This is a genomic window from Nostoc sp. (assembly GCF_036917975.1).
GTDB lineage: Bacteria > Cyanobacteriota > Cyanobacteriia > Cyanobacteriales > Nostocaceae > Nostoc.
On record NZ_JBALEJ010000080.1, the window covers coordinates 1 to 57671 of the forward strand.

Sequence of the window (57671 nt, forward strand, 5' to 3'; positions counted from 1 at the left end):
AACCTTGGTTTTGTTCAAAGATGATTTTCATTACTTGAGATAAGAGGGTTGTTTTTCCCACACCTGTAGGACCAAACAAGAAAATTAATGATACATGGCTAGCGGTATATATTTCCTTTGCTTCCATATCTTGCATTCGTTGTAGTAAAATTAATTCTTGCTGTTCGGACTTATCTAAAAATTCAGCTAAACTTGACGCTGTAACTAAAAATTGCTTAGTCGTAGAACTTTTTAGCTGACGTAATTCAATAGAAGCTATCATAATTTCTCTTTCCGAATGCCCTGCGAAACTGCTATAGTGCTGAGATATACAAGTTATCCACTGGTTTTTCACATAAGCATAAGCAACTCCCATATTATATGGGTCATATCTTACAGATACTTGCGTTTTCTCGACTTCTGGATTTCGGAAACACAGTTACTAGAACAACAGTTGAAGTCAGGAATTATCGTTGCTGGACAATATCGTAACTTTGGCAAAGGAGTATTACAAGGTGGGGGACTTTCTGGTGCTTTAGCAAATTTATACCTGACTAATTCTGATAGAAAATGTCTCAGTCAAGGTATTAATTTGGTGCGGTACGGGGATGATTTTGTCATCGCCTGTAAGAGTTGGCAAGAAGCAAACCGTATCCTTGACAAAATTACTGCTTGGTTAGGAGAAGTTTATTTAACTCTACAACCAGAGAAGACACAGATTTTTACTCCCAAGGATGAGTTTACTTTTTTAGGTTATCGCTTTGCTGGCGGTGAAGTTTATGCACCACCGCCACCCAAACCTGTACGTAAGGGCACAGCATTGCTCATTAGTGTCAACTTAACGTGAAACCGCTTGTCCGCCGGGAATTGAAATTCCCGTCTCATAGCGAAAGTCATCTGAAGATGTCACAGAATACAGATCGTTAACCTGATACGGTTCAGTTAGAGCCAAAAACGAACCGTATTGAGGTTGTATGAAAAATTCAAAACCTCTCTCTTGTTAACAAGAGAAAGGTTTTCCACTTGAACAGCTAAAGAAAATTAGCGATCGCGTTTAGCAGAACGGCGCGATGTAGATGAACGAGCGCTAGGTTTATCGCCATTGATAGCAGGCGGTGCGGCTTTACGTTTAGCTGATGTCGGTGGCGACAGTTTAGCAGTACGAGCCGGACGCTTGTCATTTCCTGGCTTTGGTCTGTGTTGCCGTCCATTGGGGATTGCTTCTGGCTCAATGTCGAGGTTGGGGCCAAAGCCAGCGACTACTTCCCTGGGCAAGCGCTGCTCGATCAGTTTTTCGATATCTTTCAATAGAGGGTATTCATCGACGCAAACTAATGATACGGCTTCACCTGATGCGCCAGCGCGACCGGTGCGGCCAATGCGATGTACATAATCTTCGGGTACATTGGGTAGATCGAAGTTAACTACATGGGGCAGTTCGCTGATGTCAAGACCTCTAGCAGCAATGTCCGTTGCTACCAATACTTGCAAGCTGCCATTTTTGAACTTCGCCAAAGCGTTGGTACGCACAGGCTGGCTTTTATTGCCGTGGATTGCTAATGCTTGAATGCGGTCTTCGCCCAACTGCTTCACCAAACGGTCAGCGCCATATTTAGTGCGAGTGAAGACTAAAACTTGATACCAATTATCTCGCCGAATTAGATGAGCAAGTAATTGACGTTTCTTGTCACGGTCTACCTGATAAATCTTCTGGGCGATCGTTTCGGCGGTAACGTTGCGACGTGCTACCTCAATCATTTTTGGGTTATTGAGCAGTCCGGCGGCCAGTGCCTTAATTTTGTCTGAGAAAGTAGCGAAGAATAGCAAATTTTGTCGCTGTTTAGGCAGGAGTGAGAGGATGCGGCGGATATCATTAATAAAACCCATGTCCAGCATCCGATCGGCTTCATCCAGCACCAAAACCTCAATCTGCGATAGGTTCAGCGTACCCTGCTGTACGTGGTCTAGCAGTCGCCCTGGAGTAGCGACCAAAATATCCACTCGACCCCTCAAACGCTGTTTTTGCAGATTAATACTAACTCCGCCAAACATCACCATTGAGTTGAAATTTAAGTACTTGCCGTACTCGCGCACGCTTTCTTCCACTTGTGCCGCGAGTTCACGAGTCGGGGTGAGAATCAAGGCTCGGATTGGTGGGTATCCATTAGGCGTACCTTTGCTTTTGTTAGAAGACAACCGATGCAAGAGCGGCAGGGTAAAACTAGCGGTCTTGCCAGTGCCAGTTTGTGCCCCAGCTAACAAATCGCTACCCGACAATACAGCAGGAATCGCCTGCATCTGGATTGGGGTGGGTTCCGTGTACCCTCGTTCGGTAACGGCACGGATAATTTCATTGGACAAGCCGAGATCAGAAAAAGACATAAGACTCCAAAAATAACATCGGCCTGTCGCCAATGATGGCGTCAGTCTTAGGCGGACGGATAAAAATTATTGAAAAGCTGGATGGGCAGTAGCGCAAAGACTGAGAGCGAGTGCCGCAGTATTTCATTTTAACAGATTGCCGTCCATTGTGTTGTTAAAGTTGCTCTGATTCAGTGTTGTGTTAAATTGGCATTACCTGCTTATAAAGCAAAGTATTGAACAAATAGGAGAAATTCATTATCGCAATCCAAAAGCAACTGATTAATTCACAAATCAAGTCACCTAGCGTCTTCTTGATTGATCATGAAAATAACAATCGTGGTCTGATCGATACCAATGAGGCACTACAGCTAGCCGAAAGCTTAGAGCTTGACCTAGTTGTAGTTTCCCAAGGCAAAGATGCTCCGATCGCGAAGATTCTCAACTATGGGAAGCTTCAGTATCAAAAGAAAAAACGTCAGAGCCAGAGTGCTAGACCCACCGTCAAAGAAGTTCGGTTCGGGCTAAACGTGGGTATAGCTGATTACAATTTACGCATTCAGAAAGCAGTTGAGTGGTTGAGTAAAGGCGATTCTGTGAAATTTGCCATCCGTTTACGAGGTCGAGAACACCAATATCGCGATCAAGCGGGAGAACTGCTAGACCGAATTGCAAACGATCTCAGTCAAGTAGGTAAAATCCAGTCGTTGGATAAACGCGCACTAATTGTTCAAGTTATTCCTGCCTAGTTAGTCTGGCGATCGCTGGAAGATGTATTGTGGCAGCTTGTAAGGAACGAAAAAAGCCGGAGACAATATTGTTGTTACTCAAGGTAAATTTAACTTTCCGACCAAACAAGCGCCACGCGCCGGGATATAACCAATCAATCGGTGCATTTAGTGATTAGGTGTGTCAAGGCATCAATCAAGCGATCGCTTTCCATTGGTATAATATCTCTCCCATGCATGACATCTTGAGTCACATGATAATTAACTAATGTACCTAAAAAAATCCTCGCTGTTGCCTCTGGGTCAGTAATATTCAGTTCTGGGTGAACAACCAAATATTGAGCGATGGTTTCCAGCATTGGTTTAATCATCGCCCTTACGCAAATCTGAGTTAATTCCGGAAAACGACCCGATTCTCCAATTAACACTCGCATAAATGCACAGTGTTCGTGGTCGTGATTCATCTGTTCTAATAATTTGCTTCCTAATTGGCGCAGGACGATTTTTGGTTCTCCCTCCATCGGTTCCGTGTCAAAGAGAGAGTTAAACTTCTGATGTGCTAAGGACTCTATCAGTACTTTAAAAAGTCCTTCTTTATCTTGAAAGTGGCTGTAGACTGTCGCTTTAGAAACACCCGCAGCTACCGCTACCCGATCCATGCTTGTACCAGCATAGCCATTTTGCAGGAACTCCTGCATTGCTCCTTGCAAAATTTGCTCTACTTTATCAACGGAATTATCTCGAGCAACTTCGTCAGCTTTAACGCGTACCATTTATTAATTATCCTCTCTTATAAAGAATTTTAATAAGTTAATCGGCATTTACAGTATTTTTTAGCCACAACTTAGACGGAGAGTAGAGAGTAGGGGGGCAGAACCAATCCCCAGTCTTCCTCTTGACTAAACTACTCCGTTTAGTTTAGCATTAATTGAACTGAACAGTTTAGTGCAAGTTACTAATGGGGAAAGGTGAACACGATGGTGCAGAACTGGAAATTAGAGGATTTAAAGTCTCCCCAAAATCTTTTGCGATCGCCCACCACACTAGCAATAATTGCATCACTAGCAATAGGTGGAGCTAGTGTTTACACGGTGCTAAAGTTTCAGGCGACCGCTAATGAAAAGCCAGCCACGCCAATAGCTGTTCAGCCAGTGGTAAAAACAGTTACAGCATTGGGACGCTTGGAACCGAATGGAGAGGTTATAAAACTGTCTGCAACTTCTTCTACTGAGGGAAGTTTGCTTCAGAAGCTATTGGTAAAAGAAGGCGATCGCGTCAAGGTTGGGCAGGTAATTGCAGTTATGGACAGTCGCGATCGCTTGCAAGCAAGTTTGGTTGAAGCCCAAAAACAAGTTCAAGTTGCACAATCCAACCTTAACAAAGTAAAAGCGGGAGCGAAACAGGGAGAAATTGGAGCCAAAGAAGCTGCTGTCAGCCGTCTGCAAATTGAATTAGAAGGAAATATCAAAACTCAGCAAGCCACAATCGATCGCCTAGAAGCCGATTTGCAAGGACAACGGCAGAGTTTACAAGCAACAGTGGATCGCGTCGCCGCCGAAAAGCGGAACGCTCAAGTAGAAGTGCAACGCTACGAAGCTTTATATAAAGAAGGGGCAATTTCTAGTCAGCAAGCCGATCAAAAACGCTTGAGTGCAGAAACTTCTACTCAGCAGGTAATTGAAAACCAAGCTAACAAGACAAGAACTGTCGCGACTTTAGAACAGCAGATTAAAGAAGCCAAAGCGAACCGCAACCAAACCCTCGCTAGCTTGCAACAGCAGATTAACGAAGCTAAAGCCACCCTGAACCAAACGGCTGAAGTGCGTCCAACAGATATTGCCAACGCCCAAGCAGAGGTAGACAGCGCTCAAGCGACTGTGGCAAAAATTAGAGCGCAACTCGATCAGGCTTATGTCCGCGCCCCCGAAGCGGGACAAATTCTGAAGATTAATACACGAGCTGGAGAAACCGTTTCTAATGACGGGATTGTAGAATTAGGTCGAACCGATCAGATGTATGCAGTCGCAGAAGTTTACCAAAGTGATGTTAACAAAGTGCGATCGGGGCAACGGGTTAAGCTAATCAGCGATTCTCTTCCTGGAGAATTACAGGGAACTGTCGATTGGATGGGGATGCAGGTACAGCGACAAAATCTCGTCAACAGCGATCCTTCTAGCAATATTGACGGCAGAGTAGTAGAAGTTCATGTGCGACTAGATGAAACATCTAGCGCCAAAGCTGCCAAGTTTACCAATCTGCAAGTAAAGGCAGTGATTGAACTGTCAGAAACCCCACGCATAAATGCGGGGGCTTGAAAAAGCCCACATCTGACCAGTCTAAGTCTTAACTGACTACGTTTAAGGCAAGCGTTAAAGAACCTACCGGGGGATGCGTAGCTAGTCCCTCGCTCTAGAACCGAACTGTTAAACATCTGTACAAGGGTTAAGGAAGTGCAGTTTGGAAAGTACAGACCTTAAACATTGACGAAGCTAACATCACCCGCAAGGAGGGACTTATGTCCAAAGTTTTAGTAATTGACACCAACAAAAGACAGTTAGACCCAATCCATTCTGCACAAGCTAGACAGCTACTAAGGAATCAAAAAGCTGCTGTTTATAGACAATTCCCGTTCACTATTATTCTCAAGGATTCAAAGTCTGATTTAGTAGTTCAACCACTACGCTTAAAAATTGACCCTGGTGCAAAAGTTACAGGTTTTTCAATAGTTAACGATTCTTCGAGAGAGATTGTGTTTGCAGCCGAATTACAGCATCGAGGTTTTGCAATTCGAGACTCTCTAACATCTAGGAGACAACTAAGACGGGGGAGACGAGCAAGAAAAACTCGCTACAGAGCGCCACGCTTTTTAAATAGAACTCGCCCCCAAGGTTGGCTAGCTCCTAGCTTACAAAGCCGAGTTGAGAACATCAAAACTTGGGTTGAGAAATTTCAGAAACTCTCGCCAATTGGTGCTATCAGCCAAGAGTTAGTTCGCTTTGATATGCAGCTAATGTCCAATCCTGAAATTTCCGGCAAAGAGTATCAGCAGGGTACTTTACAAGGCTACGAAACGCGGGAATATCTACTTGAAAAATGGTGTAGGCAATGTGCTTACTGCGGAATCAAAGATGTCCCTTTTCAGGTTGAACACATCCACCCAAGAGCAAACGGTGGAAGTAATTCAGTCACAAATCTTTCCTTAAGTTGTGAAAAATGTAACACCAAAAAAGGAACTAAGGATATAAAAGAGTTCCTCAAAAAAGATCCAGCAAGATTGGAAAGAATTTTGAAACAAGCTAAAAGACCGTTAGCCGATGCAGCCGCTGTAAATACAACCCGTTGGGCATTGTTCAGAGTACTGAAGGAAACAGGACTCCCCATAGAAACTGGTTCAGGCGGTCTAACTAAGTTTAATCGCTCTGAGCAGAAGTTAGAAAAAACCCACTGGTTAGATGCTGCTTGTGTTGGTAAATCAACCCCCATCCTCAAAATTAAAGGTATTAAACCCTTGTTAATTAAAGCAACGGGGCACGGTTCTAGACAATCTTGCCGGACAGACAAATTTGGTTTTCCTAGCAGATATGTCCCCAAGTTCAAATTTGTAAAAGGTTTTCAGACTGGAGATATTGTCAAAGCGATTGTTGTCACGGGTAAAAAAGTAGGTGAACACGTTGGAAGGGTTGCGGTTAGAACTTCTGGAAGTTTTAACATTTCGACCAAGGATGGTTTAGTTCAAGGAATCAGTCACAAATATTGTTTTGCAATTCACAAAAAGGATGGTTATAGTTATGCATTTTGAAACAATTTTGACTGCGATTAAAATCGCCTGCCCCTTACCCCCATATCTGTTCGCGCAGCGTCCCGTAGGGAAGAAAGGGGTTTCCACGGGGCGAGGTGTTTGATGAAGGGCATTGGGCATGGGGCATTGCTTATTTCTCCCTCATCTTCCTCATCTTCCTCATCTCCCTCATCTCCCTCATCTCCCTCATCTCCGCACTCCCCACATCCTATGTATGATGAAATTAATCGAACCATTGCGGCAGCGAACCCCTTTAGGATGGCTGCAACTGAGTCACGAAAAAAGCCGTCTGTTGGTGGCATTGGGAGGTATTGCTTTCGCTGATGTTCTCATGTTCATGCAGCTAGGGTTTCAGACCGCCTTATTTGAAAGTAATACTAAGCTGCACAAAAGTATACAGGCTGATATTATTCTAGTTAGCCCTCAAGGCCGTAACGTGTTAAATGCGTCCACCTTTACACGGCGGCGGCTGTATCAGGCAATGGATGTACAAGGGGTGAAGTCAGCAGAACCAATGTATATCAGCATTGTTGATTGGAAGAATCCGAAAACACGCCAAAAGACATCTGTGCTAGTTATCGGGATCAATCCTGAAAAGCCAGCCTTTGACTTACCGGATGTGAACAGCCAGATAGATCAGGTGAAGCTACCAGATACTCTGCTGTTCGATCGCGCCTCTAGAGGAGATTATCAAGAAGCGATCGCTCAAGTTGCACAAGGCAAACCTGTTAACACTGAAATTGACCGCCGGACGATTACCATTAGCGGCTTATTTTCCATCGGCGCTTCCTTTGCGGCTGATGGCAACCTGATAACCAGCGACCAGAATTTCTTGCGGCTATTTCCGAAGCGAGAAGCAAGCAGTGTCAGTTTAGGGTTGGTTCAACTAGAACCAGGCTATGACGCAAAACAGATAAAAGCAGCTTTAGAATCCCATTTAGATAATGATGTTAAAGTTTTTACCAAAGCAGAATTTATCGAATTTGAAACAGATTATTGGAAAAAAAATACAGCCATCGGGTTTATCTTCAGCCTGGGTGTAGGAATGGGATTTATGGTGGGCGTGATTATCGTCTATCAAGTTCTTTCTACAGATGTAAATTCCCATATCAAAGAATACGCCACTTTCAAGGCAATGGGATATAACAATCTTTATTTATTAGGTGTGGTGTTTGAAGAGGCGATTATTTTGGCAATTTTGGGCTTTATCCCAGGAGCGATCGCACCTTTAGGACTTTATGCTTTAACTCGCAATGCCACCAATTTACCACTTTACATGACCGTAGCACGCGCCTTGACGGTATTAACGCTGACTATGATTATGTGCATAATTTCTGGTGCGATCGCTACTCGGAAATTACAATCTGCTGACCCCGCAGATATGTTTTAACAAATGGGGACTGGGGACTGGGTATTGGGTACTGGGTACTGGGCACTGGGTGTTGAATATTAACTTTTAATTCCTAGTCCCTAGTCCCTAGTACAAAACGGCGTAAATAAACCAGCCATTCAAAATCAATGAAACGCTTACGCTGTATTAATTTTGAATTTTGAATTTTGAATTTTGAATTCCGCCTTGCGGTACTAGTCCCCAGTCCCTAATTACCAATCCAAAATCTAAAATCTAAAATCTAAAATTTAGTATGTTTCCCGTCATCTCTGTTAAAAATCTTGACCACTATTTTGGTCATGGTCAACTTCGTAAGCAAGTTCTCTTTGATATCAATCTGGATATTAATGCTGGCGAAATTATTATTATGACTGGGCCTTCTGGTTCTGGTAAAACTACACTTCTCACCTTATCAGGCGGCTTGCGTTCTGCCCAATCCGGTAGTTTGCAGATATTGGGACAAGAACTTTGTGGTGCTAGTACAGCACAACTTACCCAAGTGCGACGCAATAATGGTTATATTTTCCAAGCGCACAACTTGCACGGTAGCTTGACAGTACTCCAGAACGTCAGAATGGGACTGGAAGTGCATAATAATATTTCGCCGGCAGAAATGAAAACCCGGTCAGCCCAAATGTTAGAGGAGGTAGGATTAGGGCATCGCCTGAATTACTATCCTGATGATTTATCTGGGGGACAAAAACAAAGAGTTGCGATCGCACGTGCTTTAGTTGGTCGTCCTAAAATTGTTTTAGCGGATGAACCTACCGCCGCCCTTGACAGTAAATCGGGACGAGATGTGGTCAACCTTATGCAAAAATTAGCTAAGGAGCAAGACTGTACCATTCTTTTGGTTACTCATGACAACCGCATTCTAGATATTGCCGATCGTATCGTCTACATGGAAGATGGCAAGCTAGTAAATGACCGTGCTGTTATTGCAGCATCTTAACTGGTCGCGGCGTTCGTCCCCCACCATAATTTTAAGGGTTTGACACTCAATCCCCAGTCCCCAGTCCCATTTACAACCCCTTCGGGGCGGGAGTAGGGAGTAGGGGAAGAAATTAGGCGTCGATTTAGGTTTAAAGCCGTACTTCGTCCCGCTACGCGCTAACGCCTGCAAGTGGCGCGAACGCGAACAGCGTCTCGTCAGAGAAAAAATCCTTGTATCGCATATTGCTTGAAACCCCGCTTTTCGGAAAAGCTTTCTTAGTTTCCCTACTCCCCACTCCCTACTCCCCACTCCCATTTACTGTAACTAACTGTTATTGTTAATGTGTTAAGAGAAACACAAGGAAGAATCATAAAATGCAAGTTAGCGCTCGCAATGCTCTCAAAGGTACAGTTAAAAGCATCCTAGTAGGATCTGTAAATACAGAAGTGACATTAGAAATTGCACCTGGAGTAGAAGTAACTTCAATTATTACCAAATCATCAGCAGAAAGTCTGAAACTCGCTGAAGGTAAAGAAGTATATGCCATAGTCAAATCATCAGACGTAATAATTGCCGTAGACTAAAGTAATTGTTGGGATTCTATTAAGAGGGGCAATTTGATTGCCCCTTGTAGAGCGATCGCTCATAGAGAATGTTTGAAAAGTTTTCGGCGAATATAATTCGCTACTACACAAATGAAGTCCACCTCCGTGGACTAATCAAAATCAAGGGTTTTTATTTAACCTGCGGAGGCAGGTAAAGTCTCGTGTAGCCGCGACTTATAGTCGCTAGGGCTAGTAACAAATTAGAATTTTCAAACAACCTCATAGAATTGCGATCGCTATATTTATACATAGCTCCCTTAATATTGGCTAGAAAAAATACCAACTTTACAAGTAATAAATCACAAAAATACTTTATAGAAATTACCAAAATAGTTAGATAAGTAGATAAACAAAATTAATTACACAATATCATTGCGAATGCAGCGAAGCGAAGCAATCGCAAGGGCTGGGATTGCTTCGCTTCGCTCGCAATGACTGTAATTAATTTTGCGTGGTTACTTAAATTGTGGCGATCGCTTTAATAAGCGGATGGCCACAACTTATCTACTCACTTTGAGCTATTCTGTAGCAAACTCTCCGTTATAGGCCAATACGGTTCAGTTAAGGATAATCGTAGGTTGGGTGGAACGAAGTGAAACCCAACAAACCCGCGAAAATGTTGGGTTTCGTTCCTCCACCCAACCTACGCATCTGAGGGGTTTTTGGCGCTAACTGAACTGTATTGCGTTATGGGCATCTTGAATCAGACGAGTTTTCAGAAATATTTTGGTTTTAAAGGAGAAGCAGGAGCAGATAATATGACGATATTTCTCACATTACTAATGTAACGACCTCCAGCCTTGTCACCTGGAACTACTAAACGAGCAAATCCTTCATCTATTAAAGGCACAACTCTACCATCACTACCTTTTTTTTCAAATGCAACTAGCACTGTTTTCCCTTCAAAGTTAGGTTGAATTTCACCAATAGCTACGACTGCACCATAACAATCTGTGGCTTCAACTAGAACATATTGCCTCAGAAAAGAGTTTTTAGGATTCACCCCAGAATTCCCAGGTTTTAGACCACCTCCAGCTTTTGAATTATTAATCAATTCCCATAGGGGGATTCCATAGTATGTTTCTGTTTGTGGCCCCGCTCCGGTTTGAAAGCTCACAGTAATTTCAGTAACTAATGCTGGATTTTGGTTTTTTAACAAATTTCGCAAATTTCTCAGGTTTTGCAAGTTATAGGTGGCTGGATTATTGAGTTCTCCACCCAAGTGAAAACTTGGCGAATAACCTCCAAGACACTTATTTTTATTCCAGACAGAAGGTGTTTTCTCTCCTTGATCCCAGCGAAGATCGCTGCTTGATTCAGCTAAAGTAGGCTGCCATAAAACCAGCATCGATAATATTAAAGATGCAATGGGTATCTTGCCGTTAAAACGCATAAAATATTTCTCCGTTTACGATTGAATATTGAAAAAATTAGATAATAGAATAACTGTGGATACCTGCTTAACGGCAAGCCTTAACACAGGTGTCTGGGTGAAATTGAAATACTGTGCAATAGTGATTGGGTTTCGTCTATATAATCTATTTAAAAATACTATATTTTTAAAACTACTTTTCGCTTATACAATAGTAAAGTTATACCACCTGTGACTAACATGGCAGATATTAAATCTGATTCAGGAATTGGTGTAATTTGACCCGAACCACTTATTGTGTTGCTAAACCCACCAAAATCATTCACTCGACGACCAGTAGTAACTAAAAAGTATTTCTGCCCTGTAAGGAGTTCTTGGTTGAAAGTAACAGCACTACCATTAGTAGTAGTATTTGCGATAAGAACATTGCTTAATTGTTCAGTCGGATTAAAACTTTCCTGATATAAAGCTAAGAAAATATCCCATTTTCTATTTTCAGGTGGCGTAGGTTCAGGTTCACCACTTATAGCATATAAACCTGATTGATCTACCGTAAAATCGAATACAGTGTAAGGTACACTCATTCCCAAATTCCCATCTTTTTCACCACTGATCAAAGTGGGAGGATTCCCTGGTGCTACACGCCGCCAAATCGGTTCATTTGTTGTATCTCCCTGATAAGTAAAGATAGCAGCTTTGGAGGGTTGAGCGGTAGAAACAGTAGTTAATGCTAATCCCAGAATAACCATTAATGGTTTTTGAAAAAACTTTGTTTCTAGTAACATAAAACATTATTCATGGCGTATTTTTTATACAAGTTTGTATTTTTGATTGAAGCTATCATACCAACTTGGTTGGAAAAAATCAATTCAACTACGTAATTAAACGCTGACTTTATCAAAACTTTAAGTAAAAAGTTTTTTGTTTTGATGAGATTACGCATATCACAAAACTTCATGAGTAACTACGGCTGTGGTGCTTTTGCGATACTAAGGTGAGTGTATCCCTGCGAGGAAGCTATGCGGAGCGTCTTGTAAAGCCTGGGGCATAGCTATGCTTAGTACAGCTTTGCATAAGTTCGTAACTTTTTTAAACGCAGAGGTAAACGCATAGGCGCAACTCTTGGAGACGCTACGCGTAGCTTGCTTCCCCGTAGGGGTACGCCTTCCCGCAGGGTAGGTACGCAGAGTTTTGCCAAAGTTAATTCGCTATGAATTAATGAAATGTTGTACTTAGGGCGCAGCCTCTCGTAGAGACAAGAAACGATCGCAGTAATTTTTCAAGCTAGCGCTCAAAAAGTATTGCTGTCACTTTGGCTGAAAGCTAGATAACATTGATTCGGGCGTGTTTACTGTTCGGGAGTGCCAAAATGTCTAAAAAGCTGGGTCAAAAAATCGCACCCACACCTATATCGAATGATATCAATGTGGTGGATTTGATCGATCAATACTTCACCGCTTACAACTCAGCGCGGTTGCGGGAAATCTGCCAGCTACTGAGTCGCGATGTGCTAACGGAAGGTGTTACGGTAGGAGTTAGCCTTTCCGGTGCGATGACGCCAGCAGGATTTGGGGTTTCAGCACTTGCACCCTTAATTCGCAACGGCTTTATTGACTGGATGATTAGTACTGGTGCAAATCTTTACCACGATATGCACTACGGATTAGGTTTTGAACTTTTTGCTGGTAATCCGTTTTTGGATGATGTGAAATTGCGCCAAGAAGGCACTATTCGCATTTACGACATTATCTTTGGTTACGATGTGCTGCTAGAAACTGATGCGTTTATCCGCAAAATTCTCCAAGGCGAAGCGTTTCAAAAGCGGATGGGAACGGCTGAGTTTCACCATTTATTAGGTAAATATGTTCGGGAAGTAGAAAAGCAATTGGGTGTGCAGCATTCCTGTTTGTTAGCTACAGCTTATGAATATGGCGTACCGATTTATACGTCTTCTCCAGGAGATAGCTCAATTGGGATGAACGTAGCAGCTTTAGCATTGGAAGGTTCGCAGTTGGTGATAGATCCATCAATTGACGTGAATGAGACAGCAGCGATCGCATATAATGCCCGTGAATCAGGGGGTAAAAGTGCAGCTGTAATTCTCGGTGGCGGTAGTCCTAAGAATTTTTTACTACAAACACAACCACAACTTCACGAGGTCTTAGGACTAGAAGAACGAGGACACGATTACTTTGTGCAGTTTACCGATGCGCGTCCAGATACAGGCGGTTTATCTGGGGCAACCCCATCGGAAGCTGTCAGTTGGGGTAAGATTGACCCAGATGAGTTACCTAACACAATCGTTTGTTATACCGATAGCACGATCGCTTTACCACTGGTGACAGCGTATGTGTTGAACAAATGCCAGCCTCGTCCCCTGAAGCGTATTTACGACAGGCGAGAAGCTATTTTAGATAAACTGCAAAAAGACTATCTAGCAGCCAAAACCCAACCATCAGATCGGATTCCCACAGCCGTTGCTGAAAATGCCTCACAGCAAACAGCGACTTATCCTTGTGGTCGATTGATTCCGAATAGTCATTAGGGAAGAGGCAGGGGGCAGGGGGAAAATAACCAATGCCCAATGCCCTTTATCCCTTCCGTCCAATCAATAAATAAGTTGTCATCTTCCCTTTGCCTTTAAGTTCGATTTCGCCCCGCTTTTCAAATAAAAATTCATTACACAAGCACTTATAAATATCTTCTGTAACCTGGATTTTACCAGCAATACCTTGGGATTCCATACAGCTAGCGATGTTTACTGTGTCTCTCCAGAGATCGCAAGTAAACTTGTTTAGATCGATTTCTTCTGCCACTATGGAACCGCTATGGATGCCGATACGGATGCTGAAATTTTGGTTATTCTCAGTATTGAAGAGAGCGATCGCAGTTTGCATATCCAGTGCCATAATAGCGATCGCTTTAGCACAATCTTGGCGGTGTGTGTGCAAGCCGCCAACTATCATATAAGCATCGTTAATAGTCTTGATTCTCTCTAAACCATGTTTTTCGGTGAGGCGATCGAAAGCTGAGAAAATTGGGTTGAGTAAGTTCACTAGTTGAATTGCACTCATAGAAGCAGCAATTTCGCTAAAGCCGATGATATCTGCAAATAAAACTGTGACATCAATAAAGTCTTCAGCAATACTGGCTGCTTCTTCTTGAATTTCTTTAGAAATTGCTGCTGGCAAAAGATTCAACAATAAACGTTCAGTTTCTTCTTGCTGTTGGCGCAGCGCTGCTTCTGCTGCTAGTCGCTGGGTGACATTACGAAAAATGCCGCGAATCGCAACCGGATGACCTTCGATAAATTTACAGTTAATGTTACCTTCTAGAAAAATTGTTTGACCATTTTTAGTAACGAATGTAGCTGTTACTTGCCCAAGCTTTTCTCCCGATAGCACACGATAAAATCTTTGCAAACAGTGTTGTTTAAACTCTGGATGTATAATATCAAAAATATTCATGTTCGCAATTTCGGCTTCGCTGTATCCCAAAGTTTCTCGCCAAGCACGATTAACATACAAAAAACGCCCATAAGCATTGACAGCTTGAATCAAGTCATTAGCATTTTCAAATAAATCTCGATATCGTTCTTCACTTTCTCTAAGAGCATTTTCTACTTGTTTGCGTTTGATAAACTGGGCGATTTGGCTACCAATAGAACCCATCATTTGCAAGAGGTCTTTATCTTTTGGTTGTACCTCCTGACTGAAGAAAACCATCACTCCTAAGATTTGACTATCATCTAAGATCGGGAAGCCAAAAGCTGCGTGTAATCCGGCCTCAGTCGCAGCTTGCGATCGCCTTTTATCTCCATCTTCTGTGATATCTTTAATCCATAAAGGCAAACGTCTAATCCAAATTCGACCAGGTAAGCCAGCGCCAGGCGTATAGGTAGTTTGCCACGTGATTGCTTTAAATTCTCGGACAGAAATCAATCGACTTGACCAAATTTCCACACACCTTAGTACTGCATTAAGACTATCTCCTGGTACTGAAGTGCCAATATATTGACTTGGTGTCCAAAGCTCGGCTAAATCCCACCCTAAGTTTTGACAAATCGACTGCAAAATTTGCGGAATTACCTGCTTGATACTTTGAGATTCTGATAATATCCGAGTGATAGCATATTGGGCACTTGTACGCTGTTCTCGGTGCTGCCAAGCAGTAATATCTCGACCAATGTAGACAATATCTTCTAGTTCTTCTGTTTGTTTCGCAATCACTGAACAAGAAAAAGCAATCAACAGCTTTTCTCTAGTTTTTGTTCGACAAACTACCTCTAGATTCTGTAAATTTCGCTTTAAATAAGAATGCTGATAAATAGCTTTTAGTAATATCTGATTATTGTCAATAATCAGTGATATTGGTTGATTAATTAATTCTTCTTCACTAAAACCAAATAGTTTTTGGGCAGCATGATTAATTCTTTTTATTTTTCCTGTGTTACTGGTTACTAACAAAGCATCTGCCATTGAAGTGATTACTTGCTCCATGTAGTTCTCACATGAGATTAAAGCACTTGATAGCAGATTCGTTTCATTAGCTTGCTGTGCTAGCTTTTGCTTTAAAACAAGCCTGTCGGTAACATCTTCAATCAGGATAATTAATTTATTTTCTTGCTGTTCGCCGATAATATATATATCTATATATACATAAAGATGATGCTCTGAATATCGTTCAATTGCTGGTAGTTCAAACAGTTCTTTCTCCCCTTGTAGAAGAGATTTCAGGATATTTTCAAGTCCTCTCAACTCAGGAAAACTTAGCCGGATATCTTTTCCCCGAATCACGTCCTCAGGATGTTCTGCAAACCGTTGCACTTGCTCGGATGTATCGATGATGCAGAAATTCTCATCCAGTTCCAAGCGTTCAAATTTAAGGGGAAAAGAAGGTTTGTTAAAAATCCGGTCTAATACTTGGTCTTTCATTATGGTATGGAAACAGACTTTAGACTTATCTTTAAAAGAAAGATTTAGAAGAAAGAGGAGATTTTAAGAAATAGGAAGTGAGGTACACCCGCAGGGTATTGCCCCTACACCTTGCTTAAGTAAGTGGGCATAAATAAGCTCGCGTAATATTTTGAATGTATTTCTTTTGGATGATTGACAATTGAATAGAATAATGAATTTTTGAAGGCTTGCACTCAATAGTGGTCCTCATCTTTAACTTTAACAAAATAGAAGTTGCTAGAATTCAGAATTGAATTCTAGCGACTATCTAGCGACTATACAGATAGTGCTTTCCCAGTCCCTAATCCCCAGTCCCCAATACCTTTTTCAATTCCATCCATAAGATTTATCGTAAATTAAAGGGTTTAAGAACCTGCAATCTACATGTAGCAACCATTTCAGTCGGGGTTTAAATCTTCCGAAGTTGCCACAACGCGGGGAACCCGCGCAAGGCACTTCTCTTCTCTACGAGACGCTACGCGAACGTCTGAAATGTTTTGAATTTTGAATTTTGAATTGTTAAGATTGTGCGCTGGCTGCGAGTTGATTCCAGGCTTTAACTACTGTCTGTAAATTCTTGGGTAGGTTATTTTGAGAAATATCGTTGTACTGAACCGTACCCTCTTGGCTGGTCAGAGTATAGGTGATATAATCAGCAGCACCGCTAGGGGCTGGGTAACTCAAATTCTTAAATTTACTAAACTTAGAACGTTCTAGCGATCGCACAAATTGTTGTACCTGTTGCACAGAAACGCGGCTAACACTACGTTCCGAATCATTGGCATCACCAATCCGCACGCGAATCAATCGCCCATCTTTGAGTAAAACAGTCTCATAGGTTCTGCCAGCAAAACCACCACTGGAGATTTGCCGAAATACTATATCTCGATCTAAGGGTGGTGGTAACTCGCTAACTGGAATTTGCACAGGGGTCAGTGTACTTTCGTTACCCTTTTGATTGAGCCTGAGTGCGGAACCTGTTTGATTGGTATGATAAACCAAGGTTTGTCCAACTCCGCCGACAACCACAACCACCCGCCAGCCTGATACCAAAGCTTGGGAACAGAATTCATCAGCATTAGCTAATTCTAAGCAGCTATCTCTCCAAGTTTGCTGTTGAGCCTCAATAATGGTTAACTGATAAATTGGCTGTTGCAAACGTGTGGATGCAGCTTGCAAAACAGCATTTTTTACAGATGTGGGTAGTTGATCTGGCAGATTTTCTGAGGGAGTGTTTGCCAAAGCTAAACGTAGCGATCGCCCATTGTTATTGGTATGATAAATCCAGTTTTGTTTGCCATTAGATACCACAATTCGCCAACCCGGAATTAATGCTTGGGTACAGAGTTCATCCGGTTGAGGAAGTTCTAAGCAACCATTTCGCCAAGTCTGTTGATTATAGTCAATAATTTGCAGTTCTCTGGTTGAAATTCCCTGTCTACTGGCTAAATCTCGCAGTACTGCATTAGCTACTAGACGTGGCAAGCGGTTTAGTTTAATATTGTCTTTGAGGACTTCATTGCTTGTTTCTAGAGAAAAGTTCACAGAAGCTCCCACAGCATCTTTGACAAGTGTAAAACCGCTAGAAACAGATAAAATTCCAGTCAGAATTAAAGCCGTGAAAACCCGTCCTGGATTGGTGCTAAAGTAGTTTTTCAACATGAATTTCATATTAAAATAGAACAAAAAAATAGTATCCAGCTACTAATGGATAATAAAGCATATAATTCCAAAACTTAATAATTCGGAATTAATTTAATATTTGTCTTTTGAAACAGATGTAAAGACAGACGCGGATGTATTGATTGTTTGTTCCTTAGGGAACTCCAAGAAATAAATTATCCAATATTGTGGGGTGGGCATCTTGCCCGCCCAGTCTATATGGCAGGCGAGACGCCCACCCCACAAGAGTTAATTGAATATTTTTTATTTGGAAGTTCCTTAATAATTTAGGGAACCGAAATATTAAACCCTTCCTAGCAATTATGGAAAGTTATGCTTGTAGATTTGCGCTACCCTAAGTCAGGAAGCCAAGGATAAATCATAATGAAAAAATGGATTTGGCTGATACTGTTAACGCTGATGGCAGTTGTGGTGGTGGGTAGTAGAGGTAGCACGTTTTTTGAACAGCCTCCCTCACCGACGATTGTTGAGCGGATTCCAGTAGAAACACCCCAACCACAGCCAGAATCGAAGGAAGTTGATAATATCCTACAAGTGTCTACTGACAAGCTGTTAACCCATATCCAAAAGTTAAATTTTCAGCGCTACACAACAACAGAGCGATCGCTTACTCGCACTTATATCACAACTGAACTAAAAAAATTAGGCTGGAAGCCTAAATTAGAAAAGTTCTCCGATGGTGTGAATATTTTTGCCGAACGTCCAGGAACTAACAAAGCCGCAAAAGCAATTCTGGTAGCAGCGCATTACGACACTGTTGCCTCATCCCCCGGTGCTGATGATAACGCCAGTGGTGTAGCCGTAGTGCTGGAAATCGCCCGGTTACTCGGTTCCTACCCCACACCACGAACATTACAGCTAGCTTTTTTTGACCAAGAAGAAGCAGGACTTTTAGGTAGTCAGGCTTTCGTTAGCAAGAAAGCACGCTTACAAAACTTAGGCGGAGCGATCGTTATGGATATGGTAGGTTATGCGTGTTACACTGCTGGATGTCAGAAATACCCTGCTGGATTGCCTGTGAAGCCACCTAGCGACAAAGGCGATTTTTTAGCAGTAATCGGTGATACAGAACATTTATCTTTACTGAGTGCTTTTCAAAACTCACAGAATATCCCCTCAACCGCCCTGAATAAACAGGAATTAAATCTGCCAGCAGTGCTAACATTGCCGATTCCTTTTAAAGGTTTACTGACACCCGATACCCTACGCAGCGACCATGCACCATTTTGGTATCAGGGCGTGGGTGCTGTGCTAGTGACAGATACCGCAAATTTACGTACTCCGCACTATCATAAACCTAGCGATGTTCCTGCGACTATCGAGCGCTCGTTCTTCACAGGAGCAGCACAGATTGTAGTCAATGCTACGACTACCTTGTTAGAGAAGACCGACTTTGGAAGGAGGCAGGAGGCAGGGGGCAGGGGGCAAAACAGTTCCGTTAGCGGTAACTGGGCGTTGAGCTAGTTCCCAGTCCTGAGTAAAGAAGCGAGATTCCCCACTCATTACTCATTACTCATTACTCAGCACTCAGCACTACTGAATAGTCTTTGCTTCAGGGAAAGTCAATGTCCAGTTCTGTTTATCATTGAGTTGAAAGTACAAACCTTGGAGAATTAGCCGCAGAGCTATTCGAGTTCTAATAAACTTTCTGACCAGATAAGTTCCTGGTTCAGCAAAGATATCATCAAAGTTTTTTTGATAACCAGATTGTTTGGAACAATAACTACCAGCACCTTGAACTGTAACCACAAAAAATGGAGCTTGTTTGTATTCATCAGGAATCATAAATATTCCATATACATGGTGACGACCACGCCACGGCTGAATACTAACTTTAGTAGCATGTACTTGGAATTTCGTAGTTTTTGATGCTAGAAAAGGCTCGAAATTGCAATCAGAATCATTCACAGTCCACCACAATGTAATAATACTCAGGGAGAGCAGAAAAAGTAAAATATAGCGGAGTCTGCGACGCATAAAACCAAGAGAAATTGTTGATGCGGCTGGTAGAATTTGATGAGTAATGATAATGCAGCTACAGCACTAAGACTATCTACCTGCAACATTCTCTAAAGGTCAAAGACAAAACATTAATTTGCCTTTAAGTTTTCGTGTTATCAAAACTTATACTAAATTTTGGATTTTGGATTAATCCCATACATAAATTGCTCTGGATAAATAATTTTTAATTGTCGCTGTTACAGTATTAAAGCTAGCGGAGAAACAATTAGGCTTTTGTGGCTATTAACACTGATTTACTCTCAATTTTTTAGCTGTGATGAATTCTACAATTTGTTGCTTTTGCTCGGCTTTTTTCCCATCAGCAGATACTTTGAGGATATCTGGGCGTAGGCGTAGCCCATCGTAGACATCGCCATCCACTTCAGGAAAAAATTTACTTTTATTTCTCAGCCATTAATAGGGTAGTCAAATACACAAATATCCGTTATATTCCCGTAAGTAACACTTGGTATAAATATTTATGGCAAGAAATTGGGGAAGTCTTAAGACAGTTGCGGGTTTCTTAGGTGCGATTGTACTTACACAATTCGGGGGAAATGCTTCGGTCATTGCGGCTGACACAGTGATCGTGCGTTTGGGCTTATTTACAGAGTCCATCTCTCTTACTGAGTTGCAAAAGGCTGCAAAAACTGGGGAATTGCCTGAGAGTTTGCAGCCTTACACTAAAGAATTATCTGAACAACAACGCCGCTTCTTCCTGGGGGCGTTGGGTATGAATATACCAATGAATATTGTCACTGTTGATAAGTTAGTTAATAGTCGGATTGGTACAACTATTCTCAATGACTTCGCTACGGCCTTAGCCAGAAGGGATAAAGCTGGGGTACAAGCACTCAGATCAGGATTGGTATTAGGTTCTACTGCACCGCAGGGTCTTTCTATACTAAGTTTTATTGCCGCTTATCCCAGTAAACGCCTAGAAATTGATTTGCCACAGGCTTTTTTAATTGCAGGGAGTTTGAACACAGCTTTTTGGCGTACTCAACAATTTATGCTAGCGATCGCTCCCCAACTCAACCCTAAAACACCACAGATTTCTTTTCCTTTTGATCCCAGCCAACCAGGAAACGCTCAAGTAAAAATACTCAACTTAAGCCTGAATGACCAAAAGCGCGATCGCCAAATTCCAGTTGATATTTATTGGTCAACTGCTGCAACTCCCGACAAACCCGTAATTGTCCTTTCTCATGGCTTCGCGTCAGTTCGCACAGACTTACGTTACCTAGCAGAACATTTAGCATCTCACGGTTATGTAGTCGCAGCTTTAGAACATCCCGGTAGTAATCAGGCAAATACTGATTTAGCATTCCAAGGCAAAACCAGAGTTATGAAGCCTCAGGAGTTTTTGGATCGCCCTCAAGATATTAGTTTTGTTCTCGACGAATTAGAAAAGCTCAACCAAACAGCTAATCATCCCCTGCAAGGGAAACTTGCAACCAATAAAGCGATGATTATTGGCTATTCTTTTGGCGGTGGTACAGCTTTAGCACTCGCTGGAGCCGAGTTACAACTAGAACATCTTAAACAACGCTGTCAAAAGAACTTGACTATCTTGAGTCTGGGAGAAGATATGCAGTGCATCGCTCAAGAACTACCAGAAAATAGTTATCAACTACGAGATGCCAGAATAAAACAGGCGATCGCTTTCAATCCTACAACTTCTCTGATTTTTGGCGAAACTGGGTTAACTAAGATACAAGTTCCTACCCTAGTGTTAACAGGTTCCGCCGATAAAACCACCCCAGCTTTAACTGAACAGATTGTAGGATTTAACAAAATCCCATCCCCCAAATGGCTAGTTGGTATAGTTGGAGGCACTCATTTGAGCGTCAAAGACCCCAGCACCACTTTAGATCAGATAGGACAACCCAATACACCGATTAGTGGCGGTGAAGTTGTGGGTGAACAAGCAGCAGATGTTCGCAAGTACGTTAAAGCTATAACTTTAGCCTTTGCTGCACAGATGACTCCAGAAGCTAAAAACTACGCTGTCTTTTTGACATCAGATTATGCTCAGTTTGCTTCAACTGCTGCATTTCCATTTCGCCTCATTACGGAGATTCCTCCTGATGCTATGGCAATAGTAAAAGAATTTGTTGACAAATAAGCTTTAAAGGACTTCCAAATAAAAAAATATCCAATATACATCTCCGAAAAAGAATGTAGAGACGTAGCAGTGCTACGTCTCTACAAGGGTTCTGGGTAACGCATATTTAATTTGTGGAGATGTCTAATACAAAGACGCGATAAATCGCCCTCTAGACGAAAGATTGATTATTGTAAAGACGGCGATTCATCACGTCTCTTGTCTTAACCGAAAAGTATTACCTCTCATCCTGTCTTCCCTACGATTAATAGATACAGCAGTTTTCTCTTACATTGAAGTATAAAATTACAGATTTTGAGGCAGGGGGCAGGGGGATAATTCATAACTCCTAACTCTTCAATCTTCACTCCTAACTCTTCAATCTTCACTCCTCATACCATTTCACTTTAATAATGATACAAATACGCTGGTAAGGGCATGGCAATGCCATGACCCTACGATAAATGTATATGTATCAGGATTTTCGTGAAATGGTATCACTCCTCACTCCTAACTCCTAACTCTCCACTCAGCACTCAGCACTTTCAAGGGAGGAGGTAGAAACTCTTTATATCTGATGTGTGAGGCTTGCATTTTGTATTCACTTACGTGCAAACTGTTGTAAGTCAGTTGGCACAATAAAATTCGGCTTAATTTTTGATGATTTTACTTAGAAAAAAGTATACCAGCCTGCTAATAAACTTATAGTTGCTATTAAAGCAATACTAAACTTTCATAGTAAAAATAACTATTTAGATATAAACTTCATAATATTTTCATTAAAAATAATAGAAGCTTGAGAGTGTAAAAATGAGGAGCATCTGCTTGATAATACATCTGTATTCCAGCTAAAATGCTAAAAATAAATGAACACAAGTTGCTTAGTACAAAATATGTTTATGTATTTTGTAGTGTAAAATTATTCAATGCATCGACTAAAAGCTACAGATGAATACAACATAAAAACCTCAATTCTTATTTTCATTTACTCAGACAACAAATAATTTTAGGCATCTGATATAGCAAAACTAATTTCGGATTCAGAATTAAACAATTACTCAATTTCAGTCAAGCCTATGCAACTCTATACAACTCGTGAAATCGAACAACTTCAACAGCACGAAGACCTTTATTCCTTAATTAAAATTATGGAGTGGGTGAAAAATTTTTTAGGAAGACCTCATCCTAACTTAGGCAGACCCGGCGTAGTTTGCCCTTTTGTTCCTTACTCTCTCAAGTCAAATAGTATTCGTTTAGCAGTTATTCACACAGAAAATTTGTATCCAGAACAATTAGAAGAGGTTGTTGGACGCTACCGAGATATATTTCTAGAAATAGATAATAATGAGCAGGAATTAGCAATTAATAAAGCTTTTTTACTGATCTTGCCTGACATCCATATAGATGATGCTTCTAAAGTAGTAGATAGTATCCAACAAAAACTCAAACCTTTATTTGTTGAGTCAGGACTGATGATAGGGGAATTTCATAAACGTAATGAAAGTCCTGGTCTGCACAATCCAAACTTTCGTCCACTTCGTAGCCCTATACCTTTATTAGCTATCCGGTTTATGGTTGAAGCTGACCTCCCTTTTCTTGTGAGTCCAGCCGATCCACGCTTACGTATTCGGTATCTGGAAGCTTACTTACAGCGTTTTGGTCATAATTTTACAGATGCAACTAAGTTTAAAAATGCTCAACAAGCATTGGCTTTAGCGAAAGAACAGCTTAAAAAAGAAAATTTAGTGAGTTCCTGCATATAATCAGTAATGATAGCTGCAAGAATTGATCGCTCAAAGCCCAAATATGCATGAGATGAGGAAAGCGTTGGTAGTAAAGCTGGTTTATCAAGACTACCTATTATGAGAAGATCCAGACAATTATGAGGCTGATTTGCAATCTTGGTGAGAAGGGCAAATAAATTAAACGACCTTTTGCTGCTTTTGAGTTAGATGCATTGCAATTCCTTTCTCGTAATAAGCTGCTTCATTAATAAAAATAGGATAAACAGTAGACGTTCCCTCATAGAAAATATCTTTGCCCTCAAAAGTCAGAAACATTGGATCGCCTGGATTCAAAGGTTCATAATCCCTAAACTGAAGCTGGGGGTGAATCATCGCTTGAATCTCCCCGCGTAGGTGCAACCCGCCGTAGGCATCGCTTCTAGGATAATCCACAGTTCTAATATATTTATAAAGTGTAAGCTGGTTGCTTGTCTGCGGAATATTCCCTTGGTTGCACCTTTCAAAATAGTCTAAAACCGCATAAATAAGCTGTTCTGTTTGCTGAAATAATTCGGCGTTTAAAATATTCTGAGCCACAGCACCAACTTCTATAACAAAACCCAATTCGCACAGAGAACGGAGAAACCCATTTTCTTTAGATTGCTGATTAATACAAACTTTCACCAAAGGATTGATAGAACTTAAATAAGCACCTAACCGAAGTAATAAAGGATGCATATCGCAAAAAATCAGACTTAACCCCATGTTGGCAGTTGTGCTGTGCAAATCAACAATGACATCTACAAATGGCTGATTTTGCGGTTGCAATATCTGTTGAATTGCTTTTGCCCGCGTATCTTCATAACTTGAGAGTTGGGGATTTTGTAAGCCTTGATTAGTGAAACAACGATTTAAATCTTTTTCAATGTATCGTTTGCCTTCTTCAATAGCTTTAAGATTGCCAAGTAATGCCAGAGTTTCAAAACTTGATCTATTGATTAAATTAGGATACTGCTGAAACTTTTTGACTAAATGTACTCCTGTTAACTCATTACCGTGGTTTCCTCCAACGATCGCAACTCGTTCAATCTGACTCATAACCACCTCTGTCTAAAAAACTACCCTACGATTATTGAAAATGCTGCAAGATCCAAGATAGAAGTGTAACTGCTGCTAACTAAATCTTGTAAAAGACTGACGCGAACGCTCCATGTTCAAGCCAAAATATGATAACTGTTAAGCTGTTGGTTTTGGTATAAAAGGGGAGTAATTTTATGGAGAAGGACTTTCAAGCGATGCCTCCGGCGGGCTACGCCTACGCTGAACTTTACAAAAACGCCCTCCTCAACGACATACTTCCCTTTTGGGAAAAATATTCTCTCGATTGGCAGCAAGGCGGCTATTTCACCTGCCTCGATCGCGAAGGCAAAATTTATGATACAGACAAATTCATCTGGCTGCAAAACCGCCAGGTGTGGACTTTTTCGATGCTTTACAACCAGCTAGAAAAGCGCGAAAATTGGCTAAAAATTGCCAGCAACGGCGCTAATTTTCTCGCCCAACATGGTAGAGATAGCGATGGTAACTGGTACTTTGCCCTCACCCGTGAAGGAAAACCACTGGTTCACCCTTACAACATCTTTTCTGATTGCTTTGCGGCGATGGCATTTAGTCAATATGCACTCGCTGGCGGCGAAGAATGGGCAAAGGATGTGGCAATGCAGGCTTATAACAACGTATTACGCCGCAAAGACAACCCCAAGGGCAAATACAATAAAACCTATCCCGATACACGCCCGATGAAATCATTGGCTGTACCGATGATTTTAGCCAACCTGACTCTAGAAATGGAATGGTTGCTGCCAAAAGAAACCTTAGAAAATGTCCTAGCTGATACTGTCCGCGAAGTGATGACCGATTTTCTCGACCCAGAACGGGGGCTAATGTACGAAAATGTTGCTCCTGACGGTTCCCACATCGATTGTTTTGAGGGACGGCTGATTAATCCAGGTCACGGTATCGAAGCGATGTGGTTTATCATGGACATTGCGCGTCGTCAAAACGACACCAAAACTATTAACCAAGCCGTTGATGTGGTGCTAAATATCCTGAATTTTGCTTGGGATAACGAGTACGGCGGATTGTATTACTTTATGGATGCAGCCTGTCATCCCCCACAACAATTGGAATGGGATCAAAAACTGTGGTGGGTTCACCTAGAATCATTGGTTGCATTAGCGATGGGCTATCGCCTGACAGGGCGTGAGGTGTGTTGGGAATGGTATCAAAAGATGCACGATTACGCCTGGTCACACTTTGCTGATTCAGAATACGGTGAATGGTTTGGCTACCTGAATCGGCGTGGAGAAGTATTGTTGAATCTCAAAGGCGGCAAATGGAAAGGATGTTTTCACGTACCGCGTGCATTGTACCTTTGTTGGCAGCAATTTGAGTCATTGCAACGCCTGCGGCAGTAAAAAGATAATCCCCATAAATAAATTTAGAGGATGTTTGAAAAGTCTAATTTCTTACTTGCCTCGGCGATTGGAAATCGCGGCTACACAAACGAAGTCCGCCTACGCGGACTCTCTGAAACCCGCGCAGGCGGGTTTAGTTTGTATAGCCCCAGACTTCTAGTCTGAGGGCGATCCGCCAAAAGTGGATGCTCCCAAAAAAAGTAAGTATAAAAGATTGATTCAGTTTAAGATATAAAATATTGAGTTAATGATAATAGTTAATTAAATTCATGGTTAAGCATCTCGCTCCAGCTTTCTTAAGCGATTATTGGCAAAATTCATTTAACTTAAAACAGCATCTACAGGAATTTTTGCATTTAGATTCAGAAACACTAGAAAAAAAGTTAGCGACAGGACAAGAAGAAATGGCAGAGTTAGGCCATAAAGATTTTGATTGGGAAAAAGCAACAGACTTTTATCGCGAACAAGTGGGAGAGGTTTATTTATTTGAGTTAGGAGCTTGGCATCTAGAACAAAGTCAAAATATTGAAAACACGTTACATTTGATTGTAGATCATGCTCAAGGTCGGGTGTTAGATTTTGGCGGCGGGATTGGCACTCATGCACTTAATGCTGCCCTTTGTCCACAGGTTGAGCAAGTAATCTATTGCGATCTTAATCCTATTCATTATGATTTTGTGCGTTATCGAGCTGAACAGATGGGTTTGAGCCACAAAATGAGTTTTTACTTAGAAATGCCTGAAAAAGAGACTTTTGATACTATCATTTCTTTTGATGTTTTAGAACATTTGTCAGACCCCACCCAACAGTTACTAAAGTTTCATCAAGCGCTGACACCTACTGGTAAAACAATCTTGAATTGGTATTTCTTTAAAGGCTTTAATCAAGATTATCCTTTTCACATTGATGATCCTCAAGTAGTAGAGACTTTCTACAGGACCATTCAGAGCAAGTTCTTAGAAGTTTTTCACCCTTATTACTGTACCGCTCGTTGCTACCGAAAATGGGATTGAGTTAAACTCAAGCCCCACAGTAGTTTTTAGGTGTCAGGATAAAATAATGTGTTCATAAACTAACATGAGTATCATACCAAGGTTCCTGGATTTTAAGCTTGTCTAGGAACATTTTCCCTATGGGGAACCGGTAAATAATCCCATTCACTCCGATTATTTTATAAGTCCAAAAAATGCCTTTGTAGACTTTGATTACTTCACTCTCAGAAAGCCAAGTACCTGGGGTTTCTTCACCAAAAAGTCCGCTAGCGCCATATTCAAACTGATGTGGGATATATTGACCTTCTCGTGCTGGTGAAGGGCAAATTTGTTTAGGTACGTGCCCTTGACTGATGGCTTTGAATTTGTGATAACCAAGTTCTTTTAACAGCGCAAATTCTTCCAGCAGTTCTTTCCAAGAAGTCTTGGTTGATTCTATAGATAGGAACTGTGGTTTAGTATTAAACTGCCGTAATGCCTGTATGCATAATAAATCAGCACCTTCAATATCTACTTTGAGATAGTAGGGAATGCCAAATTCCTCCAAAATTCTTTCAAATCTGCGCCCTTCTATAGTTATCTCAATAGAAGGCGCATCAAAAGAGCTTTTGTTCCGAATAGCCCAATCTGGTGAAGTTGTGCCCCAAAAGCTTCTCTCCAAGTTGGCGTAAAACGTGACTGGCTCATCTTTCGGTGATATAGCAATATTTAGGAGGGTAAGTTGACCCTTTTCTATATATAAATTCAGTCGCTTTTTTGTAGCTTCGTAAAGCTTAGGATGAGCCTCAATACCAACAACCCGAAAGCCTTTTTTTAAGTAAAATTCTGTATCTTCACCTGTGTGAACGCCGACATCAATTATTAAGTTTTTATCCATCAATCACGTTTTCCTTGAATAATCATACAAGCGTTCAAACATGTAATACTTTACACTATCTATAGTTTTTATATAGAAATGCTACCAAAAGAAACTTTTGATATAGTCCTTTTTTTTAATTCAGCGGATCTGATTTTAACTTAATGTGGATGCGCGATCGCTAATATTCCCGCATCCCCATCTAAAGTTACCTCTACACCCACCGGTAAGGCTGCATTGGGACTATCATGGCCAAAAGGTAAATCGGAGACAACAGGAATCCCCAAATCACCTAAGCGATCGCGCAATACTTCTTCTACACTAAAACTAGATATAGTTGGTGGCGCTTCACAGCGAGTAAAACCACCCAAAGCAATACCGCAGACTTGAGATAAAGCACCACTCAAACGCCACTGTGTCAGCATCCTATCGATGCGATAAGGTGCTTCTGTAACATCTTCCAACGCCAAAATTACACCATCTAGATTTGGCAGGATTGGTGTACCCAAAAGGTGGGTAGCCACCGTGAGATTACCTGGTAATAAAGTGCCAGTAACTACGCCACCACCCCAGCCGCAACCTTTGAGAGGGGTGAAAGAACTACTTTCTAACCAATCAAATAATCGCTCAATTGACCAATCTGACTCATCTACCAAAGTCGTCATTACCGGGCCGTGAACGCCGGAAATACCTGCTGTATAAAGGCTCCATAATAAAGCGGTGATATCAGAAAAGCCTATGAGCCATTTGGGAAGCCCTGAGTTTGACCAATTCCAATTTTCTAAGATGCGGGTGCTGCCAAAACCGCCTCTGGCACAAAGGATACCACGACAATCAGGATCTTGCCATGCTGCTGCTAGTTGGTGACGACGGATTTCATCTGTACCTGCCAAATAACCCCATTTGTCATCTATCTGAGGACTGATTTTTAATTGATAACCGCGCGATCGCCAAATTTCTAGACTCCGTTCAAATGCCTCAAATTCTCGCAAAGCACCACTAGGGGCAATTACTCGTAGTAAATCTCCAGGTTTCAAGGGCGGTGGTAAAATTTTGGCTGGCATGAAAAAATTTAAGAGTGAAAAGTATCATATTAACAATGATGCAATTGCGTTAACAACACAACAACTTCATCAATTGCCTGGCGTATAACTGTTGCAGACTGATCCGACTGATTGACGATAATACTAAAAACCAGCGGCTCATACTTTGGTGCATTTATATATCCAGATAGAGAAACGACACCATTTAACGTACCTGTTTTTGCTTGCACAATTCCCTCAGCAGCTGTATCTTGAAAGCGGCCTTTGAGAGTTCCACTTTTACCCGCTAAGGGTAAAGATGCGCGATAGATATATGCGGTTGGTGTTTTTGCGATCGCCCGCAAAATTTGTACAAAAGCTTCTGGTGTCACTAAGTTGCGACGTGATAAACCCGAACCGTCCACTAAAATGTAATTTGCTGGATCAACTCCCAATTTAGTTAAACTGGCTTTGACAACCTCCAAACCCACATCAGCACTAGTCTGATTTTTCAGTCTGGATTTTTTCACAGCTAACGCTCTCAGGAGTGCTTCAGCATAAAGATTATTACTATTCTGAAGAGTTTCCATTAATAATTCAGATAAAGGTGGCGACTCGACAAAGGCTATTTCCTCTTGATGAACACCACCACTTACTACTAATGTTTGTCCCAAAGTAATTTTTTCTGTTGCCAAAGCACTACGGAAGCGTCGTAAGAAGTAATAATTAGGATCAACTACAGGCAAATCTATTAAAGATGGTTCAGAATTCGTTGTCAGTTGTCCTTGAATTCGTAATGTTGTTCCTGATAATTCGCGGGTAACATTGACATAGGTTGGTTGATTTTGGGCAGTGGTTACTGACTGATTAATTATCCGCCATTGTTTCGCTTCGCCAGAATCAATCCACACGACTTGCAAAGGTTTACCTACAGCCTGCGGTACAAGTTTTAAACTAAAAATATTTTGATTGAGAATAAAGCTGCTGACTGGTGTGCCATAGTCTGACTGCACATCTTCCCATTGCCAGGTGGGGTTAACAATATCCCCTTGAATATAACTATCATCAGCGATCAATCGCTGAATTTGGGTAATACCTTTCTGTTTTAGCTGCTGTGCTAATGCTTGTAGTTGAGTATCACTTAAGCTAGGATCTCCCCTACCGACAACACTTAAAACACCATTACCATTCTGATAAATAGAGGTACGAATCCGAAAATTAGCACCCAATTCCTGCAATGCTGCTGCTGTTGTCAGCAATTTGAGATTAGACGCGGGAGTAAAATATTTCTCGGCATCTCGACTGTAAAGAGTTTGTCCGGTTGACAGGGGTTGTACCAAAATTCCCCAACGCACCCGACTAAATAAGGGACGATTGATTACAGCATCTATGGCTGTTCCTAGTTGGGTAGAGCAAATTGATTTTGTGGTAGTTGCTGGTGCAACTGGGGTTTGTGCTTTAGCTGCTGGCTGGGTAACACCAATTTGAGTACCCAGAAACAGCAGCATCAAGCTAAGAGAAATTTTCCTAGTCATCAGATAGTTATTAAAACTACTTGATGATAATACCTTAGTTGGACGGGAGTAAATTAATACTCTTATTCCTCTTCCTCTTCATCTTCCTCTTCGTCTTCGTCTTCCCCAAATACTCCGTCTATAAGTTCTTGTGCGCGTTCGTCTGAAATCTTTAAGGCTTCCTGAAGCTCAGAGATATAATCTTGTTCACTTTCGGGTACTTCTTCATCAATCCCTACTACTAAGATTGCTGTGATATATGCAGCTTCGCGATAACCTTTATTGGGCAAGGATTCGATGGATTGGGCGATTAAATCTTCTGGATCTTCTTCTTCAATCAAGTTGACGACTTTTTCGGTCAATTCTTCAAAGTCGTCGTCAGAATAATCATCAAATAAGCCAACCCGACTGAGAAATTCACTTAAAGCATATTCTTCGGTTGAAGAAATACCTTCACCATCAGCAGCTGCGGAAAAAAGTCCAATAACTGCGATCGCAACTTCTGGTTCTAGAGCAACTGAACTAACACTACGGCCTTTGGGCAATTTGCGTTGAGACATAATTATCCTCTAAAAGTTACGTGATATGTCAGGAAGTCATACTTTGTGGTTTATAATTCTTCCTCAATCTAGGATTCCCAAAAAAATGCGGAAATATACATTGGGATAAATCTTTTTTCCATAAAAAATACGTAGAGAATATATTCCTCTACGTATAAAAACGGATAAAAAAGGGACTGGGGATTAGGGACTGGGGACTGGGAAAATTGTTCGGGGATTTAGACCACTACCCAAGTTTTGTTCGCGCAGCGTTCGCACGGAAAACTCTTCCTAGTCCCCAGTCCCCATATTCTGGCAAAATTGGGATGCTCCCGATGGAACTACCGATTTTTTTTAAGTTCGTGCATACTTCTCACAACCTTTGTGACTAAATTTCTGGGTGTAAATCTGACACTTTCACTCAATATCTTATTTCTCATACCAGGAACGACAACGGTTTTATTTTTCATTAAGCTTCGATAACCAATTTGCGCGACGGTTGCCGTATCCATCATTCTCTTAACGCTAGCAATCTTGGAATTTTCCATTGCAGCAGTGTGTTGGAATTCCGATGCTGTTGGCCCTGGACAAAGAACAGTCACGCTGACACCAGTGCCCTCTAATTCATTAGCGATCGCTTCTGAAAATGATAAGACATAGGCTTTAGTGGCAAAATAAACTGCCATGAGAGGCCCTGGTTGAAAAGCAGCCGCAGAGGCCACATTTAATATTTTTCCATAGTTTTGCTCGACCATATCCTTCAGGAATAACTTAGTTAAATGAGTTAGGCTGACGATATTTACTTGTAGCATTTTCAGTTCAGTGTTGAGGTCTGTTTCGGTAAATGCTCCATAAGTACCAAAGCCAGCATTGTTAACCAGCACATCAATCTTGATCGATGCTTGCTGTAGTTCTGTAAAGATTTCTTTTGGAGATGTTGGTATAGATAAATCCTTGGCAAAAATTTTGACAAAAATGCCAAATTTTTGCGGAAATTCATCTATAATTTCATTAAGTTTTTGTTCATTCTTATCCACTAACACAAGATTATAACTATGACGAGCAAAAATCTGGGTTAATTGATAACCTATTCCACTAGCCGCTCCGGTAATGAGAGCAGTTTTTTTTTGCCGACTTTCGGATGTTTTATTCATGTTGCCAAAATGAGTAAGGTGATAATTAATTTAAGCTTTATAAAACTAGCTACAGCAATATATAATGTTTGCTGTAACTAGTTTTATGAAGACAATAAATGATGCTATGCACCTGAAATTAAATATGCTTCAATCAAGCATATTCAACGCAAATATAAAAATCTGTATCCATATCAACAAGAGCAAAAATATTGAATATTATTATCAATGCCACAGCATAATTCTGTTACTATAGCTGACGTGCAAGCAGCACAAGAGCGAATTTTGGGGATTGCCCACCGCACACCTGTACTGACTTCTAGAATCGTTAACGATCGCACCAATAGCCAGGTATTTTTTAAGTGCGAAAATTTTCAACGCACAGGGGCATTTAAATTTAGAGGTGCGTACAATGCCCTAGCCCAACTATCAATAGCACAAAAACAAACAGGCGTTATCACCTATTCATCAGGAAATCATGGCCAAGCGATCGCTTTAGCTGGGCAATTACTAAATATTCCTACCACCATTGTCATGCCCGATGATGCACCCACTGTCAAACAAACTGCCACTCGTGGTTATGGTGCAGAGGTAATTTTGTACAATCGCCAAGAAACAAACCGGGAAGAATTAGCCCAAAAATTAGCAGATGAGCGCTCTTTGACACTGATTCCCCCTTACGATCATCCGCACATTATCGCCGGACAAGGTACAGCTGCTTTAGAACTGATCCAAGAAGTTGGTGAATTGGACTTACTATTAGTTTGTTGTGGTGGTGGTGGATTACTTTCAGGAAGTGCGATCGCAGCCAAAGCACTTTTACCCAATTGTAAAGTAATCGGTGTAGAACCAGCCCTTGCCGACGATGCTACCCGCTCCTTTCACACCAAAACCCTACAAACTGTCAAAAATCCCAATACCATCGCCGATGGTGCGCGAACTCCTAGCCTTGGTCAAATTACTTTCCCTTTAGTGCTGCATTATGTCAATGATATGGTGACGGTATCAGAAGAAGCGATTCTTCGCACCATGTTTTTCTTGTGGGAACGTCTGAAAATTGTCGTTGAACCCAAGTTGGTAAATTGTTTTCTGACTCAGACTGACCGAAAATTAACGTTTATAACCCGCGCAGGCGGGTTTTGCCTGTGTAGCCGCGACTTCTAGTCGCCTGGTACTTTTTGTTAATGTACTACGAAAATTTGGCTGAAAAACCATGAACATCAGGGTTTTTGTGAAGAATATTTCCCCATGCTAATATTGTTGGTTTGGTTTCAGTACAGATATTCAGTATGGTTCCCGTAAAGACTGTTCTCAAAGATTCAGAGGAAGTCACTCGGTTGTTTTCTCATCTTGAATTTGATGGAAAAAAACTCAACCATCAACCGGGTAGTGTATTGGGAAGTACTGCGTTGATTGCAGGAACCACCGTCGGGGCAGGGATTCTCGCTCTACCGGCCGTTACCTTGCCGTCTGGTATTGTACCATCAACATCTGGATTAATTGCTGTTTGGCTCTACGCTTTATTTTCAGGGTTATTGATTGCAGAAGTTACCTTAAACACGATGCGAACACAAGGGCGTTTGAGTATCGGTTTTTTGGGAGTTGTGGAAAATATCCTTGGTAAGTTGGGAGCGCGAATTGCCGGCGGCGCATATTTATTCATGCATTATGCTCTGTTGGTAGCATACATCACCGAAGGTGGAGAGATTTTAGGAGTTGTGGCGGCAAAAGTCTGGGGTGTGCAAATATTGCCGATGTGGGTAGGCACAACGACTTTCACGCTCTTATTTGGTGGCATTATGTATCTTGGGCGAGAAAAGTTTATTGAAAAATTAAACAGCGCCTTTGTCGGAATTGTCATCGTTTCCTTTTTGGGACTATTATTTTTAGGAGGAAGGCACATTCAGACTACCCAACTGTTATTTCAGGATTGGAGTGCCCTTGGTAGTGCTATTTCAGTGATGTCTGTAGCGCTGTTTTTTCAAAACGTTGTGCCGCTAGTTGTGACGCAACTTGAAGGAGATGCCCGCAAAATTCGTCAGTCCATCTTTATTGGTTCTGTGATTCCTCTAATTATGTTCTTGGCGTGGAATGCCGTAATTTTAGGAAGTGTCAGTCCTGATATGCTACATGGCACATCTGACGGGATAATTGTTTTTGATCCATTGCAAATTCTCCGAGCCGGTGGCGCAGGGCAATGGTTAGGAGTGCTAGTATCCATTTTTTCAGAGTTTGCGATCGTCACATCATTCATTGGATTTGTGTACGGATTGCTGGATTTGTTCAAAGATATTTTTTTCTCTGCAAAGGGTGGATTTGCTAGCCGCTTACCCCTCTATTCGCTGGTTCTTTTCCCTCCGATGACTCTAGGAACACTCAACCCCAGTATCTTTTTTACTGCCCTAGATTACACTGGAACATTTAGTATCTCAGTTCTAGGTGGAATTATTCCGGCGTTAATGAGTTGGAAGCAACGGCAAGAACAGGAAAACTCAGATACCATAAATCAACCACTAGTTCCTGGTGGAAAGGTGATGCTCATTGTGATGATTGGAGTGGCATTAGCCATGATGGGAAGACAAATTATGTCAATTTACCATCATTGAAGGAGGCAGACCCATTAACAATTCAAAATTCAAAATTCAAAATTCAAAATCCAAAATTAAAGACATTCCAGACGGGGATTTAGTGAGAAACGCGGTCTTGAGCTTTGCCCAAGTGGAGCGATTTCTCAAGACAAACCCAGACTGAAATGGCTGCTACATGTAGATATAGGAGTCTTAAACCCTTTAATTTAAGATAAAAAACTCCACGCCACTTCTGGGATGCAGTTTCCCGCCACTTTCAATGAGAATTTTATGTAATATATAAGTATATAATTGTAGTATATATGTCAGACACAATTAAATGAGTGATTCTAAATGAGTGATTCTCGCCTCGTTAAAATCAGCAAATATCTGAGCAAATATCTGCGACACACACCGGATGCAATTGGAATTCAACTGGCTCCCGGTGGTTGGGTTGATGTTGATGAACTACTTACCGCTTGTGCTAAAAACAAATTTCCGCTCACCCGTCAGGAATTACAGGTGGTAGTTAAATCCAGTGATAAACAACGCTTTTCTTTTGATTCTACAGGTAATCTGATTCGTGCTAACCAAGGACATAGTATAAAAGTCGATTTACACTTAGAAGCTGTTGTTCCTCAAGATGAACTTTATCATGGCACAGGACACAAATCTGTAGAGTCAATTCTGCAAACAGGACTTTCCAAAATGTCGCGACATCATGTTCATTTATCAAAGGATATTGAAACAGCAAAAACTGTTGGTGCAAGACATGGAAAACCAGTGGTTTTTGCTGTAAATGCTGCGGCAATGCATCAGGCGGGTTACATCTTCTATTGTTCTGCTAATGGTGTTTGGTTAGTTGAGAATGTGCCACCTGAGTATCTACAAAAAATTTGAACTGGGGATTGGGGACTAGGGACTGGGGACTGGGGACTAGGGACTAGGGACTAGGGACTAGGGACTGGGGACTAGGGAAAATCATGAGTAAGATTTGCTTGGGATCTGAATTCCCATTCAAATATTCAAATCTTCCAAGTCCCCAATTCCCAATTCCCATTCAAATATTCAAATCTTCCAAGTCCCCAATTCCCAATTCCCAATCCCCAATTCCCAATCCCCAATTCCCAATTCCCAATCCCCAATCCCTAATCCCCAATCCCCAATCCCCAGTCCCCAATCCCCAATCCCCACTTCAAATCAATATCCCAGCAATACAAGCGGTGATAAAACCCGCTAAAGATCCGCCAATCATTGACCTTAGACCCATACGAGCTAAATCATGTTGGCGATTAGGTGCTATCCCTGTAATGCCGCCAATGGTAATGCCAATTGAACCGATATTTGCAAAATTACATAATGCGTAAGTCGCAATAATTATTGCGCGTTGGGAAATTTTACCACTTTCAATTAGTGCTTTCAAATCCAAAAAAGCAATAAACTCATTCAAAATTGTTTTTGTACCCAATAAAGCCCCAACTTGCCGACAATCAGCCCAAGGTACGCCCATCAGCCACGCCACGGGAGCCATAATAAAAGACAAAATCCACTGTAATGAGAGTTGCTGTAAACCCACAAATGACCCTAACCATCCCAGCAAGGCATTGAGGGCAGCTAATAATCCCAAAAAGGCGATAATTATTACCCCAACATTAACTGCTAGCTTCACGCCGTCAATTGCTCCAGTAGTAGTAGCATCAATTACATTTACATAATTGGTTTTTACATCCGCTTTGGCTTTACCAACCGTTTCTGATACTTCTGTTTCTGGATAAAGTAATTTTGATACCACCAACGAAGTGGGAGCAGTCATAAAGAAAGCAGCAATCAAGTGTTCTGCTGGTATGCCAAAGGAAAGATATGCCCCTAAGACTCCAGCAGCAATTGTCGCAAAACCACCCGTCATTACGGCATGGAGTTCCGATTGCGTCATATTTGCTATATAAGGTTTAACTATCAGTGCCGATTCTGTTGGCCCCAAAAAGATGTTAGCTGCACAGGATAAAGATTCCGAACCTGATGTTTTCATTGTCTTCATCATTACCCACGCCATCACATTTACAACTCGCTGTAAAATGCCGTAGTAATACAAGACGCTGATAAAGGCAGAGAAAAAGATAATTGTGGGCAGCACTTGGAAGGCAAAGAAATGATCTTTGAAATTTTCTCCAAAGACAAATTTGGCACCGACATCAGAAAATGCTAAAAATTGGCTGACAATATCTCCGAGAGATTTAAATATATTTAAACCCCAAGGAGTTTTAAGAATCAATATCGCAAACACAAACTCCAATCCCAAACCCCATGCCACGATTCGCCAACGCACCGCACGACGATTAACAGAAAAGGCGTAGGATATACCGATAAAAACTAAAATTCCCAACGCAGAGATGGTGCGTTCCATGTTTACTCCCGAAAAGGTATCGCTAAGGCACTTAGTCAAAGAGCATACACAAAATACGCCTTTTTTTGTGGCTTTTTAGTCAATTACTAGAGTTTTGATGTGTGATACCATTTCACTTTAATAATGATACAAATACGCTGGTAAGGGCTTGTCTTTGCCCATTGGTGTCAAGTTAACGTGAAACCGCTTGTCCGCCGGGAATTGAAATTCCCGTATAATAGCGAAAGTCATCTGAAGATGACTAACAGTTTTGAGTTTACCCCAAATGTTCGCCCCAGTAATTGTCGTTTGATTCACCCGCCAACCTGCGATCGCTAATGTGAGAATAAAGTTAGTTATGGCTGCTAATAATTAGGATGAGGATTACACAAACTGAAAGGAAACATTTGCAGTCAAAGGCTCTGGCAGTGGTTTTCCTTGTGCTTGGTAATCTTCAATCAAAAGTTCTAGTACTTCCTCACCATTATTGAGAGCATCTGCGTAGGTATCTCCATGAGTGTGTGCATAGGGGCCAAACTCAGGTAGGCTGACGATGTATTTTTTATCTTCTATCGACCACTGAATTAGAATACTATATTGTGGTTTCACTCCTGTTCTCCTTTGTCTTCTTCCTCTAATTGTTTTATTTCTATAAGCGCATTTCTAACAACTTTTTCCTGATAACGATCTGCATCTGCTCCGTCTTTGCCAGACAAAGTGAGGCTGTAAACTAATAAAGGATGACTCCATACTGTGTGACTGCCTTTACCACTTCTATAAGTAAATCCAGTTTTTAGGAGCATTGCTTTTAGTTCCCGAATTTTCTTAGGCACTATTAGAAATTTCTAACGTAGCTACAAATATTTTGTCATGATTATCTGGAAAAATCCCAGACCTATTAAGAACGATACAGTAGATGTTTTCAATCAGCCATGCTAGCTTTTTGTGGGAAAAGATAAATGACTCCAGAAATTAAAGTCAAGCCAACAGAAATCCAAAAAGCAATCAGAGAGGGAGTTTGCCAGACTTCAGGTAGAGGTGCGATCAGAAGTGCGATCGCCACTATTTGACTAACAGTTTTGAGTTTACCCCAAATATTCGCCCCGGTAATTGTCGTTTGATTCACTCGCCAACCTGCGATCGCTAATTCTCGCGCTAAAATCAAAAACACTCCCCAAGCTGGCACTTTTCCTAGTTCAATAAAAACCAGCAACGGCGCAAGTACGAGAAATTTATCTACTAAGGGATCGAGAAATTTACCCAATTCACTAATTTGGTTGAGTTTTCGCGCCAAATAGCCGTCTAACCAATCAGTCAACGCAGCAACGATAAAAATCGCCAAACAGATCCATCTAGCTTCGGGTGTGGGATTATATAAACCGTAAAGCAGAAATGGTACACCCAGAAGGCGAGAGAAAGTAATCCAGTTGGGTAAAGTCACGTCGCTTTGCTCCGAATTAAAAATTAAAAATCCCCATAAATAAATGATGTTGCCCTGTTATCAGGAAGAGGCCAGAAGGGACAAACTTAGTAAGTAAGTCGGCACAATAAAACCAAACTGTGTAAAGAAAAGTAAATAAGGCTCAAACCCTCTCTCCCCCTGCCCCCTGCTTTATCCCAACAATAATTATTTACGCCGACTTACTTACAACTTCTCTTTCTCTCCCCACTTTCTCCCTAAGCGTGGGAAAATCTGTTTTCTGAAGCTCTTTTAAAAGAATACTATGACTGAACACACAGAATTCCGCATCGAACGCGATTCGATGGGCGATCGCCAAATTGCTAGTAGCGTTTATTACGGCATTCAAACTCTGCGGGCTATCGAAAACTTCCCCATTAGCGGCATCAAGCCTTTACCTACTTACGTAGATGCAGGATTGATCATTAAAAAGGCTACAGCAATTGTAAATGGAGAACTAAATTGCATTCCCCAAGATATTAGTCAGGCAATTGTCCAAGCAACTGATGAAATCTTAGCTGGTAAGTTCCGGGATCAATTTGTAGTGGATGTTTATCAGGCTGGTGCTGGAACATCCCACCACATGAATGTCAACGAAGTTCTGGCAAATCGCGCCTTAGAAATTCTTGGTGAAGAAAAGGGCAATTACAAACGTGTTAGTCCTAATGACCACGTTAATTATGGACAGTCTACCAATGATGTGATCCCTACGGCAATTCGCATTGGTGGTTTATTGGCATTATCTAAGACATTACACCCAGCTTTAGAGAAGGCGATCGCATCTTTAGAAAACAAAGCTGTAGAATTTCAAGATATCGTCAAATCTGGCAGAACCCACTTACAAGACGCTGTACCCGTGCGTTTGGGTGAAAATTTTCGGGCTTGGGCGCAAATTCTGACAGAACATCAAAACCGGATTTATACCGCCTCTGGAGATTTAATGGTGCTGGGTTTAGGAGGTAGTGCAGCCGGAACGGGTTTAAATACTCATCCTCTGTATCGCGCCCGTGTGGTAGAAGTTCTTTCAGAATTGATTGATACTCCTTTAGAACCTGCGCCCCATCTCATGGCAGCTATGCAAAGTATGGCACCATTTGTGAACGTTTCCGGTGCGTTACGCAACTTAGCGCAGGATTTAGTCAAAATCTCTCACGATTTGCGGCTGATGGATTCGGGGCCAAAAACTGGTTTGAAAGAAATTCAACTGCCTCCAGTGCAACCTGGTTCCTCGATTATGCCAGGAAAATATAACCCAGTCATGGCAGAGATGACATCAATGGTGTGTTTTCAGGTGATGGGTTATGACAGTGCGATCGCTTTAGCCGCACAAGCCGGACAATTAGAATTAAATGTGATGATGCCACTGATTGCCTATAACTTAATTCACAGCATCGAAATTCTGGGTAATACCATCGCTGTCCTTACAGAACGTTGCATTGAGGGAATTTCTGCGAACCAGGAACGTTGTTTAGCTTATGCCGAAGGTAGTTTAGCCTTAGTAACCGCACTAAATACTCACATCGGTTATTTAAATGCCGCAGCTGTCGCCAAAGAATCTTTAGAAACTGGTAAATCTTTACGGCAGATTGTCCTAGAACGAGGATTGATGAGTGAAACAGACTTAGCCAGAGTGTTAAATCTAGAACAAATGAGTGTTATCTTACCGATTAAAACAGAATAATATTTATGGGGAATTGGGCAATTCAATTTTGGATTTTGGATTTTAGATTTTGGATTAAATTTCAATCTAAAATCCAAAATCTAAAATTGCTGCTCCCTCATCTCCCCCACTCCCCACTCCCTCTATCCCCCATCTATCTATGCAGACTCAAAAACCATCTGTCAGTCTAATTCGGGCTACATCTTACGAACGAGAGGCTTTACGAGAATCCTTAGTTACACTGCTGGAACCTTTTGGAGGTATGGCAGCATTTGTGAAAAAAGGCGATCGCGTTTTACTCAAACCGAATCTACTTACAGGCTCACGTCCTGGTAAAGAGTGTATCACCCGTGCTGAACTAGTTTACGAAGTTGCCCAGATGGTAATTGAGGTTGGCGGTAAGCCATTTTTAGGCGATAGTCCTGCTTTTGGCAGTGCCAAGGGTGTAGCAGTGGCAAATGGCTATCTACCTATTTTAGAAGAACTCAATCTTCCCATTATCGATTTTCATGGTCAGCGTTACCAAACCGTCAGTGACAATTTTAACCATCTGCGCCTCTCTAAAGAAGCAATGGAAGCCGATGTAGTAATTAATCTACCAAAAGTAAAATCTCATGCCCAATTGACATTAACACTGGGCGTAAAAAACTTATTTGGTTGCGTCCCCGGCAAAATGAAAGCTTGGTGGCACATGGAAGCTGGAAAAGATGCGAATAGATTTGGTGAAATGTTAGTAGAAACTGCTAGGGCTATTAACCCTAACTTAACCATATTAGATGGCATCATTGGTCATGAAGGAAATGGCCCCAGCAACGGGGAACCTCGCCAACTGGGCATTTTAGCAGCCGCATCAGATATCTTTGCCTTAGATCGGGCAATGGTGGAAATCCTCAATGTTCTTCCAGAACAAGTGCCTACAGTTGCAGCTTCCCAAAGGCTAGGAGTTTGTCCAGAACTTCCTGCCATAGAGTTTCCCCATTTAAATCCTGACTTATTAAAAATAGAAGATTGGCGACTACCAGACAATTTAATGCCCATCGATTTTGGTATGCCCCGTGTCATTAAATCTACCTTTAAGCATCTTTACACGCGATTTATCAAGGAACCTATGAGTATTTATGGAAGAGGATGAGGGACTTGGTGAGAAATCAATTCAGAATTCAAAATGACGCTCTCTACGAGACGCTAAAAGCGTAGCTTGCTTCCCTGAAAGGGTACGCATACTCGCTCTAAGCGAAGCCATGCCGTTCGCGTAGCGTCTCGTAGAGAAGGCTTTACGCTGCGCTAACAAAATTCAAAATTAAAGAACTTCTGCCTCCTGCCTCCTGCCTCCTCTTTCCCAATGCCCAATCTAATGCAAACTTCGTTACAGCAATTTCATTTATTAGCAGAGTAATCTGTAATTACCCTCCGATTGCTTAACCAGACCGCCCTATGATAGTTAGTGGCGGTTTTTTTAGCTGATTAATTTGTTATGCGGATTCTCATTTGAGATTTTGATTTATCCAAAAAGTTATACAGATTTAGGATCTAGAAATTGGAATTGGGTATTTTGTTCAAATATGAGCAAAGTCTGGGGATAACCCTCTACACCACTTTCTAAAACATTTTTTTACTCTACCTATATATAGATTGACAAAATTGCTGTGATATTACGCAAATTTGAAAATTTAAATTTTGAAATATTTCTGAAATATTTGTTTAGTATTATTACTTAATCCATGCTGCACAACACAGCTAATGTATCTGTATTTATTCGGTAGTCATGATTGGTTACAAAAATCATTCCTGCCCATTTCTTCTCTAGCATCAAATATTGTTGTGTATAACTACCGTATGAGAATCGATAACACTGAAGATTTATCAGTATCTTTGCGGTTTTGTGTCCTGTATCACAAATTAGTAATTCCAGTAAAATGACCTTATCAAAGCCTTTACAGAGATGTTATAATCATGAAGTATCGGACAAATACATTTTGCTAATTAATCTTTAAGCAGCGAAAAAATGTAGTTTATAATGCTGTGAAAGTTAGCTTTGCGTATGCGAACCCTTACACCATACAGGGAAACATCTGAAAATATTAATCACAAAAGAAAACATGATTTGTTGACTTGTAACTTGGTATTAAGAATTTCATGTATAAAAAGGCTATTATGACAATTGTAAAACTGGTTTAGCTTGTAAAATGCTAGACATTTTACAGTTTAAAAATAGCTACAATAGCATCAAGACTCTCACTCAGAGAGTAGACCTACACAGTCTTACGAAGAACTTCAATTTTGTTGTATGAATTCAAATAGCCAGTCTGCCAATTCTGCCGACACATATTCCCAACGTTTGGCAGACATTGTGGGAACTGCGATCGCTCTGTTGACTCTTACCCTACCCGTATTTGTCATCGCCCACTATTCTTCAACTAATGTTCAAAATAACCCGCAACCCCTGATCCAAAACCTACAAGGAAGAAAAGATTGATGAAGCTTTCTAGTAGCTTTCCCCAGCAGGAGAGCTAAAAAAAGCAGAACACTGATTTTGAGACAACCTTTGTAGATTTTGAATGTAGTTCATCAGAAATAAGCTGAATCTGTATTGTGTAACTCCAGATTTCAGAAATCTTGACACAACAGAGGCCGAAATCCCTTTAACAGTAATCAAAGGCAGAGGATATCCATAATACCCTCTTGGAAAAAGCGTTGCGAACTTTCCTCGCAACGCTTTTTCCATCTTTTGGCTAATTCAAGAGAATAGGTTACAGCTTCAAAACGGGATGCTCCCAAAGTTTCTTCCCCAGTCCCCAGTCCCCAGTCCCCTATCCCCTGAAATAAATACCTTGGGAAGAAAGCCATATTGCCCTAAAATTCTACACGGGGAGCGAAGCTGACTGAGTGCCCCCATGATTCACTGTTATCAGAGGAGTTTTTTGTGGATTTATCTCGTATTCCTGCCCAACCGAAACCTGGTTTAATCAACGTTCTCATTGAAATTGCTGGCGGAAGTAAAAATAAATATGAATACGACAAGGAACTACAAGCTTTTGCTCTAGACCGAGTACTTTATTCCTCGGTAAAATATCCTTATGACTACGGCTTTGTACCCAATACTTTGGCTGATGATGGCGATCCCCTCGATGGTATAGTCATAATTGACGAGCCGACCTTTCCAGGTTGTGTGATTGCCGCGCGACCGATTGGCTTTTTAGAGATGATTGACGGTGGCGATCGCGATGAAAAAATCCTTTCTGTTCCTGACAAAGATCCGCGCTACGCTCAAGTAAGATCCCTGAAAGACGTAGCACCACACCGCTTAGATGAAATTGCTGAATTTTTCCGTAGTTATAAAAATTTGGAAAAAAAGGTGACTGAAATTCTCGGTTGGCAAGATGTGGACAAGGTTGCAGCTTTAGTTGAAAAATCCGTCAAAGCTTATAGAGGATAATAGAGGAGTTAAGAGTTATGAATTTTTATTCCTAACTCCTGTAGAGACGCGATTAATCGCGTCTCTACTCATAACTTTCCCTTGTTACGGATTTTAAAATCTGCCACCAACCCCAAACCAGAATGCAGCGTACTCTCCTTTTGGCAAAAATTCATAACTGCACCCTTACAGGGGCGAATATCAACTACGTGGGTAGTATCAGCATTGATGAAATCCTTTTAGAAAAAGCTGGTATCTTACCTTATGAACAGGTGCAAGTAGTTAATAGTGCCAACGGTCAGCGCTTTATTACCTATGCGATCCCGGCTCCAGCCCATTCAGGAGTCATTGAGTTAAATGGGGGTGCGGCACGTCTAGGCATTATTGGCGATCGCTTGATTATAATGACTTACGGGCAGTTCACTCCAGAAGAGGTAAAAAGTTACTCTCCTACGGTAGTCATTGTGGATGAAAAAAACAGGTTGTTGGAAGTACGGCGCTACGATGACCTGCTCAGTAAGGTCTAAATTTCAAGAAAAATGTCAAATTTTGAGTTGTCGGGTTCCCAAAGCTACATACCTGAAAAGTCTGCTACCCTGTCGAGTAGTCAAGCAGGTGAATTTCTCGTGCAATTCTGGGGTGTCAGAGGTTTAATTCCCACCCCAAGTAGCGACACTAACCGTTATGGTGGTAATACTGCTTGTCTAGAAATGCAAGTAGCTGGAAAACGCTTGATTTTTGATGGCGGCACTGGCTTACGGATACTGGGTAAAACTTGGCAAGAACTACAACAACCATTAGAAGCCCATTTATTTTTTACCAACTGCCAATCAAACCGAATTCAAGGGTTTCCCTTTTTTGCGCCTGCATTTATTGGAGAAAATTGCTTCCATATTTACGGCACAGCTGCCTCAAATGGAGCCTCAATCAAACAATGTCTGTACGATCAGATGCTCCAGCCACACTTTCCTTACCCTTTACAGGTAATGCAGTCAGAATTGCAGTTTTACAATTTGACTCCAGACAGTGATGTGAAATTAGATGATGTTACTATTACAACTGCATTAATTAATCAAACTCAGCGGTCAGTTGGCTACCGAGTTACTTGGCAAGAGTATAATGTTGCTTACATCACGGATTTGCACCAGAATGCCGATCAAGTGGAGCGAGAGCGGATTTTAGAGTTTATTAAAGGCGCTGACTTGCTGATTGCCAATGCTACTTACACTCCGCCGACATCTCACAACCATGACTCTGCTGATTTACTCTGGCAAGCTGCGGTGAATGCAGCTTTGAATGCTGGCGTTAAACAGCTAGCTATTTCTCATCATCACCCAGATGACCATGATGATTTTCTTGACCAGGTTCAAGTCGATATTAAATCTGCTTTTCCTCAAGCCATAATAGCCCGTGAAGGTCTAGTATTAGTTGTTGGTAAGTGATTTTTTATTGGCACTTTTTAATCAGTGGTAGAGCGATGCTTACGGTGGCAAGCTACCCACAAGCACTGCTTGTCAATTCGCTTTTCTGTTGAGATCGCGCCATCTGGTGTGTAAAGGCAAATTGTATCGTAGATTGTAAGGTAGAACGCTATAATTTACTCAACTTTGTAATCATTTTCAACCTGAGAGTTGATAGTCTAATTCGATCATGAGTACTTTCAATCAAGTGCTGGAAGACGCTTTGGAACTTTCCTCCGAGCAGCAAGAAATGCTGCTCAAGATTCTACAAAACCGCCACCACGAAAATCGTCGTGCAGAAATAGCGACGGATGCTCAACAAACCCTAGCTGATTTCCATACAGGTAAATTTCGGCATCAGTCAGCCCAAGATGTTATTTCAGCATTACGCGGGGTTAGCTAAGATAGATGCTTTAATGATTACGGCAACTCCCATTACTATGCCAAACTTTGATGCTGTCATTAAACGCATAGCTGACAATGGTTTTCCCATCTAGGCTAATTGTGAGATGGTCAATCCTAGACTTATGCCTTTTCCATCAGGGGTAAATGCTAAAGCACTGGAATCTCCTTGAAAACAGAAGACTTCCTCTCCTGTCCAAAAGTCATAGGTTCGGAGATTGCCATACCGATCATTACTGATGATGCTTTTCCAGTCTGGATTTACCAAAGTATTAAAGTGACCATACCGATCTCCATGCAGTTCAAATGAATGGTTGGTATTCCCAGTCGTTAAATCCCAAACCTTGACAAGATTGTGAAAACAGCCTACCAGAAGAATTCCATCTGGGCTTAAGCTCAAGCTGTTTAAGTACTCTGAATGAGGTTCATCAAAGGTATGGAGACATGAAAACATAAACAGACTCTAGAAAAGAGTTCAGCGATAATAAATTTTTTAAATTACATATTTGGGTGGAAAAGAAGGTAGAATCCGGAAATCTACGCTAATTGGGCTGCTGCCGCTAGTAAACCTCACAGAGGGCATTCCCAGCCTCTGGCTGGGAACGAGAGAAAGCTTTTCTAGACTGTCTAATATGCTTAAGTTGACACGAATAACAGATGTGTGCTAAGAAGCATTTTGTAACTCAGCTGTGCGGACTGAAAGCTGCTGTGTCTGATTACCTCGTTGCACTTTCACCTGTAATATTTGACCAAGGCGACTGTCTTCCACAACATTCTGCAATTGTTCGGCACTGGTAATTGCTTTACCATCAACTTGCAGAATTACATCCCCGCGCCGGATACCCGCAGATGCGGCTGGAGAATTGGGGACAACTCGCATGACAAAAACACCATTAATTTCTGGTATCTGAATCGGAGAGTTGGGATCGGTGTTATTTTGCTTGGCGAGATCGGATGTTAAAGTTAGCATTTGCACACCTAGATAGGGGTGAGCAACTTTGCCATCGCGTTGTAGTTGCGCGGCGATCGCTTTCGCTTTATCAATAGGAATGGCAAACCCAATACCCATTGCATCAGGACGAATAGCTGTGTTAATGCCAATCACTTCACCTAGACCATTCAATAGTGGGCCGCCAGAGTTACCAGGGTTAATGGCGGCGTCTGTCTGAATGAAATCCAAACGTTTATCACTAATGCCAACTTGGGCGCTAGAACGTTTGAGAGTACTGATAATTCCCAAGGTAACGGTGTTATCAAATCCTAAAGGATTACCAACTGCGATCGCCCAGTCTCCTACTTGTACATTATTAGAAGAACCTAAGGGAGCCACTGGTAAATCGTTACCAGCATTAATCTTGACTACTGCTAAATCTGTGACTTCATCAATACCTTGAACTTTACCTTCAAAGGTGCGGCCATCCTTGAGTCGGACTGTTACTTTATCAGCCTTATCGACAACATGAGCATTAGTCAGAACTAACCCGCTTTTGTCGATAATGAAACCTGAGCCTAAACCGCGTAACTGCTCAGAAGGAACCTGTTGAGAAAAACCTTCACCAAAAAACCGACGAAAAAAGGGATCTTCTAAAAACGGATCGACGCGACGAGTAATTGTTCGCTCAGTATCAATACGGACAACTGCCGAACCAACACGGTTTACTGCTGCTGTCACAAAGCTAGTGGTACCGATGGCAGCACTAGCTGGTGATTGCCGTTGAGCAATGAGGTTTGAAGTATCTCCAGTAGTTACTGTGGGTGCTGGGTCGGCTTGGGAGGGTAATACCTGCAATGTGCTAACGGTTAGCAGAACTCCTAGCGCGATCGCTAAAACATGAGTACTGAGTTGACGTAAAGACCGAGAGAATTTGGGAAATCGCATAATCACAACCTAAATTTATAAGCCTAATTGTTGCTTAGTCGTGACAAATCTATTTACAGTTATTTTTACTTTAGGTTTCGCCTGCTCTTTCCAAGACTGGGGTTAGGGCATTTTGCGAGTTACCTGTAATCAACTTAATAGAAAATTTCACCCAAAAGCTATTATGGACATTTCCCCTTTACAAGTTCGGTTTTTACCCATAAATAAAACTTTTGGATTGCGAATAAGACTAGTCTACTGTCTGTTCTAACCGTGGACTACGGATGAACTAACTTTTGTATAAGATTTCATTCCGACTAGCTGCACCTAGCTGGGGTAAAGTGTTGATAGCTGAGTGGGGAGTGATGGCAGCAGGAACGGACAAAGGTAGTTGTAATTGTTTTACAACACTTTGCAAGAGTTGGTCTTGTCCAGTACGGAAACCCCAGACATTTGTCCCACGGTTGATAATCGCAAACCAAACCAAACCGCGATCGCGTGTGGGCATCACTCCCGCTAAAGCGCTTACATCTCGGAGAGTGCCAGTTTTGATCACAGTCGCCAGGGGAATATGCCTAGTATGTACTGTCCCCCGGTGATCAAATCCAGACATGGGAAACAAGTCAGCCAGATTTAGCTGATGGGCAGATGCTTCAGCTTGAATAGCCATAAACATGGCACAAACAGCCCTGGGAGAAATACGATTTTCAGGGCCCAGTCCAGAACCATTGATTAACTGGATTTCCGCTTGTGGCACTCTAGCCAGGCTAGCAGCAGTTGATTGCACTACAGCCGCCCCCCCCACTGACTCTGCCAGCATCTCTGCCATGTCGTTGTTACTGTAAACATTCATTTCCTTGAGCAGTTGTTTCAAGGGCAATGAGCGATGACGCAGTAACAAAGTTTGTTGGGGGTTTGGTTGCACCTCAACTTTCACGCCGCCGGAAATCACAACTTGAGGCTTGGGCGTTCCCTTGGGCATGATTGAGTATGTATAAAGAGCGGGACGACCCCAAGTTGCACGATTTAGGGTTTGCTTGAGCATTAAACCCGCCAGCATCGGCTGACGTTGGAAATTCATAGCAAAATTGCCACTAATGATCAAATTCCCCTTTACCTGCTTGATGCCCATTTTATTGAGAGTATTACCAAGAGCGATCGCTTCTTCCCAAACAAACAAAGGATCGCCACGGCCAGCAACGACCAAATCGCCCTGCACAACTCCATTTACTACAGGCCCAGTAACACTCACCAAAGTATCAAATTGGTAATCTGGCCCCCAAGTTTTCAAAGCAACTAGGGAAGTAGCAATTTTGGTTAAAGAAGCAGCCGGTAAAGGAGTCGTACCTTGGTGATTCGCCATCAGCATCGGCCCAGACTGCATCCAAATGCCCTGACTCTCAGCCAGATTTTGCGCCACCACCTTTGAGGTGATGAGCTTTTTCAGATACTCCTGCACCGTAGTCGCACCAGCTGGATTTGGATCAGGAGCAAGAACCAAGCCAGGGCTACTTTGCCAAGTTAGTGCATCTAAAGCATCTAGAGGCTTGATTTGTACCCCAGCCATTTCCAGCCAAAGCGACACCAAACCTGAACCCAATAATTCCAGCATCTTTTATTCCTCTGTCAGGATTTGAAACGTTGTTTACTGTGCTAATATACAAGTTTTTTTAAGACAATCAGTATTGAGTCATAATAACTGGTGTTTTTCTCATCTGTTAAGCTGTTGCACCTGCAAATTGCATCACAAGCATGATTAGGCAAAACCTGTAAATCCTCTCCCTTGCCCCCTGCACCCTGCTCCCCTGCCGCCTCAATGTGCAAACTATAATCACAACAGCTTACTTCCTTTCTGGATGCGCTGCATCCTCTGGTGAAGGAGTACCCATCTGGTTAATTATGGCAATCATTTGATACAAGCGCCCTAAGTCGCGTTGATTGAAGTGCAAAATCAGGCGGGGTAGTCCAACAGTTTCATCTTGGGCTTCTTGAGGTAACGCCTGACTTTTTTCAATCCGTCCTTGAATAAGAATGTTGCTAAAATCAGCATTGAGTCGCTCTACCAGCGCGTTTGATATATCTGTCTTCAAGCGGATGACTAACTTATCGCCGACATATCTACAGGAGTGATAAACCTGGTAAAAACGGGTGATAGCATCGCAAGCCACATCCAGTTTGTCTGTCACCGTGTAAAGGCTGGGGTCTTCAGGACTGACAAGACGATTTTTTACTAATTGCCGATCAATATATTCGCTCCAAGAGTGCCAGTAATCACCACCAGGGCGATCGATTAAAACTAGAGGTACTGGGCCAAATTTACCATTCTGGGTTAATGTCATACATTCAAAAGCTTCATCTTGAGTGCCAAAGCCTCCTGGAAACAAGGCGACAGCATCACTTTCTTTGAGGAGAAACAGCTTGCGGGTAAAGAAATATTTGAAGTTTATTAGCTTGGGATCGCCTTCTATAAAAGGGTTTGCTTCCTGTTCAAAGGGTAGTTGAATGTTTAATCCAAAGGAATTTTCTCGCCCGGCCCCTTCATGACCCGCCTGCATGATTCCAGCACCACCGCCAGTCATCACCATAAATCCTAATTGCGAAATAGCACGAGCAAACTCAAGGGCCATTTGGTACTCTGGTGTATCTGGCGCGAGACGAGCAGAACCGAAAATGGTGACTTTGCGAACGTGTCGGTAATCGTAAAAAAGCTGGAAACCGCGCTCCATATCTGCTAATGCAGCCGACAAGATTTTCCAATCGAGACGCTCAATTTCGGTATCAGCTAAACGAATAATAGTAGCAAGTGCTTGCTGAATAAATTGCCGATTTTTTAATGTCGGTAAACGAGCGATCAATTCAGCGATATCCGCCTGTAAAGACTCTAATGTGTCAAACGACGCAGATGAGGTCATGAGAACTGCTGCAACAATGGCACTATATTCTACGTGAACTACTCACACTCTAGCAAGGAGGCGATCGCCCTCTGATGTAGAGTTAGCAAACTCAGAACTGGCTTTGAGGTAGTATTGCTCATTACTATCGCAAATCTAAAATCCAAGATTGATTGACCAAGCCCCGTTGGGGCGGGAGTAGGGAGTAGGGAGTAGGGAGTAGGGTTCATAGATAGCCCCAACAACCTTCTTCGATACAAGCTCCGTCTTCCCTACCCCTGTTTGTTGACGAACCTCTCCCTGTCTTGAACTTAATTTTGCGTTAGTTGTTTTATCAATTTAAAAAAGCCCGTGACGAGGATTGAACTCGTGACCTCACCCTTACCAAGGGTGTGCTCTACCACTGAGCCACACGGGCAAAATACAACTTTGATTTTTCAGCTAGAAGTTAAAATGCTGGGAGTTTTGATGCTAACCCAGTCATTATAACTTATAACTTCGTAAGTGGTGGGCCGGGCTGGATTTGAACCAGCGTAGGCGCAAGCCAACGGATTTACAGTCCGTCTCCATTAACCACTCGGACACCGACCCGATTTGTCTCACGATTTAAAATCTTAGCACCATGTTTTAGAAATTGCAAGGAGTTAGAAAAAATAACTTGTGGGTAGAGTATAACTAAGGGCGGACAAGATGTCCACCCCACAAGATTGGATACTTTATTTTAGGACTTACGCAAAGGTAACGAAAAACGTAGACGCAAAGCGGCTTGCCGCAGGCTACCACAGAGGACGCAGAGTCCACGGAGAAATGAGAGTTTGAGAGGGTTTTTGCGTAAGTCTTTTACACGCTCATCTCCAGCATTCGTTGCATTGGTCGCAGTGCCGCAAGGCGAATATCCTCCGACATGGTAATTTCGGGAGTGCGATTTTTCATTGCCCAGTAAAGCTTTTCTAGGGTGTTTAACCGCATAAACGGACATTCGTTACAAGCACAGTTATTCATCGGCGGGGCAGGAATAAAATGTTTGTCAGGAGCTAGTTTTTGCATTTGGTGAATGATTCCCGGCTCAGTAGCAACGATAAATTCTTTGCTAGGGCTGCTTTGACAATATTTAAGTAAAGCAGCTGTGGAGCCAATAAAGCTGGCGTGGCGCAATACACTACTTTCACATTCTGGGTGGGCGATCGCCTCTGCTTCGGGATGGGTAATTTTTAACTGGACAATTTTCTTTTCCGAGAAGGTTTCATGGACAACACAGCTACCTTGCCATAGCACCAAATCTCGTCTTGTCTGTTCCATCACATACCGCCCCAAATTCCGGTCTGGGGCAAAAATAATCGGCTGTTCCTTCGGTATCTGCTGCACAATTTTCACAGCGTTGGAACTGGTGCAAATAATATCGCTCATCGCCTTGATATCAGCAGAGCAGTTGATATAAGACACTACCAGATGATTCGGATGCGCTGCTTTAAAAGCGGCGAATTCGTCTGCTGGACAACTGTCTGCTAAAGAACAACCAGCATTCAAATCTGGTAAAAGTACTAATTTATCGGGATTAAGTATCTTTGCTGTTTCTGCCATGAAGTGAACACCAGCAAAGACAATCACATCCGCATTAGTTTTTTCGGCGGCTCTTGCCAGTTGTAATGAATCCCCAATAAAGTCGGCAATATCCTGAATATCTGGCTCTTGATAATAATGTGCCAGGATAACTGCGTTGAGTTCTTTTTTGAGACTCTCAATGGCGGCAAACAAATCTAGTGGTAGTTCACCCGGTTGGGTTTTTTCTCGTTGAGCTAGTGCAGTGGTAAACACAGTTTAGGGGTGCTTTATGTTGCAAATGTATGTCCTGTGGATTCAATTATAGTAGTTTTTACCAAAAATAGTGGACGGTTGATATTTTGGGGTTGTGTCCAAATCGGGCTGAGTTTCATATCCTGGAGATAGACGGCAAGGAAAGTGGCATGACCAGTCAGAAAACTCAATCGATAAACCTCAAAATTGCTGTAGTTGGAGATATTCACGACCAATGGGAAGTGGAAGATGGCGTTGCACTCAAGCATTTGGGTGTTGACTTAGTGCTGTTTGTCGGGGATTTTGGCAACGAGTCGGTGGAAGTGGTCAGAGCGATCGCCTCTCTCGATATTCCCAAAGCAGCCGTCATGGGCAACCACGATGCCTGGTACACCGCCACCGAATGGGGACGCAAAAAGGCTCCTTATGACCGCTCTAAGGAAGACTGGGTACAGGAACAACTCGATTTATTAGGCCCGTCCCATGTCGGTTACAGTAAGTTGGATTTTCCCGCTTGGAATTTAACTGTCGTGGGGGGTCGTCCCTTTACCTGGGGTGGCCCAGAGTGGAAATTCGCGGAAATCTGTCAAGAACGTTACGGTGTGACGAGTTTGGAAGAATCTGCCGATCGCATCGTGAAAGCGATCAAAAGCGCTGCTTACGAGACGATTATATTTTTGGGTCACAATGGGCCGAGTGGATTAGGCGATCGCCCCGAAGACCCCTGCGGCAAAGATTGGCACCCAATTGGCGGCGACTTTGGCGATCCAGATTTTGGCGAGGCGATTTCTCATGCCTTGACTGCTGGTAAAACCATTCCTCTGGTGACATTTGGTCACATGCACCGAGATTTACGCCATACCAAGAAGGTGCAGCGCAAACCCATCTTTAGAAGTCCAGAGGGGACAATTTACTTAAATGCGGCTAGTGTCCCCAGGATTGTGGAAAATGATAGCGAGAAGTTGCGTAATTTTTCCATTGTCACCCTAGAGGCGGGTGTGGTTTCGCAAGTTTCCCTAGTTTGGGTGGGGAATGACTTTCAGGTGGCTAAGGGGGAAATTTTGTATGAGCGATCGCGGATTGTGTCGTAGACATTCGCATCCAGTAGTGCAATCTGCGTAGATAATAGGGTATAGTATGATCTGTCAAGTTTAGTGCTAACCAACAAAAGCGCCTGAATAGCGTCTGAAACTAGGATCAGCACAAGTTTGACAGATTTACTGGAGAGGTGGCAGAGTGGTCGATTGCGTCCGACTTGAAATCGGATGAGGCTAAAACCTCCGGGAGTTCGAATCTCCCCCTCTCCGTTGAATGAATGTTGTTATCAAATACCACAGCTGTTTTGCATCTACAATATATCCAAATTGATGCACAAACAGTTTTTGGTTAACTACTGATGAAAAATCTAAATATTAAAGAAGAAGCTCGAAAATTGATTGACAAGTTGCCAGAAAATTCCACATGGGATGATTTGATGTACCAAATTTATGTTCGGCAAACTGTTGAAGCTGGACTAGCGGATAGCAAAGCTAGTAATGTTATTTCTGTACAAGATGTGCGGAAAAAATTTGGATTACCAGAGTGAACGTTTACTGGACAGCAACAGCAGTAGAAAATCTCTCAGCAATTTATACTTATATTGCCCAAACTTCTCCACAGTATGCGGCTAGGATAGTTGACCGGATTACTAGGCGTTCTGAACAGATTGCTAGTTTTCCTTTGTCAGGTCGAATTGTATCAGAGTTTGAAACTGAGGAAATTCGAGAAATTATTGAAGGTTCATATAGAATTATTTATTATATTAAACCAGAACAAATTGATGTATTGGCTGTCATACATGGTTCACAGCAAATTACATTGAGTTCTGTGGATGAATAATGTTGGGCTTCAGTTTGTTCCACCCAACCTACAATCTACAAGCGAATCATTCTGGAAAAATGAATGTTGATTAGCTTATACAGAGGAAAATTCAACCTACGATGTTGCTCAAATCAATTTTTACAATAAAGGTGTTGAGAGTAATTAGTATCAAACTCTGGTTCCCAAGGAAATAATCCCTTTTTATCAGGAATGATAATTTGAAATACTAAAAGTTCAAGAGAACGTTTAGCAAACCAATCTGAAAAAGTTGTTACTTCTATTATATTTGCACGAGTAAGAGGTTTCAGCTTAACTAAACTTTTACCTTCAAACAGTTGAAAAGCTTCCCCAAAGTGGAATTTATTGCCTTCTTTCATCTGATTAAATATATAGTTATTTTGCCAATCAAGTTCCCTGTTGATTGACTTATCTCGTGAGACTCTAGCTATAGAGTTCCCTGAAATCTTATAGAAATAACGAGTTGAAGTCTAAAATCTAACCAGTAAATGCGATCGCACCCCTTCTGCTTGCATTATGCTATCATTTTGATAAATTCTACTTCGAGGTAAAGCGATGGCTACCCTTTATGTAAGAAATTTACCCGATGATTTGTATGCAAAGCTGCAAGAGTTAGCGGCATCTGAACACCGTTCCATTAACGCCCAAGTTATAACTCTGTTAGAACAAGCTTTAAAAACTGAAGCACAGCAAACAGAAGAAGAAAGACGAAAGAATGTCCCAAAACTTTTAGAGGAAATCCGTCTTCGCCGTGAAAAGCTACCAAGTGATATCGAATGGCCTGATAGCACTGCCATGATTAGAGAAGATCGGGACAGATGACAATTCCTCTTAGATGCGTCGTGGATGCGAGTGTGGCGGTTAAGCAATTTATTCCCGATCCGCTAACAGCCAAGGTTAATCAACTGTTTGCTCACCTTGTCTATCCCCAAACAGAAATCTTTGTACCTGACCTGTTTTACATTGAGTGTGCAAACGTTTTGTGGAAGTATGCTCGTGCAGGTAGTTACGATGTTTCTCTGATTCAGGGGAATTTAGCTAGTCTCAAAGCTTTTCCGTTGCGTGTTGTCTCCACAGCTGATTTGATGGCGGATGCAGTTGCGATCGCATTAAATTATGGAATCTCCGCCTACGATGGCTCTTATGTTGCACTTTCACAGCAGGTAGGTGCTACTTTGCTGACTCTCGACGGTAAGCTGGTGAAGGCTCTAGCCGCTTCGTCTTATAATGTTTCCTCGTTTAATGACTTTGAGGTTCCGCCGTTGGAGTCAATGTAGAAGCGATCACCTGGTCGAGTTTTGTCTCTAACGAGAAAGCGATCGCACCACCCTTTTGCTTGCATTGTGCTATCATTTTGATAAATTCTACTTTGAGGTCAAGCGATGGCTACCCTTTATGTAAGAAATTTACCCGATGATTTGTATACCAAGCTGCAAGAGTTAGCGGTATCTCAGCATCGGTCAATTAACGCCCAAGTTATAACTCTGTTAGAACAGGCTTTAAAAACTGAAGCACAGCAAATAGAAGACCAGAAACGCCAGAATGTACTTAAAATCCTAGAAGAAAGTCGCCAGCGTCGCCGCGTGAATCCAGCAGACTTCGGATTACCTGATAGTACTGAACTGATTCGAGAAGACCGCGACAGATGACTACCCCTTTAAGATGCGTGTTAGATACCAGTGTGTGTATCAAGTATTTCATCGCTGATCCACTAACTACCAAAGTTAATCAACTTTTCGACCATTTTGCCAATCCACAGACGGAAATATTTGTTCCAGACCTCTTTTATATTGAGTGTGCTAACGCCTTATTGAAGTATGTCCGTGCAAGGATGTACACTGCTGCTGAGGTTCAGACAGATTTAGCCACCCTCAAAGCTTTTCCGTTGCGTGTTGTCTCCACAGCTGACTTGATGGCGGATGCAGTTGCGATCGCATTAAATTATGGAATCTCTGCCTACGATGGCTCTTATGTTGCACTTTCACAGCAGGTAGGTGCTACTTTGCTGACTCTCGACGGTAAGCTGGTGAAGGCTTTAGCCGCTTCGTCTTACAATGTTTCCTCGTTTAATGACTTCGGGGTTCCGCCGTTGGAGTCAATTTAATATTCAATTATCAAAAATGCCTTTTACTTATAACCGCACGGTTCGCTTTCAAGATACTGATGCTGCTAGGGTAGTTTATTTTGCTAATGTTTTGGCTATTTGCCATGAAGCTTATGAAGAATCTTTAGAAGCATCAAGTATTAATCTCAAAGATTTTTTTATTAATCCGTCTATTGGGTTTCCCATTGTTCATGCTAGTGTCGATTTTTTGCGCCCTATGTTTGTTGGGGATAAATTGCTGATTAGCTTAATTCCCCAAAAAATAGGTGTTGAGAAATTTGAAATTACTTACGAAATTACTATGGGTGAGGTGATAGTTGCTAAGGCTATTACTCGTCATGTTTGTATTGATGTGAGTAGTAGAAGTAAGCGGGAATTATCTGATGAGATAGTTCAGTGGTTGGAGACGAACCGCAGAGACACAGAGGGCGCAGAGAGAAGAATGTCGAGAGAGATTATGTGATGGGATTTTGGAGGAATTCTGTGGCTATTTGCTGTAGCTGTTGGCGGTTAATTTTACCTTGAGAGTTACGGGGTAAGTTTTGTTGAGGAATCCAATATTTAGGGATTTTAAATTTGCTGAGTTTGTCTTTAAGTAGGGTTTGGATTTTTAAGGCAGAGGTATCTGATTTTTTGGGAATGTAAATCGCTGTCAAGGCTTGTCCCCAGTGTTTATCTGGAATGCCGATGACACAAATATCAGCAACCATTTGAGTGGATTGTATAGCTGATTCAATCTCTGCTGGATAAATATTTTCTCCACCTGTAATAATTTTGTCGCTGTTACGTCCAACTATATTTAAATGACCTTGATCGTCTAAAAAACCTAAATCATCTACTTGGAAATCAGCTTGATTTTCTCTAGTTTGAGGATAGTAACTAAGGGCTAAAGATTGAGCATGAATGGTGATATTACCGATTTGATTGTAATTTAAAATTTCGCCTTGCTGATTGCAAATAGTTACTTTTGCATGGGGAAGAATTTTACCACTGCTCATTTTACCGCTTAGAAAATCATCTGGTTTCAGGGTAGCAATTTGAGAGGCGGTTTCTGTCATGCCATAGGTTAGTGCTAACCGAATACGATGAAATCTGGCTTTTTCTAGTAGTTCGTTCCATGCTGGCGCACCTCCCAAAAGTACAGTATTAAATTGGGATAGCCATTCAGTTAATTCTGGATTTTGCAGGAGGCGTTGTAACTGTGTTGGTACTAAAGATATGAAAAACTCTGATTGTTTAATATTTAATATTTGACCTGATTCTACAGCTTTAAATGGTTGAATAGCTAGTTTACCTGCGGTGGTGAAAGAGCGCATAAATTGCATTAAACCGCTAACGTGATATAACGGCAATATACAGAAAGAATTTACTTGCTTTAGTTGAAAGTATTCGGTAAATCCTTTTACAGATGCTATGAGAGTTTCCCAAGTGTGAATGGCAAATTTAATTTCTCCTGATGAACCACCCGTAGGAATCATAATATAATGGGGCATTGGGCATTGGGCATTGGGCATTGGGCATTGGTAATTATTTCTATTCCCTATTCCCCAAATAATATCTGGCTGTACTAAATCAAAGACTTGTTGCCATTCTTGTGTTCCCCAATCGGGGTTACAAAGAAAAACTGGG

56 protein-coding genes, 3 tRNA genes and 3 pseudogenes (1 of these 62 running past the window's edge) are annotated in these 57671 nt (G+C 41.8%); 32 read left to right on the plus strand and 30 right to left on the minus strand.

The annotated features are described in order from the left end of the window. A pseudogene (locus tag V7K76_RS27370) lies at window positions 1–355 on the minus strand (hypothetical protein); the annotation flags it as partial. A gap of 57 nt (window positions 356–412) precedes the next feature. On the opposite strand from V7K76_RS27370, the pseudogene V7K76_RS27375 reads away from it, so the two are divergent. After that, window positions 413–793: pseudogene (locus V7K76_RS27375) on the plus strand (reverse transcriptase domain-containing protein); the annotation flags it as partial. Between the two features lie 227 nt (window positions 794–1020). On the opposite strand, the gene V7K76_RS27380 reads toward V7K76_RS27375, so the two are convergent. Beyond that, window positions 1021–2361 carry a DEAD/DEAH box helicase gene (locus V7K76_RS27380; RefSeq protein WP_334780367.1) on the minus strand — a complete coding sequence of 447 codons (1341 nt, stop codon included), beginning with the start codon at window positions 2359–2361 and terminating at the stop codon, window positions 1021–1023. Between the two features lie 260 nt (window positions 2362–2621). Here V7K76_RS27380 and infC point away from each other — a divergent pair, with 260 nt between their 5' ends. Next, complete coding sequence (infC, locus tag V7K76_RS27385) at window positions 2622–3089, plus strand: translation initiation factor IF-3 (RefSeq protein WP_334801455.1); 468 nt, start codon at window positions 2622–2624, stop codon at window positions 3087–3089. 134 nt (window positions 3090–3223) lie between these two features. Here infC and V7K76_RS27390 read toward each other — a convergent pair whose 3' ends face one another. Next, window positions 3224–3841, minus strand: a complete 618-nt coding sequence (locus V7K76_RS27390; protein ID WP_334780366.1) for a TetR/AcrR family transcriptional regulator — start codon at window positions 3839–3841, stop codon at window positions 3224–3226. Between the two features lie 204 nt (window positions 3842–4045). On the opposite strand from V7K76_RS27390, the gene V7K76_RS27395 reads away from it, so the two are divergent. The 5 genes from V7K76_RS27395 to V7K76_RS27415 all read left to right on the plus strand — a co-directional run bounded on the left by V7K76_RS27395 (window position 4046) and on the right by V7K76_RS27415 (window position 9775). Beyond that, window positions 4046–5383: an HlyD family efflux transporter periplasmic adaptor subunit gene (locus V7K76_RS27395; RefSeq protein ID WP_334780365.1), complete on the plus strand. Its 1338-nt coding sequence runs from the start codon at window positions 4046–4048 to the stop codon at window positions 5381–5383. 200 nt (window positions 5384–5583) lie between these two features. Continuing rightward, entirely contained in the window at window positions 5584–6867 is a 1284-nt protein-coding gene (iscB, locus tag V7K76_RS27400; protein ID WP_334780364.1) for an RNA-guided endonuclease IscB, read from the plus strand. A 217-nt stretch (window positions 6868–7084) separates the two neighbouring features. Continuing rightward, entirely contained in the window at window positions 7085–8257 is a 1173-nt protein-coding gene (devC, locus tag V7K76_RS27405; protein ID WP_442936241.1) for an ABC transporter permease DevC, read from the plus strand. Between the two features lie 253 nt (window positions 8258–8510). Next, window positions 8511–9209: a DevA family ABC transporter ATP-binding protein gene (locus V7K76_RS27410; protein WP_334780362.1), complete on the plus strand. Its 699-nt coding sequence runs from the start codon at window positions 8511–8513 to the stop codon at window positions 9207–9209. A gap of 356 nt (window positions 9210–9565) precedes the next feature. Then, entirely contained in the window at window positions 9566–9775 is a 210-nt protein-coding gene (locus tag V7K76_RS27415) for a TOBE domain-containing protein (protein WP_334780361.1), read from the plus strand. A gap of 736 nt (window positions 9776–10511) precedes the next feature. Here the strand turns inward: V7K76_RS27415 and V7K76_RS27420 are convergent. Both V7K76_RS27420 and V7K76_RS27425 read right to left on the minus strand, forming a co-directional pair. Further along, window positions 10512–11189: a hypothetical protein gene (locus V7K76_RS27420; protein ID WP_334780360.1), complete on the minus strand. Its 678-nt coding sequence runs from the start codon at window positions 11187–11189 to the stop codon at window positions 10512–10514. Between the two features lie 158 nt (window positions 11190–11347). After that, a complete protein-coding gene (locus V7K76_RS27425; protein ID WP_334780359.1) occupies window positions 11348–11953 on the minus strand; it encodes a PEP-CTERM sorting domain-containing protein in 606 nt (201 codons plus the stop codon). A gap of 584 nt (window positions 11954–12537) precedes the next feature. Between V7K76_RS27425 and V7K76_RS27430 the strand changes: the two genes are divergently transcribed. Continuing rightward, window positions 12538–13713, plus strand: coding sequence for a homospermidine biosynthesis protein (locus V7K76_RS27430; RefSeq protein WP_334780358.1), 1176 nt, complete (start codon window positions 12538–12540; stop codon window positions 13711–13713). A 46-nt stretch (window positions 13714–13759) separates the two neighbouring features. Here V7K76_RS27430 and V7K76_RS27435 read toward each other — a convergent pair whose 3' ends face one another. Together V7K76_RS27435 and V7K76_RS27440 are read right to left on the minus strand one after the other, a co-directional pair. Beyond that, on the minus strand, window positions 13760–16102 hold the full coding sequence (locus tag V7K76_RS27435; protein WP_334780357.1) for an adenylate/guanylate cyclase domain-containing protein: 2343 nt from the start codon (window positions 16100–16102) through the stop codon (window positions 13760–13762). 540 nt (window positions 16103–16642) lie between these two features. After that, window positions 16643–17794 (minus strand): hypothetical protein, encoded by a 1152-nt coding sequence (locus V7K76_RS27440; protein ID WP_334780356.1) that lies wholly within the window; start codon window positions 17792–17794, stop codon window positions 16643–16645. 375 nt (window positions 17795–18169) lie between these two features. Here V7K76_RS27440 and V7K76_RS27445 point away from each other — a divergent pair, with 375 nt between their 5' ends. After that, window positions 18170–19270 carry a M28 family peptidase gene (locus V7K76_RS27445; RefSeq protein WP_334780355.1) on the plus strand — a complete coding sequence of 367 codons (1101 nt, stop codon included), beginning with the start codon at window positions 18170–18172 and terminating at the stop codon, window positions 19268–19270. Window positions 19271–19339: 69 nt separating this feature from the next. On the opposite strand, the gene V7K76_RS27450 is transcribed toward V7K76_RS27445, so the two are convergent. Together V7K76_RS27450 and V7K76_RS27455 are read right to left on the minus strand one after the other, a co-directional pair. Continuing rightward, window positions 19340–19783 carry a hypothetical protein gene (locus V7K76_RS27450; RefSeq protein WP_334780353.1) on the minus strand — a complete coding sequence of 148 codons (444 nt, stop codon included), beginning with the start codon at window positions 19781–19783 and terminating at the stop codon, window positions 19340–19342. A gap of 267 nt (window positions 19784–20050) precedes the next feature. After that, a complete protein-coding gene (locus V7K76_RS27455; protein ID WP_334780352.1) occupies window positions 20051–20188 on the minus strand; it encodes a hypothetical protein in 138 nt (45 codons plus the stop codon). 100 nt (window positions 20189–20288) lie between these two features. Here V7K76_RS27455 and V7K76_RS27460 point away from each other — a divergent pair, with 100 nt between their 5' ends. Both V7K76_RS27460 and V7K76_RS27465 read left to right on the plus strand, forming a co-directional pair. Further along, complete coding sequence (locus V7K76_RS27460; RefSeq protein WP_334780351.1) at window positions 20289–21935, plus strand: alpha/beta hydrolase; 1647 nt, start codon at window positions 20289–20291, stop codon at window positions 21933–21935. A gap of 1055 nt (window positions 21936–22990) precedes the next feature. Then, the gene (locus V7K76_RS27465; RefSeq protein ID WP_334780350.1) at window positions 22991–23677 is read left to right on the plus strand and encodes a DUF6875 domain-containing protein; all 687 of its coding nucleotides are present in this window, start codon (window positions 22991–22993) and stop codon (window positions 23675–23677) included. Window positions 23678–23836: 159 nt separating this feature from the next. On the opposite strand, the gene V7K76_RS27470 is transcribed toward V7K76_RS27465, so the two are convergent. Further along, the gene (locus V7K76_RS27470; RefSeq protein ID WP_334780349.1) at window positions 23837–24736 is read right to left on the minus strand and encodes an aspartoacylase; all 900 of its coding nucleotides are present in this window, start codon (window positions 24734–24736) and stop codon (window positions 23837–23839) included. 176 nt (window positions 24737–24912) lie between these two features. Here V7K76_RS27470 and V7K76_RS27475 point away from each other — a divergent pair, with 176 nt between their 5' ends. Further along, on the plus strand, window positions 24913–26115 hold the full coding sequence (locus V7K76_RS27475; RefSeq protein WP_334780348.1) for an AGE family epimerase/isomerase: 1203 nt from the start codon (window positions 24913–24915) through the stop codon (window positions 26113–26115). A gap of 269 nt (window positions 26116–26384) precedes the next feature. Then, on the plus strand, window positions 26385–27128 hold the full coding sequence (locus V7K76_RS27480) for a class I SAM-dependent methyltransferase (RefSeq protein WP_334780347.1): 744 nt from the start codon (window positions 26385–26387) through the stop codon (window positions 27126–27128). A 52-nt stretch (window positions 27129–27180) separates the two neighbouring features. Here V7K76_RS27480 and V7K76_RS27485 read toward each other — a convergent pair whose 3' ends face one another. The 5 genes from V7K76_RS27485 to V7K76_RS27505 form a co-directional block, all read right to left on the minus strand. After that, window positions 27181–27984, minus strand: coding sequence for an FkbM family methyltransferase (locus V7K76_RS27485; RefSeq protein ID WP_334780345.1), 804 nt, complete (start codon window positions 27982–27984; stop codon window positions 27181–27183). A gap of 140 nt (window positions 27985–28124) precedes the next feature. Next, complete coding sequence (locus V7K76_RS27490) at window positions 28125–29027, minus strand: S66 peptidase family protein (RefSeq protein WP_334780343.1); 903 nt, start codon at window positions 29025–29027, stop codon at window positions 28125–28127. A gap of 29 nt (window positions 29028–29056) precedes the next feature. After that, window positions 29057–30520, minus strand: a complete 1464-nt coding sequence (gene dacB / locus V7K76_RS27495; protein WP_334780341.1) for a D-alanyl-D-alanine carboxypeptidase/D-alanyl-D-alanine endopeptidase — start codon at window positions 30518–30520, stop codon at window positions 29057–29059. A gap of 62 nt (window positions 30521–30582) precedes the next feature. After that, window positions 30583–31059, minus strand: a complete 477-nt coding sequence (locus V7K76_RS27500; RefSeq protein WP_334780340.1) for a tellurite resistance TerB family protein — start codon at window positions 31057–31059, stop codon at window positions 30583–30585. Window positions 31060–31379: 320 nt separating this feature from the next. Continuing rightward, on the minus strand, window positions 31380–32192 hold the full coding sequence (locus V7K76_RS27505; RefSeq protein ID WP_334780338.1) for an SDR family NAD(P)-dependent oxidoreductase: 813 nt from the start codon (window positions 32190–32192) through the stop codon (window positions 31380–31382). A 207-nt stretch (window positions 32193–32399) separates the two neighbouring features. On the opposite strand from V7K76_RS27505, the gene V7K76_RS27510 reads away from it, so the two are divergent. From V7K76_RS27510 to V7K76_RS27520, 3 genes are all read left to right on the plus strand, one after another. After that, complete coding sequence (locus V7K76_RS27510) at window positions 32400–33335, plus strand: threo-3-hydroxy-L-aspartate ammonia-lyase (protein ID WP_335030261.1); 936 nt, start codon at window positions 32400–32402, stop codon at window positions 33333–33335. 125 nt (window positions 33336–33460) lie between these two features. Beyond that, window positions 33461–34777 carry an amino acid permease gene (locus V7K76_RS27515; RefSeq protein WP_334780334.1) on the plus strand — a complete coding sequence of 439 codons (1317 nt, stop codon included), beginning with the start codon at window positions 33461–33463 and terminating at the stop codon, window positions 34775–34777. A gap of 315 nt (window positions 34778–35092) precedes the next feature. Then, a complete protein-coding gene (locus V7K76_RS27520) occupies window positions 35093–35638 on the plus strand; it encodes an RNA 2'-phosphotransferase (protein ID WP_334780331.1) in 546 nt (181 codons plus the stop codon). Window positions 35639–35933: 295 nt separating this feature from the next. Here V7K76_RS27520 and V7K76_RS27525 read toward each other — a convergent pair whose 3' ends face one another. The 5 genes and pseudogenes from V7K76_RS27525 to pgsA form a co-directional block, all read right to left on the minus strand. Beyond that, the gene (locus V7K76_RS27525) at window positions 35934–37142 is read right to left on the minus strand and encodes a NupC/NupG family nucleoside CNT transporter (protein WP_334780330.1); all 1209 of its coding nucleotides are present in this window, start codon (window positions 37140–37142) and stop codon (window positions 35934–35936) included. Window positions 37143–37259: 117 nt separating this feature from the next. Then, a pseudogene (locus tag V7K76_RS27530) lies at window positions 37260–37460 on the minus strand (hypothetical protein); the annotation flags it as partial. A 45-nt stretch (window positions 37461–37505) separates the two neighbouring features. Beyond that, window positions 37506–37730 carry a type II toxin-antitoxin system HicB family antitoxin gene (locus V7K76_RS27535; protein WP_334780329.1) on the minus strand — a complete coding sequence of 75 codons (225 nt, stop codon included), beginning with the start codon at window positions 37728–37730 and terminating at the stop codon, window positions 37506–37508. Then, window positions 37727–37954 (minus strand): type II toxin-antitoxin system HicA family toxin, encoded by a 228-nt coding sequence (locus V7K76_RS27540; RefSeq protein WP_334700682.1) that lies wholly within the window; start codon window positions 37952–37954, stop codon window positions 37727–37729. The genes V7K76_RS27535 and V7K76_RS27540 overlap by 4 nt, the downstream gene beginning before the upstream one ends. A gap of 89 nt (window positions 37955–38043) precedes the next feature. Further along, the gene (gene pgsA / locus V7K76_RS27545) at window positions 38044–38562 is read right to left on the minus strand and encodes a CDP-diacylglycerol--glycerol-3-phosphate 3-phosphatidyltransferase (RefSeq protein WP_334780327.1); all 519 of its coding nucleotides are present in this window, start codon (window positions 38560–38562) and stop codon (window positions 38044–38046) included. Between the two features lie 283 nt (window positions 38563–38845). Here pgsA and V7K76_RS27550 point away from each other — a divergent pair, with 283 nt between their 5' ends. The 7 genes from V7K76_RS27550 (at window position 38846) to V7K76_RS27580 (ending at window position 45518) form a co-directional block, all read left to right on the plus strand. Further along, window positions 38846–40261 (plus strand): aspartate ammonia-lyase, encoded by a 1416-nt coding sequence (locus V7K76_RS27550; protein WP_334780326.1) that lies wholly within the window; start codon window positions 38846–38848, stop codon window positions 40259–40261. Between the two features lie 139 nt (window positions 40262–40400). After that, window positions 40401–41372, plus strand: coding sequence for a DUF362 domain-containing protein (locus V7K76_RS27555; RefSeq protein ID WP_334780325.1), 972 nt, complete (start codon window positions 40401–40403; stop codon window positions 41370–41372). Window positions 41373–42527: 1155 nt separating this feature from the next. After that, the gene (locus tag V7K76_RS27560; RefSeq protein WP_334780324.1) at window positions 42528–42716 is read left to right on the plus strand and encodes a hypothetical protein; all 189 of its coding nucleotides are present in this window, start codon (window positions 42528–42530) and stop codon (window positions 42714–42716) included. Between the two features lie 447 nt (window positions 42717–43163). Next, window positions 43164–43676: an inorganic diphosphatase gene (locus V7K76_RS27565; RefSeq protein WP_334696778.1), complete on the plus strand. Its 513-nt coding sequence runs from the start codon at window positions 43164–43166 to the stop codon at window positions 43674–43676. A 122-nt stretch (window positions 43677–43798) separates the two neighbouring features. Further along, window positions 43799–44182: an aspartate 1-decarboxylase gene (panD, locus tag V7K76_RS27570; protein WP_179067723.1), complete on the plus strand. Its 384-nt coding sequence runs from the start codon at window positions 43799–43801 to the stop codon at window positions 44180–44182. 12 nt (window positions 44183–44194) lie between these two features. Beyond that, entirely contained in the window at window positions 44195–45097 is a 903-nt protein-coding gene (locus tag V7K76_RS27575) for an MBL fold metallo-hydrolase (RefSeq protein WP_334780323.1), read from the plus strand. Between the two features lie 208 nt (window positions 45098–45305). Next, window positions 45306–45518: a hypothetical protein gene (locus tag V7K76_RS27580; RefSeq protein ID WP_334780322.1), complete on the plus strand. Its 213-nt coding sequence runs from the start codon at window positions 45306–45308 to the stop codon at window positions 45516–45518. Between the two features lie 90 nt (window positions 45519–45608). Here V7K76_RS27580 and V7K76_RS27585 read toward each other — a convergent pair whose 3' ends face one another. From V7K76_RS27585 to V7K76_RS27620, 8 genes are all read right to left on the minus strand, one after another. Beyond that, on the minus strand, window positions 45609–45971 hold the full coding sequence (locus tag V7K76_RS27585) for a WD40 repeat domain-containing protein (protein WP_334780321.1): 363 nt from the start codon (window positions 45969–45971) through the stop codon (window positions 45609–45611). Between the two features lie 210 nt (window positions 45972–46181). Next, window positions 46182–47396: an HhoA/HhoB/HtrA family serine endopeptidase gene (locus V7K76_RS27590; RefSeq protein WP_334780318.1), complete on the minus strand. Its 1215-nt coding sequence runs from the start codon at window positions 47394–47396 to the stop codon at window positions 46182–46184. A 268-nt stretch (window positions 47397–47664) separates the two neighbouring features. After that, complete coding sequence (locus V7K76_RS27595; protein ID WP_334780317.1) at window positions 47665–48987, minus strand: D-alanyl-D-alanine carboxypeptidase; 1323 nt, start codon at window positions 48985–48987, stop codon at window positions 47665–47667. Between the two features lie 229 nt (window positions 48988–49216). Further along, window positions 49217–50287: an LOG family protein gene (locus V7K76_RS27600; RefSeq protein ID WP_334780316.1), complete on the minus strand. Its 1071-nt coding sequence runs from the start codon at window positions 50285–50287 to the stop codon at window positions 49217–49219. A 325-nt stretch (window positions 50288–50612) separates the two neighbouring features. Then, window positions 50613–50684 (minus strand) — tRNA-Thr (locus V7K76_RS27605). 87 nt (window positions 50685–50771) lie between these two features. Then, window positions 50772–50857: transfer RNA gene (locus V7K76_RS27610), tRNA-Tyr, on the minus strand. A gap of 249 nt (window positions 50858–51106) precedes the next feature. Further along, on the minus strand, window positions 51107–52081 hold the full coding sequence (nadA, locus tag V7K76_RS27615; RefSeq protein ID WP_334780314.1) for a quinolinate synthase NadA: 975 nt from the start codon (window positions 52079–52081) through the stop codon (window positions 51107–51109). Between the two features lie 14 nt (window positions 52082–52095). Continuing rightward, on the minus strand, window positions 52096–52251 hold the full coding sequence (locus tag V7K76_RS27620; RefSeq protein ID WP_163937771.1) for a hypothetical protein: 156 nt from the start codon (window positions 52249–52251) through the stop codon (window positions 52096–52098). Between V7K76_RS27620 and V7K76_RS27625 the strand changes: the two genes are divergently transcribed. The 4 genes from V7K76_RS27625 to V7K76_RS27640 all read left to right on the plus strand — a co-directional run bounded on the left by V7K76_RS27625 (window position 52231) and on the right by V7K76_RS27640 (window position 53938). Next, window positions 52231–53151, plus strand: a complete 921-nt coding sequence (locus tag V7K76_RS27625; protein ID WP_334780312.1) for a TIGR04168 family protein — start codon at window positions 52231–52233, stop codon at window positions 53149–53151. The genes V7K76_RS27620 and V7K76_RS27625 overlap by 21 nt on opposite strands. 131 nt (window positions 53152–53282) lie before the next feature. Then, window positions 53283–53367 (plus strand) — tRNA-Ser (locus V7K76_RS27630). An 89-nt stretch (window positions 53368–53456) separates the two neighbouring features. Then, window positions 53457–53645, plus strand: a complete 189-nt coding sequence (locus V7K76_RS27635; protein WP_334780311.1) for a hypothetical protein — start codon at window positions 53457–53459, stop codon at window positions 53643–53645. After that, on the plus strand, window positions 53642–53938 hold the full coding sequence (locus V7K76_RS27640) for a type II toxin-antitoxin system RelE/ParE family toxin (protein WP_334780310.1): 297 nt from the start codon (window positions 53642–53644) through the stop codon (window positions 53936–53938). Before V7K76_RS27635 ends, V7K76_RS27640 begins: the two co-directional genes overlap by 4 nt. 113 nt (window positions 53939–54051) lie before the next feature. Here the strand turns inward: V7K76_RS27640 and V7K76_RS27645 are convergent, their stop codons facing one another. Then, the gene (locus tag V7K76_RS27645; RefSeq protein ID WP_334953282.1) at window positions 54052–54384 is read right to left on the minus strand and encodes a DUF4262 domain-containing protein; all 333 of its coding nucleotides are present in this window, start codon (window positions 54382–54384) and stop codon (window positions 54052–54054) included. A 109-nt stretch (window positions 54385–54493) separates the two neighbouring features. Here V7K76_RS27645 and V7K76_RS27650 point away from each other — a divergent pair, with 109 nt between their 5' ends. From V7K76_RS27650 to V7K76_RS27670, 5 genes are all read left to right on the plus strand, one after another. Continuing rightward, window positions 54494–54760, plus strand: a complete 267-nt coding sequence (locus V7K76_RS27650) for a FitA-like ribbon-helix-helix domain-containing protein (protein WP_334780307.1) — start codon at window positions 54494–54496, stop codon at window positions 54758–54760. After that, entirely contained in the window at window positions 54757–55215 is a 459-nt protein-coding gene (locus V7K76_RS27655; RefSeq protein WP_334953186.1) for a type II toxin-antitoxin system VapC family toxin, read from the plus strand. The genes V7K76_RS27650 and V7K76_RS27655 overlap by 4 nt, the downstream gene beginning before the upstream one ends. Window positions 55216–55320: 105 nt before the next feature. Further along, complete coding sequence (locus tag V7K76_RS27660; protein ID WP_334780305.1) at window positions 55321–55587, plus strand: FitA-like ribbon-helix-helix domain-containing protein; 267 nt, start codon at window positions 55321–55323, stop codon at window positions 55585–55587. After that, complete coding sequence (locus V7K76_RS27665; RefSeq protein WP_334780304.1) at window positions 55584–56042, plus strand: type II toxin-antitoxin system VapC family toxin; 459 nt, start codon at window positions 55584–55586, stop codon at window positions 56040–56042. The genes V7K76_RS27660 and V7K76_RS27665 overlap by 4 nt, the downstream gene beginning before the upstream one ends. Before the next feature lie 16 nt (window positions 56043–56058). Continuing rightward, complete coding sequence (locus tag V7K76_RS27670; protein WP_334780303.1) at window positions 56059–56505, plus strand: acyl-CoA thioesterase; 447 nt, start codon at window positions 56059–56061, stop codon at window positions 56503–56505. Here the strand turns inward: V7K76_RS27670 and V7K76_RS27675 are convergent. Next, on the minus strand, window positions 56498–57671 hold the 3' portion of the coding sequence (locus V7K76_RS27675) for a 2-succinylbenzoate--CoA ligase (RefSeq protein ID WP_334953189.1). The gene runs 209 nt beyond the window's last position; 1174 of the gene's 1383 nt are visible here — the last part of the coding sequence; its start codon lies off the right edge, out of view; it ends in the stop codon at window positions 56498–56500. The genes V7K76_RS27670 and V7K76_RS27675 overlap by 8 nt on opposite strands.

Coding starts and splice junctions, on each gene's coding strand:
- V7K76_RS27670 (WP_334780303.1), top strand. CDS start 56,059: ATGCCTTTTACTTATAACCGCACGGTTCGCTTTCAAGATACTGATGCT.
- V7K76_RS27505 (WP_334780338.1), bottom strand. CDS start 32,192: ATGAATAAAACATCCGAAAGTCGGCAAAAAAAAACTGCTCTCATTACC.
- V7K76_RS27395 (WP_334780365.1), top strand. CDS start 4,046: ATGGTGCAGAACTGGAAATTAGAGGATTTAAAGTCTCCCCAAAATCTT.
- V7K76_RS27510 (WP_335030261.1), top strand. CDS start 32,400: ATGCCACAGCATAATTCTGTTACTATAGCTGACGTGCAAGCAGCACAA.
- V7K76_RS27550 (WP_334780326.1), top strand. CDS start 38,846: ATGACTGAACACACAGAATTCCGCATCGAACGCGATTCGATGGGCGAT.
- dacB (WP_334780341.1), bottom strand. CDS start 30,520: ATGACTAGGAAAATTTCTCTTAGCTTGATGCTGCTGTTTCTGGGTACT.
- V7K76_RS27435 (WP_334780357.1), bottom strand. CDS start 16,102: ATGAAAGACCAAGTATTAGACCGGATTTTTAACAAACCTTCTTTTCCC.
- V7K76_RS27560 (WP_334780324.1), top strand. CDS start 42,528: ATGAATTCAAATAGCCAGTCTGCCAATTCTGCCGACACATATTCCCAA.
- V7K76_RS27525 (WP_334780330.1), bottom strand. CDS start 37,142: ATGGAACGCACCATCTCTGCGTTGGGAATTTTAGTTTTTATCGGTATA.
- V7K76_RS27390 (WP_334780366.1), bottom strand. CDS start 3,841: ATGGTACGCGTTAAAGCTGACGAAGTTGCTCGAGATAATTCCGTTGAT.
- V7K76_RS27575 (WP_334780323.1), top strand. CDS start 44,195: ATGTCAAATTTTGAGTTGTCGGGTTCCCAAAGCTACATACCTGAAAAG.
- V7K76_RS27590 (WP_334780318.1), bottom strand. CDS start 47,396: ATGCGATTTCCCAAATTCTCTCGGTCTTTACGTCAACTCAGTACTCAT.
- V7K76_RS27450 (WP_334780353.1), bottom strand. CDS start 19,783: ATGCGTCGCAGACTCCGCTATATTTTACTTTTTCTGCTCTCCCTGAGT.
- V7K76_RS27430 (WP_334780358.1), top strand. CDS start 12,538: ATGTCTAAAAAGCTGGGTCAAAAAATCGCACCCACACCTATATCGAAT.
- iscB (WP_334780364.1), top strand. CDS start 5,584: ATGTCCAAAGTTTTAGTAATTGACACCAACAAAAGACAGTTAGACCCA.
- V7K76_RS27485 (WP_334780345.1), bottom strand. CDS start 27,984: ATGGATAAAAACTTAATAATTGATGTCGGCGTTCACACAGGTGAAGAT.
- V7K76_RS27460 (WP_334780351.1), top strand. CDS start 20,289: ATGGCAAGAAATTGGGGAAGTCTTAAGACAGTTGCGGGTTTCTTAGGT.
- V7K76_RS27580 (WP_334780322.1), top strand. CDS start 45,306: ATGAGTACTTTCAATCAAGTGCTGGAAGACGCTTTGGAACTTTCCTCC.
- V7K76_RS27440 (WP_334780356.1), bottom strand. CDS start 17,794: ATGAAATTCATGTTGAAAAACTACTTTAGCACCAATCCAGGACGGGTT.
- V7K76_RS27520 (WP_334780331.1), top strand. CDS start 35,093: ATGAGTGATTCTCGCCTCGTTAAAATCAGCAAATATCTGAGCAAATAT.
- V7K76_RS27515 (WP_334780334.1), top strand. CDS start 33,461: ATGGTTCCCGTAAAGACTGTTCTCAAAGATTCAGAGGAAGTCACTCGG.
- V7K76_RS27635 (WP_334780311.1), top strand. CDS start 53,457: ATGAAAAATCTAAATATTAAAGAAGAAGCTCGAAAATTGATTGACAAG.
- V7K76_RS27595 (WP_334780317.1), bottom strand. CDS start 48,987: ATGCTGGAATTATTGGGTTCAGGTTTGGTGTCGCTTTGGCTGGAAATG.
- V7K76_RS27490 (WP_334780343.1), bottom strand. CDS start 29,027: ATGCCAGCCAAAATTTTACCACCGCCCTTGAAACCTGGAGATTTACTA.
- V7K76_RS27415 (WP_334780361.1), top strand. CDS start 9,566: ATGCAAGTTAGCGCTCGCAATGCTCTCAAAGGTACAGTTAAAAGCATC.
- V7K76_RS27555 (WP_334780325.1), top strand. CDS start 40,401: ATGCAGACTCAAAAACCATCTGTCAGTCTAATTCGGGCTACATCTTAC.
- devC (WP_442936241.1), top strand. CDS start 7,085: ATGAAATTAATCGAACCATTGCGGCAGCGAACCCCTTTAGGATGGCTG.
- panD (WP_179067723.1), top strand. CDS start 43,799: ATGCAGCGTACTCTCCTTTTGGCAAAAATTCATAACTGCACCCTTACA.
- V7K76_RS27420 (WP_334780360.1), bottom strand. CDS start 11,189: ATGCGTTTTAACGGCAAGATACCCATTGCATCTTTAATATTATCGATG.
- V7K76_RS27665 (WP_334780304.1), top strand. CDS start 55,584: ATGACTACCCCTTTAAGATGCGTGTTAGATACCAGTGTGTGTATCAAG.
- V7K76_RS27410 (WP_334780362.1), top strand. CDS start 8,511: ATGTTTCCCGTCATCTCTGTTAAAAATCTTGACCACTATTTTGGTCAT.
- V7K76_RS27660 (WP_334780305.1), top strand. CDS start 55,321: ATGGCTACCCTTTATGTAAGAAATTTACCCGATGATTTGTATACCAAG.
- V7K76_RS27655 (WP_334953186.1), top strand. CDS start 54,757: ATGACAATTCCTCTTAGATGCGTCGTGGATGCGAGTGTGGCGGTTAAG.
- V7K76_RS27500 (WP_334780340.1), bottom strand. CDS start 31,059: ATGTCTCAACGCAAATTGCCCAAAGGCCGTAGTGTTAGTTCAGTTGCT.
- V7K76_RS27465 (WP_334780350.1), top strand. CDS start 22,991: ATGCAACTCTATACAACTCGTGAAATCGAACAACTTCAACAGCACGAA.
- V7K76_RS27650 (WP_334780307.1), top strand. CDS start 54,494: ATGGCTACCCTTTATGTAAGAAATTTACCCGATGATTTGTATGCAAAG.
- V7K76_RS27600 (WP_334780316.1), bottom strand. CDS start 50,287: ATGACCTCATCTGCGTCGTTTGACACATTAGAGTCTTTACAGGCGGAT.
- V7K76_RS27625 (WP_334780312.1), top strand. CDS start 52,231: ATGACCAGTCAGAAAACTCAATCGATAAACCTCAAAATTGCTGTAGTT.
- V7K76_RS27480 (WP_334780347.1), top strand. CDS start 26,385: ATGGTTAAGCATCTCGCTCCAGCTTTCTTAAGCGATTATTGGCAAAAT.
- V7K76_RS27475 (WP_334780348.1), top strand. CDS start 24,913: ATGGAGAAGGACTTTCAAGCGATGCCTCCGGCGGGCTACGCCTACGCT.
- V7K76_RS27380 (WP_334780367.1), bottom strand. CDS start 2,361: ATGTCTTTTTCTGATCTCGGCTTGTCCAATGAAATTATCCGTGCCGTT.
- V7K76_RS27585 (WP_334780321.1), bottom strand. CDS start 45,971: ATGTTTTCATGTCTCCATACCTTTGATGAACCTCATTCAGAGTACTTA.
- V7K76_RS27425 (WP_334780359.1), bottom strand. CDS start 11,953: ATGTTACTAGAAACAAAGTTTTTTCAAAAACCATTAATGGTTATTCTG.
- V7K76_RS27445 (WP_334780355.1), top strand. CDS start 18,170: ATGAAAAAATGGATTTGGCTGATACTGTTAACGCTGATGGCAGTTGTG.
- V7K76_RS27470 (WP_334780349.1), bottom strand. CDS start 24,736: ATGAGTCAGATTGAACGAGTTGCGATCGTTGGAGGAAACCACGGTAAT.